This window comes from Arthrobacter sp. P2b (assembly GCF_900168295.1).
Classification (GTDB): Bacteria; Actinomycetota; Actinomycetes; order Actinomycetales; family Micrococcaceae; genus Arthrobacter.
The window spans coordinates 57672-98708 of the sequence record NZ_FVZL01000014.1 but is presented as its reverse complement, the minus strand read 5'-3'; the positions used below and the strand labels follow the sequence as shown (position 1 = coordinate 98708).

At 66.7% G+C, this 41037-nt stretch carries 38 protein-coding genes, 2 tRNA genes, 1 pseudogene and 1 riboswitch (1 of these 42 cut by a window edge); of the genes and pseudogenes, 18 read left to right on the top strand and 23 right to left on the bottom strand.

Annotated features, from left to right (window positions below):
• The 7 genes and pseudogenes from B5520_RS17445 to B5520_RS17415 form a co-directional block, all read right to left on the bottom strand.
• Positions 1 to 242, bottom strand: a pseudogene (locus B5520_RS17445) (amino acid permease); the annotation flags it as partial.
• Positions 243 to 319: 77 nt separating this feature from the next.
• Complete coding sequence (locus tag B5520_RS17440) at positions 320 to 1288, bottom strand: glutaminase (RefSeq protein WP_079598334.1); 969 nt, start codon at positions 1286 to 1288, stop codon at positions 320 to 322.
• Positions 1285 to 2883, bottom strand: a complete 1599-nt coding sequence (locus B5520_RS17435) for a PucR family transcriptional regulator (RefSeq protein WP_079598333.1) — start codon at positions 2881 to 2883, stop codon at positions 1285 to 1287. The genes B5520_RS17440 and B5520_RS17435 overlap by 4 nt, the downstream gene beginning before the upstream one ends.
• A gap of 178 nt (positions 2884 to 3061) precedes the next feature.
• Positions 3062 to 3820 (bottom strand): maleylpyruvate isomerase family mycothiol-dependent enzyme, encoded by a 759-nt coding sequence (locus B5520_RS17430; protein ID WP_079598332.1) that lies wholly within the window; start codon positions 3818 to 3820, stop codon positions 3062 to 3064.
• Positions 3820 to 4644 (bottom strand): fumarylacetoacetate hydrolase family protein, encoded by an 825-nt coding sequence (locus tag B5520_RS17425; protein WP_079598331.1) that lies wholly within the window; start codon positions 4642 to 4644, stop codon positions 3820 to 3822. Before B5520_RS17425 ends, B5520_RS17430 begins: the two co-directional genes overlap by 1 nt.
• A complete protein-coding gene (locus tag B5520_RS17420) occupies positions 4644 to 5774 on the bottom strand; it encodes a cupin domain-containing protein (protein WP_079598346.1) in 1131 nt (376 codons plus the stop codon). Before B5520_RS17420 ends, B5520_RS17425 begins: the two co-directional genes overlap by 1 nt.
• A gap of 116 nt (positions 5775 to 5890) precedes the next feature.
• Positions 5891 to 6697 carry an IclR family transcriptional regulator gene (locus B5520_RS17415; RefSeq protein WP_079598330.1) on the bottom strand — a complete coding sequence of 269 codons (807 nt, stop codon included), beginning with the start codon at positions 6695 to 6697 and terminating at the stop codon, positions 5891 to 5893.
• 48 nt (positions 6698 to 6745) lie between these two features.
• On the opposite strand from B5520_RS17415, the gene B5520_RS17410 reads away from it, so the two are divergent.
• The 4 genes from B5520_RS17410 to B5520_RS17395 all read left to right on the top strand — a co-directional run bounded on the left by B5520_RS17410 (position 6746) and on the right by B5520_RS17395 (position 11491).
• The gene (locus B5520_RS17410; protein ID WP_079598329.1) at positions 6746 to 8086 is read left to right on the top strand and encodes an MFS transporter; all 1341 of its coding nucleotides are present in this window, start codon (positions 6746 to 6748) and stop codon (positions 8084 to 8086) included.
• Positions 8083 to 9342: an FAD-dependent oxidoreductase gene (locus tag B5520_RS17405; RefSeq protein WP_079598328.1), complete on the top strand. Its 1260-nt coding sequence runs from the start codon at positions 8083 to 8085 to the stop codon at positions 9340 to 9342. The genes B5520_RS17410 and B5520_RS17405 overlap by 4 nt, the downstream gene beginning before the upstream one ends.
• Positions 9343 to 9464: 122 nt before the next feature.
• On the top strand, positions 9465 to 9938 hold the full coding sequence (locus B5520_RS17400; RefSeq protein ID WP_079598327.1) for a MarR family winged helix-turn-helix transcriptional regulator: 474 nt from the start codon (positions 9465 to 9467) through the stop codon (positions 9936 to 9938).
• Positions 9939 to 10027: 89 nt separating this feature from the next.
• On the top strand, positions 10028 to 11491 hold the full coding sequence (locus tag B5520_RS17395; protein WP_079598345.1) for an MFS transporter: 1464 nt from the start codon (positions 10028 to 10030) through the stop codon (positions 11489 to 11491).
• 165 nt (positions 11492 to 11656) lie between these two features.
• On the opposite strand, the gene B5520_RS17390 is transcribed toward B5520_RS17395, so the two are convergent.
• Positions 11657 to 12238, bottom strand: a complete 582-nt coding sequence (locus B5520_RS17390; protein ID WP_079598326.1) for a dihydrofolate reductase family protein — start codon at positions 12236 to 12238, stop codon at positions 11657 to 11659.
• 120 nt (positions 12239 to 12358) lie between these two features.
• Positions 12359 to 12448: transfer RNA gene (locus B5520_RS17385), tRNA-Ser, on the bottom strand.
• Positions 12449 to 12556: 108 nt separating this feature from the next.
• On the opposite strand from B5520_RS17385, the gene B5520_RS17380 reads away from it, so the two are divergent.
• From B5520_RS17380 to B5520_RS17360, 5 genes are all read left to right on the top strand, one after another.
• The gene (locus B5520_RS17380; protein ID WP_079598325.1) at positions 12557 to 14008 is read left to right on the top strand and encodes an HNH endonuclease signature motif containing protein; all 1452 of its coding nucleotides are present in this window, start codon (positions 12557 to 12559) and stop codon (positions 14006 to 14008) included.
• A 165-nt stretch (positions 14009 to 14173) separates the two neighbouring features.
• The gene (locus tag B5520_RS17375) at positions 14174 to 15208 is read left to right on the top strand and encodes a zinc-dependent alcohol dehydrogenase (protein WP_079598324.1); all 1035 of its coding nucleotides are present in this window, start codon (positions 14174 to 14176) and stop codon (positions 15206 to 15208) included.
• 60 nt (positions 15209 to 15268) lie between these two features.
• Entirely contained in the window at positions 15269 to 15664 is a 396-nt protein-coding gene (locus tag B5520_RS17370; protein ID WP_079598323.1) for a 6-pyruvoyl trahydropterin synthase family protein, read from the top strand.
• 3 nt (positions 15665 to 15667) lie between these two features.
• Complete coding sequence (locus B5520_RS17365) at positions 15668 to 16774, top strand: glycosyltransferase family 4 protein (RefSeq protein WP_079598322.1); 1107 nt, start codon at positions 15668 to 15670, stop codon at positions 16772 to 16774.
• A 62-nt stretch (positions 16775 to 16836) separates the two neighbouring features.
• A complete protein-coding gene (locus B5520_RS17360) occupies positions 16837 to 17199 on the top strand; it encodes a hypothetical protein (protein WP_079598321.1) in 363 nt (120 codons plus the stop codon).
• A gap of 23 nt (positions 17200 to 17222) precedes the next feature.
• Here B5520_RS17360 and tadA read toward each other — a convergent pair whose 3' ends face one another.
• Positions 17223 to 17726, bottom strand: coding sequence for a tRNA adenosine(34) deaminase TadA (tadA, locus tag B5520_RS17355; RefSeq protein WP_079598320.1), 504 nt, complete (start codon positions 17724 to 17726; stop codon positions 17223 to 17225).
• A 62-nt stretch (positions 17727 to 17788) separates the two neighbouring features.
• On the opposite strand from tadA, the gene B5520_RS17350 reads away from it, so the two are divergent.
• The 4 genes from B5520_RS17350 (at position 17789) to B5520_RS17335 (ending at position 20398) form a co-directional block, all read left to right on the top strand.
• Positions 17789 to 18592: a phosphatase PAP2 family protein gene (locus B5520_RS17350; protein WP_079598344.1), complete on the top strand. Its 804-nt coding sequence runs from the start codon at positions 17789 to 17791 to the stop codon at positions 18590 to 18592.
• A 12-nt stretch (positions 18593 to 18604) separates the two neighbouring features.
• A complete protein-coding gene (gene upp, locus B5520_RS17345) occupies positions 18605 to 19240 on the top strand; it encodes a uracil phosphoribosyltransferase (RefSeq protein ID WP_079598319.1) in 636 nt (211 codons plus the stop codon).
• A 93-nt stretch (positions 19241 to 19333) separates the two neighbouring features.
• Positions 19334 to 19702 carry a glyoxalase superfamily protein gene (locus B5520_RS17340; protein WP_079598343.1) on the top strand — a complete coding sequence of 123 codons (369 nt, stop codon included), beginning with the start codon at positions 19334 to 19336 and terminating at the stop codon, positions 19700 to 19702.
• Positions 19703 to 19708: 6 nt separating this feature from the next.
• Complete coding sequence (locus tag B5520_RS17335; protein ID WP_104443623.1) at positions 19709 to 20398, top strand: HAD-IA family hydrolase; 690 nt, start codon at positions 19709 to 19711, stop codon at positions 20396 to 20398.
• On the opposite strand, the gene B5520_RS17330 is transcribed toward B5520_RS17335, so the two are convergent.
• The 4 genes from B5520_RS17330 to B5520_RS17315 form a co-directional block, all read right to left on the bottom strand.
• Complete coding sequence (locus tag B5520_RS17330) at positions 20379 to 20822, bottom strand: YdeI/OmpD-associated family protein (protein ID WP_079598317.1); 444 nt, start codon at positions 20820 to 20822, stop codon at positions 20379 to 20381. The genes B5520_RS17335 and B5520_RS17330 overlap by 20 nt on opposite strands.
• 145 nt (positions 20823 to 20967) lie before the next feature.
• A complete protein-coding gene (locus tag B5520_RS17325; protein ID WP_079598316.1) occupies positions 20968 to 21690 on the bottom strand; it encodes an aggregation-promoting factor C-terminal-like domain-containing protein in 723 nt (240 codons plus the stop codon).
• A gap of 3 nt (positions 21691 to 21693) precedes the next feature.
• Positions 21694 to 21857: riboswitch (cyclic di-AMP (ydaO/yuaA leader) on the bottom strand.
• A gap of 94 nt (positions 21858 to 21951) precedes the next feature.
• Positions 21952 to 23481: a HAMP domain-containing sensor histidine kinase gene (locus tag B5520_RS17320; RefSeq protein ID WP_079598315.1), complete on the bottom strand. Its 1530-nt coding sequence runs from the start codon at positions 23479 to 23481 to the stop codon at positions 21952 to 21954.
• A gap of 5 nt (positions 23482 to 23486) precedes the next feature.
• Positions 23487 to 24227 (bottom strand): response regulator transcription factor, encoded by a 741-nt coding sequence (locus tag B5520_RS17315; RefSeq protein ID WP_079598314.1) that lies wholly within the window; start codon positions 24225 to 24227, stop codon positions 23487 to 23489.
• 692 nt (positions 24228 to 24919) lie between these two features.
• On the opposite strand from B5520_RS17315, the gene B5520_RS17310 reads away from it, so the two are divergent.
• The 3 genes from B5520_RS17310 to B5520_RS17300 all read left to right on the top strand — a co-directional run bounded on the left by B5520_RS17310 (position 24920) and on the right by B5520_RS17300 (position 27671).
• Positions 24920 to 25783, top strand: a complete 864-nt coding sequence (locus tag B5520_RS17310; RefSeq protein ID WP_079598313.1) for a winged helix-turn-helix domain-containing protein — start codon at positions 24920 to 24922, stop codon at positions 25781 to 25783.
• Positions 25784 to 26019: 236 nt separating this feature from the next.
• Positions 26020 to 26547 (top strand): SixA phosphatase family protein, encoded by a 528-nt coding sequence (locus B5520_RS17305; protein WP_079598312.1) that lies wholly within the window; start codon positions 26020 to 26022, stop codon positions 26545 to 26547.
• A 122-nt stretch (positions 26548 to 26669) separates the two neighbouring features.
• Positions 26670 to 27671, top strand: a complete 1002-nt coding sequence (locus B5520_RS17300; protein ID WP_079598311.1) for an EamA family transporter — start codon at positions 26670 to 26672, stop codon at positions 27669 to 27671.
• Between the two features lie 490 nt (positions 27672 to 28161).
• Here B5520_RS17300 and B5520_RS17295 read toward each other — a convergent pair whose 3' ends face one another.
• From B5520_RS17295 to B5520_RS17275, 5 genes are all read right to left on the bottom strand, one after another.
• On the bottom strand, positions 28162 to 28848 hold the full coding sequence (locus tag B5520_RS17295; protein WP_079598310.1) for a TetR/AcrR family transcriptional regulator: 687 nt from the start codon (positions 28846 to 28848) through the stop codon (positions 28162 to 28164).
• Between the two features lie 5 nt (positions 28849 to 28853).
• Positions 28854 to 30890, bottom strand: a complete 2037-nt coding sequence (locus B5520_RS17290; RefSeq protein ID WP_079598309.1) for a YhgE/Pip domain-containing protein — start codon at positions 30888 to 30890, stop codon at positions 28854 to 28856.
• On the bottom strand, positions 30887 to 31603 hold the full coding sequence (locus tag B5520_RS17285; protein ID WP_079598308.1) for an ABC transporter ATP-binding protein: 717 nt from the start codon (positions 31601 to 31603) through the stop codon (positions 30887 to 30889). The genes B5520_RS17290 and B5520_RS17285 overlap by 4 nt, the downstream gene beginning before the upstream one ends.
• A gap of 66 nt (positions 31604 to 31669) precedes the next feature.
• Entirely contained in the window at positions 31670 to 33124 is a 1455-nt protein-coding gene (locus tag B5520_RS17280; RefSeq protein WP_079598307.1) for a dihydrolipoyl dehydrogenase family protein, read from the bottom strand.
• 118 nt (positions 33125 to 33242) lie between these two features.
• A tRNA-Arg gene (locus B5520_RS17275) sits at positions 33243 to 33316 on the bottom strand.
• Between the two features lie 277 nt (positions 33317 to 33593).
• Here B5520_RS17275 and B5520_RS17270 point away from each other — a divergent pair.
• Positions 33594 to 35423, top strand: coding sequence for a phosphoenolpyruvate carboxykinase (GTP) (locus B5520_RS17270; protein WP_079598306.1), 1830 nt, complete (start codon positions 33594 to 33596; stop codon positions 35421 to 35423).
• A 131-nt stretch (positions 35424 to 35554) separates the two neighbouring features.
• Here B5520_RS17270 and B5520_RS17265 read toward each other — a convergent pair whose 3' ends face one another.
• The 4 genes from B5520_RS17265 to B5520_RS17250 all read right to left on the bottom strand — a co-directional run bounded on the left by B5520_RS17265 (position 35555) and on the right by B5520_RS17250 (position 39254).
• Positions 35555 to 36715 (bottom strand): globin domain-containing protein, encoded by a 1161-nt coding sequence (locus B5520_RS17265; protein ID WP_079598305.1) that lies wholly within the window; start codon positions 36713 to 36715, stop codon positions 35555 to 35557.
• Between the two features lie 161 nt (positions 36716 to 36876).
• Positions 36877 to 37326, bottom strand: coding sequence for an RrF2 family transcriptional regulator (locus tag B5520_RS17260; RefSeq protein WP_079598304.1), 450 nt, complete (start codon positions 37324 to 37326; stop codon positions 36877 to 36879).
• Positions 37327 to 37340: 14 nt separating this feature from the next.
• Positions 37341 to 37829 (bottom strand): hypothetical protein, encoded by a 489-nt coding sequence (locus B5520_RS17255; RefSeq protein WP_079598303.1) that lies wholly within the window; start codon positions 37827 to 37829, stop codon positions 37341 to 37343.
• Between the two features lie 6 nt (positions 37830 to 37835).
• A complete protein-coding gene (locus B5520_RS17250) occupies positions 37836 to 39254 on the bottom strand; it encodes a phosphomannomutase/phosphoglucomutase (protein WP_079598302.1) in 1419 nt (472 codons plus the stop codon).
• Between the two features lie 142 nt (positions 39255 to 39396).
• On the opposite strand from B5520_RS17250, the gene B5520_RS17245 reads away from it, so the two are divergent.
• On the top strand, positions 39397 to 41037 hold the 5' portion of the coding sequence (locus B5520_RS17245) for a RecQ family ATP-dependent DNA helicase (RefSeq protein WP_079598342.1). Its footprint extends 582 nt past the window's final position; 1641 of the gene's 2223 nt are visible here — the first part of the coding sequence; it begins with the start codon at positions 39397 to 39399; the stop codon falls past the right edge of the window.

The following is a 41037-nucleotide window of genomic DNA, read 5'->3' as shown; positions in this document are numbered from 1 at the left end:
GCGAAGAATCCGCAGACCGCGTACGCGATGACCAGCGACGGGCCCGCTGCGTTCAGCCGCCCGCCGGCGCCCAGGAACAGGCCGGTACCGATCGCGCCGCCGATCGCGATCATCTGGACCTGCCGGGGTTTGAGGTTCTTGTGGTAACCCTTGTCCTCGGCATGCAACGCCGACTCGGAAGCATGGGCGTGGCCGCCGTCAAGCTGGGAAATCTCAACCTCGTCATTGGGGTTGTTGGGCATGGGTGATCCTTTCGATACGGAGAAGATCCTGCTGGTTGGGGAAAGAAGCTGTGGGGAGTGCAGCCGGGGGGGGAAACCTAGAAGACGGACCAGCCGGTGCGGTCCGAAAGATCAGCCAGGGCCGCGGTGCCGGCCAGGGAATTGCCCTTGGCGTCCAGGCGCGGGCTCCAGACGCAGATGGCGCACTGGCCCGGGACGATGACCAGGACGCCGCCGCCCACGCCGCTTTTGCCGGGCAGGCCCACACGGTAGGCGAACTCGCCCGCGGCGTCATACATGCCGCAGGTGAGCATGATGGACCCGATCCGTTTCGCCTCGCTCCTGGACAGGACGGTTCCTTGCGTGCCCTGGCCGTTGTTGGCAAGGAACAGTCCAGCCCTGGCCAGTTCAACGCAGGTCATCATGATGGAGCACTGCCGGACATAGTTGTGGACCACGGCTTCGGCCGGCCGCCGAAGGTTGCCGAAGTCCTTCAGGAAGTGGGCCAGGGCAAGGTTGCGGCTGCTGCGGGCCAGCTCGCTGGCCGCGGCAGCCTCGTCGATAAAGGGTCCCGCTGCCCCGGACCCTGCCATTCCGGAAACTGACTGACGGTTCCCCGCCTGTCCGGTGACGAACCGCAGAAGCTGCGTGGCGGCGTCGGACGTTTCTTCCATCAGGTGGTCGGTAACCACCAGCGCGCCCGCGTTGATGAAGGGATTGCGCGGGATGCCGTGCTCAACCTCCAGCTGCACCAGGGAGTTGAAGGATGTTCCGGACGGTTCGCGCAGGACCCGGGTCCAGAGGCTTCCCGGGCTGCTCCCCTGGAGCGCCATGGCGAGCGTAAAAACCTTGGAGATGCTCTGGATGGAGAAGGGGACGTACGCGTCGCCGGAGCTGAAGACTTCGCCGCCGGTGGTGGCAACGGCTATCCCGAAGCTGTCGAAAGGCACGTTCGCCAGGAACGGGATGTTGGTGGGGACGGTGCCGGACTCCTGCCGGGGGCGGTGGCTGCGGACGATGTCATCGAGCAGCGGGCCCAGGGGCGGCGCTTCGAGAAGTGTGGTCATTTCCTGCCTGAACGATCGTTGTGCGCAGCGGCCCATTCCTGGAGGTGGAGCATGGCCACCAGCGCGTCGCGCGGGTTGCCGAAGTCCAGGCCTGTGGAGCGGGCGGCCTTGCTGACGCGGTAGTAGACGGTGTTTTTGTGAAGGGCCAGGCGCCGTGCGCACTCGGCAACGTCGAATGACGCGTCGAAGTACACCCGCAGGGTTTCGGCGAGTTCGGCGTCCCCCTGGAGCAGCGCCGCCAGGCTGCGGTGGCGGAAGGGCGAGGAGGTGAAGTTCGTGACGGCTTCGCGGAACAGGATTTCGCCTTCGAAGTCGTCCACGGTTGCCACGGCGGCGTCCGGTGACGTGGCAACGCAGGCCAGCAGGGCCTCGGTGATGCGGGTGGCCGAGTGGATGGTGAGCAGGTTCGGCACCACGGGGCTGATGGCCGCGAACGGACTGATGCCCAGATGCTTGCGGGCGTCGCGGACGATGGCCTCGGCAAGCGTGCGCAGCCCCGGTTCCACGGCTGCAGACTGCAGGCCCGGGACGATGACGGCAGTGTCCCCGTTGAACTGCCCGACGACGGCGGACGCCTTGTAGGCAGCGGCATGGATGGAGGCGAGGTTGGCAAGTTCGCCGTGCTTGAGTGCGGCGTCGTCGGCCTGGGACTGCGCGTCGGACATGCCAATCAGGATCAGCGCGGCCGGGTGCTCCGCCGGGATCTTTTCGCTGTGGGCGCTGGCTGCCGCCTCTGCCGGACCGGACAGGATCCGGACAATGCGGTCTTCGCGCATGTGCACCGACTGCTGGTTGCGGTAGCGGATCAGTTCGGCCGAAACGCGGGCGGCGGACCCGGTGAGGACATAGTCGACGTCCGGCCCGAAGCCGTCCCCGGTTTCCTGCAGCCAGATGTAGCCCATGATCCGCTCACCGGCGAAGAGCGTGATGGCAACCCGTTCCCGCAGCCCGTCCTGCGGGCGTGCCGGAACACGGACCGGCAGCCGGGTGCGGTGAAGTTCGCGGTAGGCGCCAAGGTCCTTGAGCAGCAGCTCGTATTTCCGCGGCCCGCGCCGGGCCAGGATGGAGGCTTTCCGCAGCTCGTCGATGTCGTTCGAGACGGTGGAGTAGGCCAGGACCTTGTTGGCGGCATCCTCGATGACAACGTGGCTTGAGGTCAGCCGGGCCGTGGTCTGGGCGATGGCAAAAAGGTCCTCTTCCAGCAGCGTGAGGACTTCGCTCTGGTAGCTGGGCGGCTGGATGCGGTCCTTGGCGATGGACAGCAGCCGGTCCCAGTCGGCGCCCGGATCCACCACGAGCAGCCCGGTACCCGCGGCGTGGAGCAGTTCCTCGGCTTCGGCGAGGTCTTCGCGGCTGCCTTTGACGGCAACCACCGGCGGCGGGTTCCGCAGGAGCCTGCGGAGCGCGGGCAACGCTGACCGGCCCCGCACGCCGATCAGGAGGACAAAGGCCCCACCGGCGTCGGCGGCTTCATCGTCGGCGTCCAGGATCAGGAACCGTTCGATGGCAGCGCCGGCCGGGCCGGGCCGCAGGATGAGGCTGGCGAAACCCAGGGGGAGATCCGAGAGGATGTCGTCCACCGTAACCGCGGCCATGGGGTTCCTTTTGCGCTCGATCCGTCCGGACGGCTCTGTCCGGTCACATCATGGTATCCAGCGCACAGGGCCTTAAATATGGAACCTGGTCCAACTCGGGCGGCCGTTCTTTGGGCAGCGTTCCGAGGAACCAGGTTCCGTACCTGGGGTTGAAAAAGCGCAGGTCAGAGCACGCAGCTCAGATCCAAGCAGGCGCCGCGGGCACCGGTGTGACCGGTCCGCCGTTGTGCCAAGCGGAGGTCCTGGCTGTGCCGCGGCCGGTGGCCCACTGCGCGATGGCGGCGAGGGGGCCGGAGACCACCAGGGGTGAGGCGGACACGGCATCCCCGAACAACAGTGCGGCGGGCTGTCCGGTGACTTCCACCCTCAGGCCCTGGTCGGTGCCGCGGGTGGCCCAGGCTCCGGTGACGTCCTTGAGGAGCCGTGCCAGGACGGGTTCCGGGATCTCGGCGAAGGAGGCGCCGTTGTCCAGGTCGACTGCGTGGAGCCAGACTTCGCGGGTTCGCATCCAGACGGTTTCCTCGGCAGCAACAATCCTTCCCTGGGCGGTTTTGACCTTGTGATGCCAGGCGTCGGCGGGCAGGTCGCGCCATTCGACGTTCAGGTGGATGGCGGAGTGGTCGAAGAGGTTCCGCAGCGCGATGGGGCTGAGTGTGGAGCCAAAAGCGATCTCGTGGTTCCGGGCCTCCGGGGAGGCATACATTGGAGTCTCCACCCCGGTGGCCGCCCACTCAGTCAGCCTGGCGATGGCGCGCGCGTTGTAGCCGACATGTGCCACGACGTGCCGGCGGGTCCAGCCCGGCAGCAGCGATGCGCCGTCCAGGTCCGCGTCGGAAAGCTCGTTGAGCTTGCGGGCGAAGAACGCGGTGCCCCGGCGCACCTGGAGCAGTGCGTCCAGGAGCGCCGGGTCCTTCGTCTGGTCGTGGCGGGCTGCCATCAGGCTTCCTTGACCACGCGGTTGGTCAGCTGTCCCAGTCCATCGATCGTGGTGACCAGGACCTGGCCTTCCTGCAGGTAGCGCTTGGGGTCCTGTGCGTGCCCCACGCCGCCGGGGGTGCCGGTGGCGATGACGTCGCCGGGGTTCAGCGTGATGATGGTGGAGATGTAGGACACCAGGAATTCGGGGGTGAACACCAGGTCCGAGGTGGGGGTGGACTGCTGGACGTCGCCGTCCACCGCGGAGGTCATGAGCGGGCCGGGGGTGAATTCGTCCTTGGTGACCAGGGCGGGGCCGAACGGGGTGGACTTCTCCCAGGTCTTTCCCTGCAGCCACTGGATGGTGCGGAACTGGTAGTCCCGCATGCTGATGTCGTTCAGGACGCCGTAGCCGGCGATGTGGTCCGCGGCGTCGGCTTCGCTGATGCGGCGGCCCTGCTTGCCGATGACGAGGGCGAGTTCGGCTTCCCAGTCCACGGTGTCTGATTCCTGCGGGAGGGCCAGGTCGTCGTTGGGCCCGATCAGGGATTCGGCGTACTTGGCGAACAGGGTGGGGTATTCGGGGACTTCGCGGCCCATTTCCTTGATGTGGTTGCGGTAGTTGTGGCCCACGCAGATGATCTTCCCGGGGGAGGGCACGACGGCGGCGAGGTCGGCGCCGTCGAGGGCGTGTGTTGCGCCGTTGGCTGCCTTCGCCGTGGTTTCCCAGGCGGGGTCCTGCAGCAGGGCGCCGACGTCGCCGAACCCGGAAATTTCGGTGAGGGTGTCGCCGTCCTGGCGGACCGCCGTCGTGCCTTCGGAAGTGCGGAGGGTGAGGAGTCTCATTACTTGGTGCGTCCTTCGATGTAGGTGCGGTTGAAGTTCAGGCGTTCAAAGATGGGGGCGTCGCTGAAGCGGAAGAGGTCGAATTCGGTGCCGGCCTGCAGGGACCATTCCTGCCAGGAGGGGACGACGAACAGGTCGCCCTTGGCCAGGTTTTTGGGTTCGCCGTTGAGCACCACGGTGCCCGTGCCTTCGAAGACCTGCCAGACGCTGGACCCCACCTCGCGGAGGGGTTCGGTGGCGGCGCCGGCGCGCAGGCGGTGGAACTCGGCGCGGATGGTGGGCATCACGTCCCCGCCGGTGGTCGGGTTGGTGAACCGGACGGCGGCGTGGCCCTGGGACACCGTGGCGGGGTGGCTCTCGTCCTCCAGCAGGAGCTGTTCACGGAGCGCGGCGTCCGTGTGCTCCCACCGGTAGGCGGCGATGGGGGAGTTGGTGGTGTCCTCCAGGCCGGAGAGCGGGCGCAGGCCGGGGTGGGCCCAGAGGCGTTCGGAGCGGGAGATGTCCGGGGTGGCTTCGTCGGTGACGCGTTCGGTGCCGAACTCGAAGAACCCGGCATCCGTGTAGTGGACGAACGGGATGTCCAGGCCGTCGATCCAGGCCATGGGCTGGTCTGTGTCGTTGTGGTGGCCGTGGAAGTTCCAGCCCGGCGTCAGCAGGAAGTCCCCGCGGCGCATGGCCACCGGGTCCCCGTTCACCACGGTCCACACGCCTTCGCCCTCGACGACGAAGCGGAAGGCGTTCTGCGAGTGTCGGTGCTCGGGGGCGGTCTCATGGGCGCCGAGGTACTGGATGGCGGCCCACAGCGTGGGGGTTGCGTAGGGGGTGTTGCCCAGGCCGGGGTTGGCGAGGGCAATGGCCCGGCGTTCCCCGCCCCGGCCCACGGGCACCAGGTCACCGGCGCGGGCGGCCAACGGGTAGAGGTCGCTCCACCGCCACACATGGGGCACAGCCTTTGGCGACGGGACCATCGGCATCAGGTCCGCGATTTCCGTCCACAAGGGGATCAGGTTTTCCCTGTCGAAGTCCTTGTAGAGCTGCTCAAGCTGGGCAGCCTCTTCGGGAGTGGGGTCCGGAAGGGACATTCCCTGGGCTACGGACTCGTGCGTGTGGTTTTCAGCGCTGATGGACACGGTGGCCTTCTCCTTGCATGCGGACTGGTTGCGGCGTGCATTCGACACTAAGGAGAGCGGAGTGTGATCCCCATCTAATTCTGGTGTGCAGAAATTATTGTGGGGACGGGACCTGCTTAGGTCCGGGCGGCGGGGTCCACCGGATTGGCTGCGATGTCGATCTCCAGCTGCCTCCGGGTTTCCATCATCACCGCAACGAGGCCGGCATCGAACAGGCGGCGGAACCTGGCCACCGGGGTTGCGACGCTGATGGCGCCCACCACATTGCCCCGGCCGTTATGGAGGGCTACACCGAATGCGCTGATCCCTTCCTCGGTGCCTTCGAAGTTCGCCGCGAACCCGTTGCTGCGGATGGTTTCCAGTTCGCGCAGGAAGCCGGGGTATTCGTCATCCGGAATGTTGTCGCCGCCGATCTCCGCGTTGGGGCTGCGGAACAGCTGTTCGAGCATTGCCGGATCCAGTTCGGCCAGCATTGCCTTCCCGCCCGAGGCCTTGTTGGCCGGCATAACTGTTCCCTGGCGGTCGCCCACCCGCAGCGCGTTGGTGCCTTCCACGGTGTCCAGGAAACGCACCTTGGTTCCCACCCTGATCATCAGGTTCACGGTTTCGCTGGTCCGGGAGCTGAGCAGCTCCATGTGCGGCCGGGCCAGTTCACGCAGCGGCCGGGTCCAGTTGACGCCCGCCGGGCCTGCGCCCATCGCCGGACCGGGAACGTAACGCCGCGTTTCGTCCTGCACCGCAAACCCCCGGTACACCAGCATGGCCAGCAGCCGGTGGGCGGTGGACGGCGCCACTTTCAGTTCTTCGGCGGCGTCCTTGAGCCGGAGGCTGCCGACGTCGCGCAGGAGCTGGAGGAGCTGCAGGGCGTTGTCCACGGCCTCGATGGGGTACGTGGGCATCCGGCGGGCCGGAAGATTCTGCATGCCAGAATCTTATAGGCGGTGCAGGGGAGCGGCCAGCACAGTAGTGGGATGAATCACACACCTTCCGCTGCAGTGCCGCAGCGCCCATCTGCGGGCACCATACCCGCCGGCACGGGTCCCGGGACTGCAGGCTCCGGGCCGGCCGCGTTTCCCAGGCGTTCTGTCATGGCCGTCCTGGTCTGCTGGCTGTTGGTCGTCTTCGACGGCTACGACCTCATCGTCTACGGGACAGTGCAGGGATCCCTGATCAACGACACCGACTGGGGCCTGACCAAAGCCACGGCGGGGACCGTCGGGTCCATGGCCTTCATCGGCATGATGATCGGGGCAATCTTCGCCGGCCGGATGTCCGACAGCTGGGGCCGGCGGCGGACCATCATCGGGTGCGCGGTGGTTTTCTCCGTGTTCACCATCCTGTGCGCCTTCGCCCCGAACGCTCCGGTGTTCGGCGGCCTGCGGCTGCTCGCCGGAATAGGACTGGGCGGCCTGGTGCCTTCCGCCAACGCGCTGGTGGCTGAACTGGTGCCGGCAAAGTGGCGGTCCACCATTGCCACCCTCATGATGTCCGGTGTCCCCATCGGCGGGTCCATCGCGGCCCTGGTGGGCATCCCGCTCATTCCCGCCTTCGGCTGGCCCATCATGTTCCTGGTGGCCGTCCTCGCGCTGGTGGTGGTCATTCCGCTGGGCCTGCGCTACCTGCCGGAGACACTGCCGCCGGCGGTAACTGGCGTAGCCGGGGAAACCGGAACCGCCGGGAACGACGCAGGCAAGGAGCCCGTCGGCTTCGGATCCCTGCTCCGTGCACCGTTCATCGGCATGAGCGTGCTGTATGCCATCGCGACGCTGGTGACGCTGTTCGCCTGGTACGGGCTGGGGACGTGGCTGCCGAACCTCATGCAGCTTGCGGGCTACAACCTGGGCTCCGCCCTGACGTTCGCGCTGGCGCTGAACCTCGGAGCTGTGGCCGGTTCGGTGATCACCGCCTGGGCGGGCACCCGCTTCGGACCCATACCCACGGCCATCGCGGCAGCCGCCGTCGCCGCCGCCGGACTGCTGGTCCTGGTCACAGGGCCACCGGTCGCCGTCGTCTATCTCATGCTGGTGCTCGCCGGGGTGGGAACGCACGGCACCCAATGCCTCATCATCGCCGCGGTGGCCAGCCACTATCCGGCGCACCTGCGGGGCACCGCACTTGGCTGGGCACTCGGCGTCGGCCGGGTCGGCGCCGTCGCCGCCCCGCAGGTGGGCGGGCTGCTGCTCGCAGCAGGCCTGGGCGTCAACTCAAACTTCCTGGCATTTGCCGGGGCAGCCGCCGCAGCAGCCGTGCTGCTCGGAATCATCGGCACCAAAATCGCATCGACCACCAAAGCAGTAGGAGTTTCACAATGACCAACATCAAAGCGTCCACCGATGTCCTGGTAGTGGGCGGCGGCATGGCCGGGCTTGCCGGGGCGCTCGCCCTGAAGGAGAACGGCGCCGACGTCACCCTGGTGGAGGTGGCCCCCGCCTTCGGCGAAGTGGGCGCCGGACTCCAGATGGCACCCAACGCCTCGCGGGTGCTCAAGCGCTGGGGCCTGCTGGAGAAGGCCCTGGAGATCGGCGTGCAGCCCAAGCACCTGGTGTTCCGCGACGCCGTCACCGGCGAGGAACTGACCCGCCAGACCCTCGGCGGTGAATTCGAGGAGCGCTACGGAGCCCCCTACGTGGTGATCCACCGCAGCGACCTGCACCGGATCCTGCTCGAAGCCTGCCAGGCAGCCGGCGTCACCCTGGTCAACGACGTCCTGGTCCAGAAGGTGGAGACCGACGGCGGCAAGGCCCGGGCCTACACCGCCGCCGGCGCAGTGTACGAGGCAGACGCAGTCCTGGCAGCAGACGGCCTGAAGTCCACCCTCCGTGGCACCGTGGCCAATGACGGTCCCGTCTCGTCGGCCTACGTTGCCTACCGCGGAACCGTGCCCATCACGTCCGAGACCCCCGCCGCGGACCTCGAGGACGTCATTGTCTACCTCGGGCCGAACTGCCACCTTGTCCAGTACCCGCTGCGCAAAGGCGAGCTGCTGAACACCGTGGCGGTCTTCAAGTCCGCCTCGTTCGAGCGCGGTGAAGAGCAGTACGGGGGCGTTGACGAGCTTGAGGCCGCCTATGCCGGCTGCGTCCCCGCCGTGCAGGAAGCCCTGAAGAACCTGGCCACCGGCATCCGCTGGCCGATGTATGACCGGGATCCGATCGAAAACTGGGTTGCCGGCCGGATGGCACTCATCGGGGACGCGGCGCACCCGATGCTCCAGTACCTGGCGCAGGGTGCATGCCAGGCCCTCGAGGATGCAGCGGTCCTGCAGGACACCACCCGCGGCAGCGTCTTCACCGCCGACGGCATTGATGCAAGTGCGTGGGAGACTGCCTTCCGCGATTTCAACGAGGCCCGCGCAGCCAGGACTGCCCGGGTCCAGCGGACCGCGCGGATCTGGGGCGAGTCCTGGCACGTGGACGGTGTGGCCCGGGTGCTGCGGAACATGCTGTTCAAGAGCCGCGGCGACAACAACTTCCAGTACAACGACTGGCTGTACGGCCGCGGCGAGCCGGGCACCCCGGCTGAGGTTCCCGGCCAGGCACCGGCCCACGCGGTCCTGGCAAAAGCCTAAGCAGCAGGTCAGGAAGGCCAGCGGCCGACGGCGGGTGCTTCCCGCCGTCGGCCGCTCTGCCGTGCGCGGGGCTGGTAAGCCGTCCTGGAAAGGTTCGCGCCGGGCTCTCCTATGCTTGGAGGATGCGCCAGTCCACGCCCCCTCACGAAGAAGCAGCGCCGCCGGACCACCGGCCACTGGCGGTGGCGGTCCTGGACATCTCCTTTGAGGTACGGCGGAAATCCCATGAGGGGACCGGGGTGCTGCCCTTGTCCAGTGGGGTGCTTGACGTCATCCGCGTCATCGAGCGGCACCCCGGAATCACGGTGGCGGACGTCGCCGCCCGCCTGGGCCGGCAGTTGAGCAACGTCAGCGCGCAACTGCGCGAACTGGTGGCACTCGGGCTGGTCACCCGGACGCGCGATGCCTCGGACAAGAGGTACGTTGCCCTGCATCCCACGCCCGAAGCTGTCCGGATCAAGGCTCTCCTGGAGGGGGCCTGGGCCAATACCCTCGCCGCGGCCAGCAGCAGGCTGCTGCCCGCGGAGCGTGAGCAGCTCATGGCCGCAGCCCCCGTACTGGAGCGCCTGGCGTCCCTGCTGGCCGAGCCGGAGTAACCGGAATAACACCCAATCCGCGTAGGACTCGACCGTCCAGACACTTATACTTATGTAAGTATTAGTGAAAATAGAAAATGGAGACGCGCGTGGCTACACAGTTAGCAGCGGCTGAGGTTCAGCCTCGGAGCAAAGAAAAAGGGAAGTGGTGGGCGCTGGTTTTCCTGGCGCTTGCCCAGTTCATGGTGGTCCTGGACGGCACGATCGTTAACCTGGCGTTGCCCCGCCTGCAGGTGGAAATGGGCATCAGCGACTCCACCCGCTCGTGGGTGGTGACTGCATACGCACTCGCGCTGGGAGCGTTCCTGCTGCTGGGCGGACGGATCGCAGACTTTTGGGGGCGGAAGCGCACCTTCATCCTGGCAGCGGCCGGGTTCGCCGCAGCGTCCCTCCTGGGCGGAATTGCCCAGCAGTCGTGGGAGCTCATCGGAGCGCGGGCCCTGCAAGGGCTGTTCGCGGCACTTTTGGCACCCGCGGCCCTGGCGCTGTTGACCGTTTCCTTCCCGGGCGGGAAGGAGCGCGGGACTGCCTTTGCTATCTTCGGCTCCATCAGTGGTGTGGGGGCAGCCGTGGGCGTCCTGCTGGGCGGCTTCCTGACGGACTATGTCTCCTGGCGCTGGTGCTTCTTTATCAACGTCCCCATCGCAGTGGTTGCCCTGCTGGGCGTTGGGCGGCGGGTCAGCGAGAGCAGGGCAGGGGGCTCCACCAGGTACGACTGGCCGGGCGTCGTCCTGGCCGCGCTTGGCCTGGGCTCCCTCGTGTTTGGTTTCACCAACGCCGAGCATGGCTGGGGTGCGCCGGAGGCGTGGGGCTTCATCCTGGCCGGTGTGGTGCTGATGGTGCTGTTCGTCGTCGTCGAAAAGAAGGTGCAGCACCCCTTGCTGCCCCTCCGCGTGGCAACGGAACGCAACCGGGCCGCGGCGTTCTGTGCCTCTTTCCTGGCGGGCGCCGTCCTCATCGGCGGCATCCTGTTCATCAACTACTACATCCAGATTGTGCTGGGGTTCGCCCCGTTCATCGCGGGCATCGCATCGCTGCCCATGACGGTGGTGCTGATCGTCACTGCAGGCATCGTCGCCCGGAACCTTCCGGTTCTGGGAGCGAAAATCCCCTCTGCCGTGGGCCCGGTGTTCATGGCCGCAGCCATGCTGTGGCTGACGCAGGTCACAGCAGACGGCAACTATGCGGTCGCCATGCTGCCCGCACTGATCCTCCTGGGTATCGGCCTGGGCATGGTCTTCGTTCCCATGCAGAACCTTGCCCTCTTTGGCGTGGACAAGGACGACGCCGGCGTGGCCAGTGCCCTTGTCAACGCGTCCCAGCAAATCGGCGGCTCCCTGGGGATTGCCCTTTTCAGCACTATTGCCGCGGCGGTAACGGCCGCGGCAGGGGGCACGCAGCTGGCGGCCCTGTCGGCCGGCTACTCCGCCGTGTTCCTTTGGGCGGCAGGCCTGGCCATCCTGGCCGCACCGATCGCCCTGCTGCTGATCGACATCAACCGGAAGACGTTCAGCGGCGCTGCTTCCTCCGACGCGCCGGCGGTCCACCTTTAGGCAAGCCCACTCCGGCAACCCCTTGCCCAACCCAGACGCAGCAAGTGTCGTTGTGAGCCCTCGAAACGACACGTGCTGCGATCCGGTTGGGACGTTCGTCGTTAGGATGGGGCGGTGACTGAACCCTTCGATGCTCGTCTCTAGGCCAGCCGCTTCCTGGGTGAGCTATTCGTTCATCGCCCGCATTCCGTATACCAGCTCGACCAACCCCTGGTCATACGTTGTTGCGCTCTGAAGCTTCAGCACGTTCGGGTCCTGCCCGGACGGAAACACACTCCGGCCCGCGCCGATCGCAATCGGCATCACTACGAGCCTCACCGAGTCCACGACGCCCGCGGCCAGGAAAGTTTCTGCCAGGGTGAGGCTGCCCCAGACGACAATATCGCCGTCGGTCTCGCCCTTGATCCGCTTGATCGCTTCGATGGCGTCGCCGGATTCGACGGCGGCCTCCGCCATATCTCCCCATGGCGCCTTTGCCAGGTGGCGGGAGAAGACGACGCGCCGGAGTCCGTTCAGCAAGGGGGCGATGATCTCGTCCTTGGAGGCCAGGGTGGGCCAGTACTCGGCGAACTCCCGGTAGGTGTTTGCCCCGAGGACCATCGTGTCCACCGTCTTAAGCCACTCCAGCTGGCTGCGGTCGAACTCAGCGGTGCCCCCGTCCAGATATTCGTAGAAGGTGAACTCATTGTTGGCGTCTGCGGCGAAACCGTCGGCGCTGACGAAGTCCTGAATGATCAGTTGCCCCATGGCCTGCTCCTCGCTCCCGTGACGTCGTGGACTTTACGCCGGGGCTTGGAACCCATCAACCCCTCCGGGACAAAGCAAAAGGCCCGTTTCCCTTGGTTTCAGGGAAACGGGCCTTCTCATTGGCGGTGACGGTGGGATTTGAACCCACGTTGGCTTTTACACCAAACAACATTTCGAGTGTTGCACCTTCGGCCGCTCGGACACGTCACCAACCTCAATAGGGTACCGGAGCGAGGCGCACATCCCCAAAACGGGCGGTCAGGCGGCTGAGGCCCTGTGGCCGCCCGCATTGTCAGACCCTCGCGGGATGATGTTTTTATGGGAAGCGCGGCGGTGGTGAGGGCATTTGCGGATATCGATGCCGCTCTTGCTGTGCTGGCTGCGGAGGTGGCTGGGGCGGGTTTGGAGCCGTTTTCGGTGGCTGATCCGCTGCGTGGTTTGGCGGATGGGTGCCTGGACATCCTTGCCGGTGTTGCGGGGTGTGAGGCGCGGCTGGCCGGGTTGAAGGTCCAGGCTGTGGCGGCCTATGCGGAGAGCGACCGGGCGGTGACGCCTGCCGCTGTATCGGCGCAGGCGCAGGAGATGGCGGTGGTCGCCGAGGTCGCGGGTGTGTTGACTATTGGTGCGAGGGCTGCCGGTGTGCTGCTGAACGAGTCCCAGGTGCTGGCCAATGTTTTGCCGTTGACCTTGGCGGGGTTGCAGGACGGGAGCTTGTCGTGGGCTCACGCGAAGGTGGTGGTGGAGGAAACCGCCACCCTGGATCGGGCCGGGGCCGCGGCGCTGGAGGCGCATTTCCTGGGCCCGGACGCACCGAACCCGGCCCGCGGGTGTGCGGGGCCGGGGGAGTTGGTGCCGCACCGGTTCCGGCACAAGGCCCGGACCTGGCGCGAACGCCACCACCCCGAATCCCTTGAAAAACGCCATGCCAGGAGTGTCGCGGAGCGGCGGGTGGAGCACCGTCCGGACCTGGACGGGATGGCCTGGTTCCACGCCTACCTGCCGGCGGACACCGCGTCGGCGATGTGGAACCGCACCACCGCCCTCGCCCGGGGACTGCAGGGCCCGGACGAGTCCCGCACCCTGCCCCAGCTCTGCGCCGACATCTTCGCCGACGCCGTCCTCAGCAACGGACAGAACAGGCGCAACGGGCAGAACGGGCAGCACGGGCAGACCGTGCAGGATTCGGGCGGTACTGTTGCGGACGTCCGCACTCCGCACGCGGAGGTTCTGGTTACGGTGCCCGTGTTCTCCCTCATGGGGCTGACGGATGAACCGGCGATGCTCGATGGCCACGGACCGATCCCGGCGTCGATGGCCCGGAAGCTCGTCGCGGACGGTGCCGGCTCGTTTTACCGGGTGCTGGTGGACCCGCGGGACGGGGCGCCGCTGGAAATCGGGCGCACCAGCTACCGGGTCACCAAAGCGATCCGCCGCTGGCTGCGGATGCGGGACGGGAAGTGCCCGTTCCCTGGTTGCAGCAACAACTCGTTGGACAACGAAGCAGACCATTTGTTGGCGTGGCATCACGGTGGGACCACCGGAATATCCAACCTGGGTCAGCCCTGCCGCAAACACCACCGCCTCAGGCACACCAGCGGCTGGACACCCACCCCGGCCACCAAACACGAACCACCCGGCTGGATTTCACCCTCAGGCCGTCGCTATAAGAGCGAACACCAGGACTGGGAGCCACCACACTGGCCTCGAGGATGCCTGCCCGGGGAAAGAAGCCTTTTCGAAGAGGCGATACTGAAGCGACTGTCTGCCTAGCGGCCGGTTCTGCCTAGCGGCTCTGCCTAACGGTTATGCGGGGGGCTAACGGTTCGGCGCTGGCGGACGTTTCTAAGCTGCACCGGACACAACTTCTGAGAAGACGCACGCCCTCGGTGTCAGACTTTCCCCGCGCCCATCGGTCCAGCTAGATTCATCAGCACAATGACTAACGCGCAGAATCCCGTCCACGCCACCGCTTACTGGACCACCGAACGTGAACACGGCGAGCTCCGGTCCGAGGAACTGCCGGCCCCCGGCCCCGGCGAGGCCCTCGTCCGCGCCCTCTACTCCGGCATCAGCAAGGGCACCGAAATGGTGGTCCACCACGGTGCTGTCCCGCCACGGGTCGCCAACGAAATGCGGGCTCCGCACCAGGAGGGGCAGTTCCCCGGGCCGGTGAAATTCGGATACCTGTCGGTAGGGGTAGTTGAGGACGGGCCGGAGGACTGGAAGGGCCAGCGCGTGTTCTGCCTGAACCCGCACCAGGACCGCTACATCGTCCCGGTTGCCGACCTGACGAGGATTCCTGAAAGCGTCCCCGCCCGCCGGGCCGTCCTCACGGGAACGGTGGAAACCGCAGTCAACGCGCTCTGGGAAGCCGGACCTCGGCTGGGGGACCGGGTTGCAGTGGTAGGGGCAGGCCTGGTGGGCGGCATGGTGGCCACGCTCCTGCGCACCTTCCCCCTGGACCGCCTGCAACTCGTGGACCTGGACCCCGGCAGGAAACAGCTGGCAGATGCGTTGGAGGTTGATTTCGCCCACCCCGATGACGCCTTAGCCGACTGCGACATTGTGTTCCACTGCTCCGCCTCACAGGAGGGCCTGGAACGCAGCCTGCAGCTGGCGGGCGACGAAGGGGACGTAATCGAGATGTCCTGGTACGCGAACCGTGAGGTCACCCTGCCGCTGGGGGAGGACTTCCACGCCCGCCGCCTGTCCATCAGGGCCAGCCAGGTAGGGGTGGTGGCACGTGCCCGCCGCCACCGCCGGACCAACGCAGACCGCCTGGACCTGGCCGTCTCCCTGCTGGCCGACCCGGTGTTCGACGCCTTCCTCACCGGTTCGTCGCCGTTCGACGAGCTGCCCGAGGTGGTGCAGGGCCTGGCCGACGGAACCCTGGAGGCGCTCTGCCACGTCATCGAGTACCCGCAGGACAGCAGCCAGGCCGCCAGCGAGGGCACCAGCCAGGACGCCTGAAACAGCCAGGACGCCAATAAGCCCACCCCGCCCACCGACTCCCAAGCCACGAGGTAATCCATGTTCAGCCTGACCGTCCGCCGCCACTTCATGATCGCCCACAGCCTGCCCCGGGAGGCCTTCGGCCCCGCCCAGGCCCTGCACGGCGCAACCTTCGTCGCGGAAGTGGCGTTCCGCCGTCGTGCCCTCAATGATGACGCCATCGTCCTGGACATCGGCGCCGCAGGCACGGTCATCGAGGAGGTGCTGGCAGGGCTGAACTACCGCAACCTGGACGAACATCCCGACTTCGCCGGCAAGCTCAGCACCACGGAAGCGCTCGCCCGGTACATCGCCCAGTCGGTCGCCGAAAAGATCAAAGATCACGACGACGGCCGCCACCTTGAAGGCATCGACGTCACCCTCCGCGAGAACCCGGACGCGTGGGCCACTTTCTCGCTGGACCTTTCCGCCTGATCCATGCCACCCATCCGCCTGCTGGTTCCCGGCAACATCCACCATCATTCCGGCGGGAACGCCTACAACGCCCGGATGGTGCAAGGGCTGCAGGGATTGGGAGCCGACGTCGAGGTGCTGGCGGTGGAAGGATCCTGGCCCGAGGCCTCGGCGAAGGATCGACGCCGGCTGGGCACGCTTCTCGGGGCGTGGGAACCGGAGGCGGGACGGGGGCCGGCGGTGGTCATCGTGGACGGGTTGGTGGCCGTGGGTGCCCCGGACGAGATGGAGTTTGCAGCCAAGGCAGGGCGCGAGACTTGGGTGCTGCTCCACATGACAGTGCCCGATGGCCCTGGCGGGCCCGCATGGAAGCGGGAGGCGCGCGCTCTTCGCGCCGCTTCGGGCCTCATCAGCACCAGCAGCAGCACAGCGGCCACGTTGACGCAGCGGCACGGGCTTCACGGCATCAGGGTCGCACTGCCCGGCGTGGATCCCGCACCTGTTGCTTCCGGTTCCCGGCCACCCCACATGATTGCCGTGGCCGCCCTCCTGCCCAACAAGGACCAGCTGCTGACGGTTGATGCGTTATCCCGGATCCAGGACCTTGAGTGGACGGCGGCGCTGGTTGGATCCGACCAGGCCGACCCCGCATACGCGGGGAAGGTGCGGGCCGCGATCGCTGCCTACGGATTGGAGGAGCGGGTGCGGCTGACCGGCGAGCTGGTGGGCGAAGAATTGGACCGGGAGTGGGACGCTGCCAACCTGAGCCTCCTGCCGTCCCGGGCTGAGGCGTTCGGAATGGTGGTTACAGAGTCGCTTGCCCGGGGCCTTCCGGTGGTGGTGCGCCAGGGGACGGGAGCGGTGGAAGCGTTGGAGCTTGCCGGACTGGCGGATGACGACGGCGGCCCCCGGCTTCCCGGAGTGGCAGTGCCCCTTGTGCCGGGGGACCGGGAGGGCCCGGCCAGGCTGGCTGAGGTGCTGCGCGGCTGGCTCGGGGACCCGGACATCCGTCAGGCATGGCGGCGGGCCGCCATGGAAGCCCGGACCCGTCTGCCGGACTGGAACCGGACCGCGGAGACTGTCCTGGAGGCCCTCGCCACACCCGGCCCAAAAGGCACGTCCGCCCGTTAGGCGCCCCGCTGAATCGGGGAACACAACCTAGCTTTTTGGTGTTAACGCTGGTGGAGACAAACATGGTGGACACCACGAAGTACACGGCACTGATCATCCCGGACGACGACGCCGAGGCTGTCCGCGTTGAGCGCCTGGAATACAACCCGGAGGTCCTTGAAGGCCTGGTGTGCGGGGTCCTGGAGGACGTCATCCGCGGCGACTGGTGCGTCTACCTGAACGCCGAAGGCCACTCCGCGAACCATCCCGTCAATGCCCGGGCCGCCCGACTGATGCAGGAGTGCGGCGTGGATGACGTGGTGGTGCCGCGCGGTACCGCCGTCTTCCTGGGCCGTGGCAGGAACTGGGGCTCCGCCGCAGACGTCCCGGAACACCTCATCCGCCGGGCGGAACAACTCTTTGGTGGATCTGGCATGGCCGCCTGACCTTACCGGCCGTCTGACAGATGCTAAAGCCGGCTCCGGTGCCCGGCAAAGAAATCGCGGAGCAGCACCGCGCACTCCGCTTCCCGTACGCCTGGATAGACCTCCACCCAATGGTTAAGGCGGCGCTCGCGCAGGACGTCGAACACGGAGCCCGCCGCTCCCGCCTTCTCATCCCACGCCCCGAAAACCACCCGGGGAATCCGGGCCAGGACAATGGCGCCGGCACACATGGCGCACGGCTCGAGGGTGACCACCAGCGTGCAGTCGGACAACCGCCAGCCGTCCGCCTGGCCGCCGTCGACCAGCGCACGCTCCCGCAGCCGCTCCGCAGCCTGGCGGATGGCAACCACCTCGGCATGGGCGGTGGGGTCTCCAAGCTCCTCCCGCTGGTTCCGTCCGGAACCCAGCACGGCGCCGTCGGGCCCCAACACCACGGCGCCGATCGGCACATCCTCGGTAGCAAGGGCACGGCGGGCTTCGTTGAGGGCAAGCCCCATCCACGTGTCGTGTTTTTCAGCGGAGACCATGGCTCAATGATAGTTTCGAAGGATACCCAGAGCCCGTGACGAACATCCGCCGGGAGGCACACATGAGCACCGTCCGAGACCGCGTGGACCAGTGGATCAAGCCGTATGCGGCCCTGTGGCTGACGCTGATCATTGGCGGAGCCCTGGTGGTCAGCCTTGCCGCGCTGGGCACCGAGGTGTATTCCGACGTGGTGGACGAGGAAGGGCTGGCGGGGCTGGATATTCCCGCCCTCGAATACTTCCAGACGCTGCGGAACCCGGAAACGGATGCCTTTGTCACCGCCTTCACGAATGTGGGCGGCGGGGTCGGCATGCCCATCCTGGCAAGCGTCCTCACGGCCTGGCTGACCTTCCTGAGCCGGACGTGGCGGCCCATCATTTTGGTCGGGGGTGCGGCACTGGTGTCCACAACGGCCACCACGGTGGGCAAGCGGCTCGTGGGCAGGACCCGCCCGGACCACACAGAAGCGGTACCGCCCTACGAGTCCTCGCCGTCCTTCCCCAGCGGCCACACCCTGAACACCACGGTGGTGATCGGTGTGCTGCTCTACATCATGTGCCTGCAGTTCCAGATGCTCTGGGCGCGGATCACCGCCATCACGGCAGGGGTCATCTTCATCATCGCCATGGGCCTGAGCAGGGTGTTCCTGGGCCACCACTGGCTGACGGACGTTATGGCCGGCTGGCTGCTGGGCCTCGCCTGGGTGGGAATGGTGATTCTGGCCCACCGGCTGTTCCACCTGATCCGGCGGCGGGAGCACGCAGGCCCGGCACCCACCTTCGAGCACCCGGTGGTGCGGGACGTCGTGGCCGATGCCATGCACCATGAGGGCCACGGCGGACGCGGCAAGGATAACGCCGGATGATAGTTTTGACGCATGCGCACTCTCGTTGTGGACCACCCGCTGGTCGCCCATAAGCTCACCGTTCTCCGGGACAAAAACACTCCGTCCCCGGTTTTCCGGCAGTTGACGGAAGAACTGGTGACGCTCCTGGCGTACGAGGCCACCCGCGAGGTCCGCACGGAACCGGTCACCATCGAGACGCCCGTCAGCACCACCGTGGGTACCGCGTTCACCAAGCCCACCCCGCTGGTGGTCCCCATCCTGCGCGCAGGCCTGGGCATGCTCGAGGGCATGACCAAGCTGGTGCCCACCGCCGAGGTGGGATTCCTGGGTATGGCCCGGGACGAGGAAACGCTGGACATCATCACCTATGCAGAGCGGCTCCCGGAGAACCTCACGGACCGCCAGATCTTCGTGCTGGATCCCATGCTGGCCACCGGGGGAACGCTGCGCGAGGCCATCAAGTTCCTGTTCAAGCGCGGCGCATCCGACGTAACGTGCATCTGCCTGCTGGCGGCGCCCGAGGGCCTGGCCAAGCTGGAGGAGGAACTGTCCGGCGCCAACGTCACCATCGTCCTGGCCTCCATCGACGAGAAGCTGAACGAGAAGTCCTACATCGTTCCCGGGCTTGGGGACGCGGGCGACCGCCTGTACGGCATCGCAGGCTAGCGGCGCCCGCTAGAGGCTCCGGCGAAGGTCCCCCGCCAAGCCGGGCAAGGGCGAAGCCTTCCGCATTCCCGGGCCCGGCCGTAGCCTGTGCCCATGGACTGGAAACTTGAACTTGTATATGTCCCTGTGTCCGATGTGGACCGCGCCAAGGATTTCTACGTCAACAAGGTGGGGTTCAACGCCGATTTCGACGAGCGGCCCACAGACTCCATCCGCTTTGTCCAGCTGACGCCGCCCGGCTCCGCCTGTTCGATCTGCATCGGCGACGGGCTCACGGACGCCGCTCCCGGCACGGGCTCCAACCTGCAGCTGGTGGTCAGCGACATCGAGGCAGCGCACCGTCACCTGAAAGACAACGGGGTGGATGTCAGCGACGTTGATGTGCAGGACTGGGGCCACTTTGTCTACTTCGCAGACCCCGACGGCAACAGATGGGCGGTGCAGTACATCCCCGGCCGGTAGGGCACGATGGGAAGCATGAGCCATTCCGCTTCCGCCAGCCAACGAACCCTGACCTGCCGCGCCGTCCTGTTCGACATGGACGGCACGCTGGTGGACTCCACCGCTGTGGTGGAAGAGGTCTGGGGTGAATTCGCCGTGCGCTACGACCTGGACTTCGAGGAGATCCTGCGGACGTCCCACGGTGTGCAGGCCATCGATACGGTCCGGCGTTTTGCCCCCGCCGGTGCTGATGTTCACGCCCTGGCTGCGGAGCTCGGCGCCATGGAGCGGGTCCGGACGGACGGCATCCTGGCGTTGGCCGGAGCGGCGCGGCTGCTGGCAGCCTTGCCCGCCGACGCCGTCGCGCTGGTCACCTCCGCCGACCGTGTGCTGGCTGACATCCGCATGGCCGCTGCGGGGCTGCCCATGCCGGCCATTGCAGTCACGGCCGAACAGGTAAGCCGCGGCAAGCCGGACCCGGAAGGCTACCTCAAGGCCGCAGCCCTCCTGGGAGCGGAGCCGGCGGAGGCGCTGGTGTTCGAGGACGCCCCCGCCGGCATTGCCGCGGGCGTTGCTGCGGGCATCCGCACCGTGGCTGTGGGCCCGAACACCGGACCGCTGCCGGACGGCGTGCTGCACATCGCGGACTACAGCAGTGTCACCGCCGTCGTGGATGCGGAAGGCAACGGCCAGCCGGTCATTTCTTTCCGGCTTTGAGGTCCGCCACAACCTTGGCGATCCGCCGCGCCCGGGTTTCCGGTGTCTTGGCGTCATCCAGCGGCTCTACATACCGCCGCTGGGCACTGTAGCTGAGGGTGGCGTAGAACTCCTGTGCGGCCGGCTCCGCAGCCATCGCTGCCGCAAGGTCCCCGGGAACCTCCACGATCCGCGGCTGCGTGTCCAGTTCCAGCTCCACGTCCACCGTTTCTCCTGCGGAGACCCCCGTGAACTCCCGGTTATGGGCGCTGAGGGAGATCATGTTCCGCCCGCCCATCGCCGCAATGCTGCTGCGGTAGCTCTTGCCGTTGATGGTCACCACCACCGGAGGCCGCCTGCCGGCCCCAAGCCCCTCCACAACATGCTCGGGAACCTCAATGCCGGTCTTATTGCCGCTGCCCTGGATGGTGGTGGTGAACTTCATGGTTCAAAATAAACCAGGCCCCGGACCGGCTTCAACAGAAGCGGCCCCCTTCAACGGAAGAGGGCCGCTACAACAGAAGCGGCCCCCTTCAACGGAAGAGGGCCGCTTCAACAGACTGGTGCCGCTTCGAGGCGGCAGCGCAGGCTTAGTACCAGTTGTTGGCGTAGTGGAAGTTCAGCGCGCCGCACGGGGACTGGTAACGCTCCTGGATGTAGTTCAGGCCCCAGTTGATCTGCGTGCGGTAGTTGGTGAGGTAGTCGGCCCCGGCGCTCGCCATCTTCTCGGCGGGCAGGGACTGCACGATGCCGTAGGCGCCGCTGCTGGGGTTGGTGGCCGTAGTGGTCCAGTCCGATTCCTTGTCCCACAGAGTCACCAGGCACTGCATCTGGTCCGCGGCCCAGCCGTAGGATGCCAGTTGGCCGGCTGCATAAGCCTGGGCACCTGCGGGGTCATTAACCGCGACGACGGGAGCCGGCTCGGGTGCCGGTGCCGGTGCGGGCGCGGGTTCAGGGGCGGGTGCCGGAGCAGGTTCTGCCGGAGCAGGCTCGGGTGCGGGGGCCGGTGCCGGCTCCGCGGCCTGGGGCACAACGTTGATCGCAGGGGGCGCGGGTGACTCGGCCGGGTTGGACCGGATCTCGCTCTTCTCGATGCTCATCTGCGCGTCCGAATCCGCTGTGGACTGGGCGCTTGATGAGACCGTGGTCATGGCATCGGTGGCCTGGCCTGCGGCGCCTACTCCGACCAGCAGCGCACAGGACGCTGCCAGGACTGCGGCACGCTGGCCAAGGGTGAAGTTCTTGCCTTCAGGGCGCTCCGCATTGCTGTCAGAGCCGTTTTTCGGGCGCGGTTTTACCGGGAATTTGAACATGATTGATCGCCTCTCACACCTGCGGAGTTAGCTGTCGGGTTCGGATGAGGGCATCCGGCCACACGGAAAGATCACGTGCTGGCTTAACCCCAAGGGCGGTACATGCCCGGGACGGTGGGTCCCCCGCCTCTGCCTTGGTCAATCGGGGAGATCCGGGAAGTGGCAGAGCTTGGCGTCATCCGGATATGCGGTCCGAACGGGAACCGCACCCAATCGACGGTACAGGAGTGGAGCGCTTAAGTCACATTTAGGTAACGGAGATCACGACGACGGCGCGTCGCCTTGCCCCTTTTGCTGCAGGAGTGGCATCTGCAGGGCGAACTCCGTCCGGCCCGGCCGTGACGTCACCGTTACCCGGCCGCCGTGGGCTTCCACGATTGACTGCACGATGGACAGGCCCAGGCCGCTGGTGCCTTCGGCCGCGGAGGCTCCCGCCTGGTCTCCCGAGCCTTTCCGGGCCGCGTCTGCGCGGGCAAAGCGTGAAAAGACATGGTCCACGAATGCGGCAGGGATGCCCCCGCCGTCGTCCCTTACCGTTACGATCGCCGCACCCTCGGGCGAGGTGCCAACGCCGGTCACCACTGTGGTGCCGGACGGTGTGTGCTTGCGGGCGTTGGAGAGCAGGTTCACCAGCACCTGGCGCAGCTGGGAGGCATCGCCGTTGACCACCACCGGCTCATCGGGCAGCTCAAGGCGCCAGGTGTGTCCGGGGGCCATCACCTTTTCGTCACTGACGCTCTCCACCACGAGCTGCGTGAGGTCCACCTCGGTAAGTTTCAGGGGCTGCCCCTCGTCCAGGCGGGCGAGCAGCAGCAGGTCCTCCACCAGTGCCGTCATCCGTTCGGACTGGCTCTGCACCCTGGCCAGGGACTTCTGGCCGTCCGGAGTGAAGTCCTCCGTCATCCGCATCAGCTCTGTGTAGCCGCGGATGGCGGTCAGCGGGGTCCGCAGCTCGTGCGATGCGTCCGCCACGAACTGGCGCACCCTGGTCTCGCTCTTCTGCCGTGCCTGCAGCGCACTGGCCACGTTGTCCAGCATGAGGTTCAGTGCATGGCCAACGCTGCCCACTTCCGTTCCAGGGTTGGAGTTCGACGGCGGCACCCGCACCGCCAGTGCCACCTCACCGGCGTCGAGCGGCAGCTGCGACACCCGGGTGGCCACCTCGGAGAGCTGTTCCAGCGGCTTCATGGTGCGCCGGATCAGGATGGTTCCGGCCAGCCCCACCAGCAGCAGGCCCCCCAGCGAGACGAAGACGAAGGTCCACACCAGCGACGTGAGGGTGCTTTCCTTGCCGGCGAGGGGGAGCCCGGTCACCAGGACATCGCCGAAATTTGTTTTCACCGCAACGAGCCGGTAGCTGCCGTTGGAGAGGGCGCGGTCCACCGGCTGGGCGTTGGCGGCCAGCGCCAGCAGGGTTTCCTTGTCTTCGGTGGACAGCGCGGAACGGGTGGCGTCTGACGCCAGGAAGCCGCCGCTGTTGACCTGGCCGTTGAGGATCCTGGCGTTGACCGTGCCAACGCTCTGCCCGCGCGCGTCCAGCGGGTCGCGTCCGTTGAAGCCGCCCATCGGGGGACGGCCGGGATCATTGGCCCTTTCTGCAGCCTGGCTCAGCTGCTCATCAAGCTGCCGTGTCAGGAAGGCATCCATGGACGCGTAGCTGGCCACTCCCACAGCGCCGCAGATCGCGATCAGCAAGGCCATGGCCAGGAGGATCAGCCGGGTGCGAAGGTGCCAGGTGGCGGGTCTGAGCCAGCTCCGCCGATGGGACTGCGGAGCTGCGGGGGAGGCCATGGCGCCTACTCCGCCGGCTTGATGACGTAGCCGGCCCCGCGCACGGTGTGGATCATGGGCGGGTGGACGGCATCGATTTTCTTGCGCAGGTAGGAGATGTAGAGCTCCACGATGTTGGCCTGGCCGCCGAAGTCGTAGTCCCACACCCTGTCCAGAATTTGCGCCTTGCTGATCACCCTCTTGGGGTTCTCCATCAGATAGCGGAGGAGCTCGAACTGGGTGGCCGTGAGCTGGACATCGTCACCCGCCCTGGTGACCTCCCGGGTTTCGACGTTGAGGACAAGGTCGCCCACCACCAGCTCGGCGGTGTCCATGGCGGCAACCCCCGAACGCTGCACCAGGCGGTGGAGCCTGAGCAGGACTTCCTCCATGCTGAACGGCTTGGTGACGTAGTCGTCGCCGCCTGCGGCCAGGCCCACGATCCGGTCCTGGATGGCGTCCTTGGCGGTGAGGAAGAGCGCTGGCACCTCCGGTGCGAAGGCACGGATCCTGCCCAGCAGCTCGACGCCGTCGAACCCGGGAAGCATCACGTCCAGCACCAGCACGTCGGGCCGAAAGTCCTTGGCGAGTTTCACCGCTTCCGGGCCGTCGGCGGCGACGGCGACGGACCACCCGGCCATCCGCAGGCCCATGCTCATCAGTTCGGAGAGGCTGGGCTCATCGTCCACCACCAGGGCACGGATGGGGGAGCCGTCCGGGTGCGAGAGCGTGGGGAGGTTGTTGGTCATGGAGTGCGAAGTGGCCATGGGACAACTCTCCGATCATTCGTTTAAGCCGGGCTATGCGCTTCCTGTGCCCAAGCTGTGAATCCCAGCCTAGCCAGCTGAATACTGCCCGGCTTCTGCTGCAGGACTTTCACCAGCTCGTGAGGGTCTCCTTACGGTCCTGCTGCTGGAGCCGTGGAGCCCTTTCGGTGCCCAACGCGTGAAAATTTTTCTTGCCCCGTCCGCGCGCCGCTGGACACGTCGGGAAGGTAAGGAGACTGATTTTGGGATTCGTCCCTCAGTTGAATAAGAAAGTAGGAAAGTAGTGTTTGGGCGAAGAATGTTCCGATTTCGCGCCTTTTATGGCCTTTTGTCGGATAACGAACGTTATTCTTTAGCCACTTCCAGAATCGTGATCTGCGCCACAATGGAGCATTTTGTCTCACTATGCGGACGATCGCGTCCATTGTTACTTGCAAGTTGCCATTGTTACGCTGCACACTTCCAATGTGAACAAGAACTCAACAGCACCTGCAGCCGCAGAATATTGGCCCAGCACACCAGCTGCTGCCGACATGCGCTGTTGTCGAATGCACGCCTGACCTTCCCACCCGCCGAAGTTCCTAGGCATTCGCCCCCCAGCCCAGCGTCGGGCGCCCCTCTCCAATTCGCATTGCGGGGAAACCCAGCATTCGAGCCGCTACTGCGGCCATTCACATTGAGGTAAGCATTCCATGTCAGTTGCATCCGGATACGTCCACATTTCCGTCCGTAACGCCGCCAAGGCCGGCCAGCCCTCCGGTCTGCGCCCCGGCTTCGGGCCCCGCCCGTCGCTCTCGCCGTCATCCGGAAGCAGCTTCCCGGCACAGGGCTACGCCCCGCAGGGATACAACCCCAACTCCTACGGCCAGCTGCGCGCTGTTCCGCCGGCCGAGTCTGCGCCCGTGACCGCACCCACCCCTGTAGTAGCAGGACCCAACGCCGTACGTCCCGTCGCAAACGACACCGTGGCCCGCGGGTTCGTCCTCTACATGGGCATCGACGAGGAAACCGCGGCCGCTGCAGGCACCTCCATTGCCAAGCTCGCCCAGGAAATCCGCGCCTACGCCCAGTCCCTGGTGACCGGGGCCGAGAGCTACGCGGCCGTGGCCGTTGCCCCCGCCGGCACCCCCGGTTCCGCGCTCGACGTCGTCCGTTCCACCTTCGGCGACCCCACCGTCAACTCCCGCCAGCGCACGGAGACGCCCCGTCCGCAGCAGCCGCAGGAGCCGCGCCCGTCCGGTGTCCTCATCGACCTCGCCCGCCGCGAAGTGCACCTCGACGGCGAGTCACTCAACCTCACGTTCAAGGAGTTCGAGCTCCTGAACTACCTCGTGGAGAACGGTACCCGCACCGTGGGCCGCGACGAACTCCTCGAAGGCCTGTGGCGCAACGCCGAGGAAGTGCCCAACGAGCGCACCATCGACGTCCACATCCGCCGGCTCCGCTCCAAGCTGGGCCGCCTCGCCAACACCGTCCGCACCGTCCGCGGCCAGGGCTACCGGTTCTACGAGCACCCCGAAGTTGTGGTCTGGGCCGCTCCGGAATACTCGATCTAGTACTCACTCGAAAGCGCCTGTCCCCGGGGGCGGGCGCTTCCGCTTTCGCGGCCCATCCTTCGGCGCCTGCGCTCGTTCCTCACGCAACAACGGCGCTTTCAGGATGGCCCGCTGCGCTGCACCGCCCTCACTCACCTACCCGCCCGCTTTCGCGCGTCCGGCCTCTCCGGGCATGTGCCTCCGCGGCTGTGGGAGGGCGGGGCGCACCTCGTTTGGTCCCCGACTAGGCTTGGGGCATGAGTGAGCACCATCTTCGACGGCTTGTGATCATGCGGCATGCCAAGGCCGACTGGCCCGGGGGCGTGGCTGACCATGAGCGGCCGCTCGAGGAGCGCGGGCACCGGGAAGCCCCGCTGGCCGGGCGCTGGCTGCTCAAGCACAACATCGTTCCGGATTTCATCCTGTGCTCCAGCGCGCTGCGGACCCGGCAGACCTGCACCTGGGTGTGCTCGGAACTCGGTGACAAGGCCCCCACCCCCAAGCTGGAGGACGGACTCTACGCTGCCTCGGCCCTGCGGATGCTCAGCGTCATCAACCACGTGCCGGACACCGTCACCACGCTCATGCTGATCTCCCACCTGCCGGGCGTCCAGGACCTGGCCATGCACCTGGCCTCACGGGATTCGGACCACGACGCCTACATGGATGCCGCCACCCGCTTTCCCACCAGCGCACTGACCGTTCTGGAGACCGAAAAATCGTGGGCGGAGCTGGACGGACAGGACGCCCGCATCACGAAATTCAAGGTTCCGCGCGCCCATTGACCCATGTAGGTCGCACCAAGTGTCGTTATGGGCACTCTAAACGGCAGATAGCGCTACCCAGTTGGGGCCGCGATTTCCCGCAGCAGCCCCGCAATGTGCCCGTGCTCTGACAGAGTGGGAGCGTGAACCTCCGAGATTCCCTCCTCGCCGCCCTGGTTGCCGTCCTGTGGGGCCTGAACTTCGTTGCCATCGACGTCGGGCTCCACCCCGAAGGCCACGAAGTGCCCCCGCTCCTGTTTGTGGCAATGCGCTTTGTGCTCGTGGTCTTCCCATGGATCTTCTTCATCAGGAAACCGGACGTCAGCTGGAAGGCGATCGTCGGCGTCGGGCTGTTCATGAGCGCGGGCCAGTTCGGCCTCCTGTACCTGTCCATGGCCCTGGGCATGCCGGCGGGCCTCGCGTCGCTGGTGCTGCAGGCCCAGGTGCTGCTGACGGTCCTCCTCGCCGCCGCCTTCCTGGGGGAGCGGCCGAACCGCAGGCAGCTGGCAGGTGTTGTCCTGGGCGTGGCGGGCCTGGCGGTGGTTGCAGTGGGGCGCAGCGCCGTGGCACCGCTGTTGCCCCTGCTTATTGTGCTGGCCGCGGCCCTCTCCTGGGCTGCCGGAAATGTTATTGCCCGCAAGGCCAAGGCTGCCTCCGGACTTGGCCTGGTGGTCTGGTCCGGTGCGGTGGTGCCGTTGCCCCTGGCCGCGCTTTCCCTGCTCGTCGACAGCCCGGACGAGGTCATCGCCACGCTCACCACCCTGCAACCGCCCACAATCCTCAGCGCCCTCTACACCGCGGTGTTTGCCTCGCTCGTGGGCTACGGAATCTGGAACCGGCTCCTGGCCAGCCACCCGTCGTCGGCCGTTGTCCCATTCACTTTGCTGGTCCCCGTGGTGGGGATGACGGCTGCCTGGCTGGCACTGGGGGAGGTTCCGACGCCCACCGAACTGGCCGGCGGGCTGCTGCTCCTGGGCGGGGTGGCGACGGCGGTGCTCACCGTTGGCGGCCGGCGGCATCAGCGCCGGGGTGCCGAACCGGCACCCGGCTTGGGTGCCGGCGTGCGGACCGGCGGGACGGACGACGACGGCCGCTTGGCTGCCGCGGGCACCCTCCCCGGAACGCGTGAACCGGAGGCCCGCTGAGCTGTTGCTGTGCTCCTTGCGCCAGGGCGCCCCGTTGTGGCGGCCGGACGCCGCTGTGCCGGGGACTGCCTGCCGCTCGGGGTGCCGGGCCGCCGTCCGGCGGGCCAGGCGGCGCCGAGGAACAGGACCAGCAGGGTGGCGACGGACGAGGCAGCGGCACCAATGAAGTAGTTGTCCGGGTCGCTGGTGGGCAGGGGAGTACCCAGGAATGAGGACTGTCCGTCGTATGCCAGTTCCCACGTGCCCATGAACGCCAGGGCGAAGCCGACCGTGAGGCTGGTGCCGGCGCCGGCGGCCAGCAGCATGAACCGCCGCCCCCGGGCAAGGATTTCGGCCACAGCGGCAACGTAGGCCAGGCCCAGGACGCCCAGGAACGCGACGAACACCGGTTCCGCGAGCGTGATTCCCGTGAGTACAAGCAACCCGGCAGCGACGATGCCGCAGATGACCGCAAACTTTCCGCTGTTCCCCATATGCCGCATGTGCACCATCATTCCTGAGGAGCAGCCGGCTTCAGCACGTAGCCGCGCATGATGGCCATGATTGCTGCAACGCTTTGGTCACGGGTGCGCTCGGGATTGTAGGTCTGGCGGTCCAGGCCCACCACGAAGCAGGCACCAAAAATGGCCGTCTCCAGGCTGCCCCGGGACACCGATTCGTCCACGGGGTAGGCCTTCGCCACGCTCTCCACCGCTTGCCCGATCACGGCGAGCAGCTCACCGCGCAGTACCGTGAACGTACCCTGCCATTCACTGGGCGTCCGCCAGTTTTCGCTGACCCAGAGGCGTGCAAAGGACGGATACTCGGCCATAAAATCCATGGCCTGCCCGATCATTGCCTCCATGGCCAGCAACGGGTCTCTGGTTGTCCCTGGACCGGTTGTCTTTGGACCGGCTGTCCCGTCCTCTGCCGTTCCCAGCAGGCGGGCCTTGAGGATGTCCACGCCGTGTCGCAGCAACTGGGCAATGAGCTCTGACTTGCTGCCGAAGTTGTAATAGACCGTGCCCTTGGACACTCCGGCGGCGGCGGCGATCTCGTCCACGGTGACGTTGGCGGCACCGCGTTCACCGATGAGTGCCATGGAGGCGTCGAAAAGCTTCTGCCGGGTGGCGGTGGTCCGTGCCGGGCGCTGTCCCTTCGGCGCCGACCCCTTTGGTGCCGGTGCCCCGGGGGTCATAGGGGTCATACCGCGATCTCCGGTTTAAGCGTCTTCAGGGTCCAGTACTTGTTCTTGCGGACGGCCAGCGTGGACAGGACCGTGCCCAGCAGGGTGTAGCCCAGGAGCCCGGCCACCGTGGGAACAATCATGGAAAGGTCGGCGCCGTAAATCAGGTGCCTCATGCCCGTGACCACGTAGCCCATGGGCAGGATTTCGTGGATCACGTGGAGGGGCTGCGGAGTGGTCTGCCAGGGGAATGTTCCGCCGGAGGACACCAGTTGGAGCACCAGCAGGATCAGCACCACCAGTTTGCCGGGTGAGCCCAGCAGCGCCACCACGCCCTGGATGATGGCGCTGAAGGCCATGGCTGCAGCCAGCATAAAGAGCCACGTCAGGACCGGGTGGGCCGGGTTCAGGCCGAGGGCCAGGTTCACCACCAGGGTCAGGAGGGTGGCCTGCACCACGGAAACGGCAAGGAAGGGGAGCCAGCCGCCCAGTGCGATCTTCCAGGACGGGGCGTTGGAGGCGAGCGCCCGCCGGGTGATGGGGCGCATTGCCTGCACCAGCATAAAGATGCCGATCCACAAGGCGAGGGTGAGGAAGAACGGCGCCAGCCCCGCCCCATACGAATCGGCTTTTGCCTGCGAGACGTTGCTGACGGCAACCGGGTCCGCCATGACGCGGGACAGGTTGCTCTTTTGCGCGTCATCCGGGTTGGGCACCTGCCCCGCTCCCTTGCCGATCTCGTCGGCGAGGGTCCGTGAGCCGTCCGCGGCCGTGCCGGCGCCTTCCTCCAGCTGGGCTGCACCCGCGTCCAGCTTCCGCGCTCCGTCCACCAGGGCGGCGGTGCCGTCCAGGGCTGCCTGCCCACCGGTGGCGAGCGTGGCTGCACCGGTGTGCAGCTGGTCGGCTCCACCGGACGCCTGCTGAATCGCGTCCCGGAGCGCCGGCGTACTGGCGGCCAGCTGGGCGGCACCCACACTGACGGCTTCGGCGCCGTCGGCCAGCTGCTGGATCTGGGCCGCGTCGGTCTCGATTTTGGTTTTTGCCGCTGCAACAGGGCTGGATGCTGCCACCGCATCAAAATCGGCCAGGATGCTGTCAGCCTGTTCCTGGGTCAGGACGCCCGAGGCGATTAGCCGGGTATTGGATTCGATGACCCGTGTACGGAGGCCCTGGTCGGCGGCGTCCAGCTGGGCTGCCACGTCCTGGACCTTGGTATTCAGCAGGGCGTTCCCCGCGGCCACCCGTGCGGCGCCGTTGGCAAGGGTCTGCGAATCGGTGGGCAACGAGGCGGTCTTGTCCTTGAGGGTGGACAGTCCGCTGCTCAGCTGCCCGGCGCCGTCGGTCAGCTGGTTGGCGCCGTCCCGCAGCTTCAGCTGTCCGGCATACAGCTCGGATGCTCCGCTGCTGAGCCCGGCGGTCCCCTCATGAAGGGTGACCGTGCCGTCGCGAAGGCCTGCTACGCCGCCGGCCAGCTGTCCGGCGCCTTCGGCTGCCTTGACCATCCGGGTGTGGATGGTGCCAAAGCCGGTGAGCAGCTGGTTGGCCGTTTCCTCGCCCACCTCGGTGGCCACCGTGGAGTGGACCGACGTTGTCAGCTTGTCCACGATGGTGCTCAGGAGGTAGTTGTTGGCGTCGTTGGTGGTGACGTTGAGCATTGCTTTGCTGGCCGAATCGAAGCTGCCCGGCGATACCAGGTTGGCGGAAAAGTCCTTCGGAATCTTCAGGGCAAAGGCGTACTTGCCGTCGCTGACGCCCTGGTCGGCTTCGGCCGTGCTGTCCACGGGCACCCAGTGGAAGACGTTCCCTTCCACCAGGCTGTCCGCCACCTTGGTGCCGGCCGAAAGGTGGCTGCCGTCGCTGGCTGTGGCGCCCGAATCCTCCACCACCAGGGCGGCATCCAGGTGGTCCAGGTTGCCGTACGGATCCCAGTTGGCGTACAGGTACACGGCGCCGTACAAGAGCGGCACCATGGTCAGGGCAAGGATTGTCAGCTTGGGCAGCAGGCCGCCGGTCATGCGCTTGAGTTCTGAGCGGGCCAGCCGCAGTACGGTCACTTGGCAACCTCTGTTTCGAGTTCGGTGTCCTGGTTGTCCGGCTGGACCGTGGCGCCCCGCTGCTGTTCTGCCTGCCGTGCGGGCTGGTGCTGGACGGCATTGCCGATCGCGGCGGTGGGCCCCGTCCACGACGGCGGGAGGGCACTGACCGCAGCGACGACGGCAAGTTGCCTGCCGCCGTCGGACGCCAAACGCTGCAGCCGCGGCAGCCAGTCGCCGTCGTCCGCGCTGTGCCGGTCTGGGGAGTCGACAACCAGCAGGTCCGTGCGGGGGTTGGCCAGCGCCAGCGCCGTCAAAAGTTCCAGGCGCCTGCCGGGCGCCAGCTGCTCCGTCCAAAGGTCCGCGATGTCCTCGAAGCTGTTCACTTTGAGCCACGGCTTGCTGAGGAGGGCTCCCCGGTAGCGGCGCGGCACCAGGGCAAGGTCCTCCGTCACCAGGTCACGGACACTCAGGTGCTGCTCGGGTTCATTGACCCCGGGGGAGTCCACCAGCGCACTGGCCAGCCGAAGGGGCCTGACGCGCTGCTGGTTGTCCCAGCTGATGAGGCCGCTGCTGGCCTTCATCCTGCCGCTGAGAACGAGGGAGAGGGATGTCCGCTGGTCCTGCCGGCCCCCGGTCACAAGCAGCAGTTCGCCACGGCTGACCTGGAGTGAGGTGGGGGGAAGCAGGGGATCGCGGCGGCCTTTGACGTGAAGCTGGTGTGCTGAGAGCAAGGTTGCCTTTCACAGAATGCATCTGCTTCCAGCCTAGCTAAACTGACCAGTCAGTACAAATAGGTCCTAGAGGCCGTACTTCTCCAAAAGACGCAGCCATACCTCGCTGATGGTGGGGTAGGAGGGGACGGCGTGCCACAGACGGTCGAGCGGAACCTCACCCACCACGGCGATCGTGGCGGCGTGCAGCAGTTCGGCCACGTCGGGTCCGGCGAAGGTAGCACCGAGGAGCACCCTCCGTTCCTCGTCCACCACCAGCTGGGCCCAGCCTTCGTAGTTCTCTGAGTGCAGTGACGATCCGGCAACCTGGATGGGAAGCTCCACGGAGGAGGCGTTGTACCCGTCGTTCCGCGCCTTCTCCAGGGTCCTGCCCACGGAGGCCAGTTCGGGGTCGGTGAAAACGACGCTCGGCACGGCGTGCTGGTTGGCCGTCTGCGCGTACCGGCTCCAGGCGCCCGGCGTGCCTTCAAGTTCTCCCTTTGCCCGCGCGGCGATGGCATCGCCGGTGGCGCGGGCCTCGTACTTCCCCTGGTGGGTGAAGAGGTTCTTTCCGGCGGCGTCCCCCACCGCGTAGAGCCAGGGTTCATCTCCGGGAGTTCCGCGCACCAGGCCGGACTCGTCCGTAGCCAGGACAAGTCGGCCGTGCCCGTCCGGTTCGAAGCCGACGCTCTCCAGGCCAAGGCCTTCCAGGGCAGGATGCCGGCCGGTGGATACCAGGACCTTGTCCACGGTGAGGGTGGTTCCGTCGCCCAGCTCGAGGCTGAACGTGCCGTCGTCGTTCCCGCTGATGCGCTCCGTGGCTGTATCGAGGCGCAGCTCCACGCCGTCCGCACGCAGGCCGGCCGCCACCAGGCCGGCAGCCTCCCGGGGGAAGTTTCCGAGCAGTCCGCTGCGCGCGACGAGGGTCACGGCTGATCCCAGCCGGGCGAAGGCCTGGGCCAGCTCGGTGCCTGCCACGCCGCCGCCCAGTACGGCAAGCCGTTCCGGGACCTCACTGGCCGACGTGGCTTCGCGGGTGCCCCACACCTGCACGTCCTGCAGTCCCTCGATGGGAGGCATGGTGGGCATGGCACCGGTGGCCAGGACTACTGCATGACGTGCCTGCAGTTGGTGCGACGTGCCGTCCAGCCCCGCCACCTCGACCATTTTCGGCGCCGTGAGCCAGCCGTGGCCGCGCACCAGTTCGATCCCGGTCTCCTTGACCCACGAAACCTGGCTGTCGTCCTGCCAGTTGGCGGTGAAGTAATCCCTGCGCTTCAGGACGGCGGCGGCGTCCAGTGTACGGGTGACCGCTTCCTTGGCTCCGGGCGTGGTCTGTGCTCCGTGCAGGGCGGTGCCGGGCCGGAGCATTGCCTTCGACGGCATGCATGCCCAGTAGGAGCATTCGCCGCCCACCAGCTCCGCCTCCACCAGCACAGCGGTCAGTCCGCCCTGCACAACCCGGTCGGCGACGTTTTCCCCCACGGCGCCTGCGCCGATCACCACAACATCAAATTCGCGTTCAACAGGCTGGGGCGTCATGGGGAAAGCCTACGCCCGGAGGTGGGGCGGGAAGCGCGGGTTGGCGGCCAGCCCGGGAGGCGGTAACAAAACTTAAAACAAAAGGTCCGCACCGGCGAACCGGTGCGGACCTTGTCTGTGCGCCCAAAGGGATTCGAACCCCTGACCTTCTGTTCCGTAGACAGACGCTCTATCCAGCTGAGCTATGGGCGCATCTCGTGTTCCTGGAGAAGAACCGCTCTCCCTGAACCTCGAATTACTTTACGCGAGGGTTGGCCGTAGTGCCAAATCGAAAGGCATGTAATCTGCACGACTAGACCGGTATAGGTGACCTTCGTCACTTAATCGACCTATTTCCAGCAAGTATTCCTTGGATTTACGCGGATTCCCGTCTGAAGCTGCAGATTCCCTAAGCATGCTCCCAAAAAACGGCAGTGGTCCGGACCATAGCATTTAGGACACACCGATGAACCCGAGGAAGGGAACCGCAATGGGCGATCTGGCGCAGAAGCCGCTGCTTGAGAATGCACCCACCACACATGCCGGTCTGCTGGCATGGGTCGAAGAGGTTGCTGAGCTTACGCAGCCGGACCGCATCTACTGGGTTGACGGGTCCGAAGAGGAAAACACCCGTCTCACCGATGAGCTTGTTGCAGCCGGCACCCTGACCCGGCTGAACCAGGAGTTGTTCCCGAACTCCTTCGCCGCCTTCTCGGACCCCGCTGACGTCGCCCGGGTTGAGGAGCAGACCTTCATCTGCTCCGAAAACAGGCACGACGCCGGCTTCACCAACAACTGGATGCCCCCGGCCGAGATGAAGGACAAGCTTCGCGGGCTGTTCGCCGGCTGCATGCGCGGCCGCACCATGTACGTCATCCCGTTCGTCATGGGCCACCTCGACGCAGAAGACCCGAAGTTCGGCGTCGAAATCACGGACAGCGCCTACGTTGTTGCCTCCATGCGCATCATGGCCCGCATCGGCACCGATGTCCTGAACCGGATCACCGAAACGAACGCCTTCTACGTGCCCGCGCTGCACTCCCTGGGTGCTCCGCTGGAAGCGGGCCAGGCGGACGTGCCGTGGCCGTGCAACCCGGACAAGTGGATTGTCCACTTCCCGGAGGAGCGCTCCATCTGGTCCTTCGGCTCCGGCTACGGCGGAAACGCGCTGCTGGGCAAAAAGTGCTACGCACTGCGCATCGCCTCCGTCATGGCGCACGATGAGGGCTGGCTCGCTGAGCACATGCTCATCCTCAAGCTCACCTCCCCGGAGCAGAAGACCTACTACCTGTCCGCGGCGTTCCCCTCCGCCTGTGGCAAGACCAACCTCGCCCTGCTCGATCCCACCATCAAGGGCTGGAAGGTGGAGACCCTCGGCGACGACATCACCTGGATGCGGTTCGGCAAGGAAGGCGAGCTGCGCGCCGTTAACCCCGAGGCCGGTCTCTTTGGCGTTGCCCCGGGCACCGGCTGGGGCACAAACCCCAACGCCATGCGCGCCATCGCCAAGGGCAACAGCATCTTCACCAACGTGGCGCTGACCGACGACGGCGGCGTCTGGTGGGAGGGCATGACCGAGGACGTCCCCGCACACCTGACCGACTGGCAGGGCAACTCCTGGACTCCGGACTCGGACAAGCCCGCCGCCCACCCCAACTCGCGATTCTGCACCCCGATCGACCAGATCGACATGCTGGCCGAGGAATACCACAGCCCCAACGGCGTGGAGCTGTCCGCCATCCTGTTCGGCGGCCGCCGCAAGACCACTATCCCGCTGGTCACCGAGGCCCGCAGCTGGACCAACGGCATCTTCATGGGATCCACCCTGTCCTCCGAAACCACTGCCGCGGCAGCCGGTGCGGTGGGCGTGGTCCGCCGCGACCCGATGGCCATGCTCCCCTTCATCGGCTACGACGCAGGCGACTACCTGAACCACTGGGTCAACCTGTCCGCCAAGGCCAACCCGGAGCGCCTGCCCAAGATCTTCCTGGTCAACTGGTTCCGCCGGAACTCCGAGGGCGGCTTCGCCTGGCCCGGCTTCGGCGACAACGCCCGCGTCCTGAAGTGGGCCATCGAGCGCCTCGAAGGAAAGGCCGACGCCGTGGAGACCCCCATCGGGTTCGTCCCCACCGGTGACGCCATCGACCTCGAAGGCCTGGACATGACCCCGGCGCAGGTTGAGGAAGCCGTCAAGGTTGACCCCACCGAGTGGGCCGCCGAGCTTGCCTCCATCGAGGAATGGTTCGCCAACTTCGGCGACTCCCTGCCCGAGGCACTCCAGTCCGAGCTCGCCGGGCTGAAGAAGCGCCTGGGCCAGTAGCCAAAAAAGTACGACGACGGTCCCGCACCTTTGCGAAAAGGTGCGGGACCGTCGTCGTTCCTCAATCGATTGCTCCGTAATTGCCCTTTTCGCTTGTCAAAACGGCGCTTTCGGAGCAATCGATGCGGACGTCAGCTGGCCAGCCAGATGTCCGGTCCGAAGACTTCGTAGTGGATCCGGGTGGCCGGGATGCCGGCGTTGATGGCCTCGTTGCGGATGCTCTTCATGAAGGGCAGCGGCCCGCAGAGATAGAGGGATGCGTCGGCCGGCAGGTCCACTTCCCGCAGTGACATGAAGCCCTCCCGGGCGCCCGCCTCAGGCTTTTCCAGCCACAGCTGGAGTTGGGCACTGTCCAGGCGCTGCACGTCAGCCGTCATCTGGCCGCGCAGGGCCCAGCTGTCCAGAGTACTTTCGGCGTGCAGCACCAGGACCTGCCGGTCCGTTCCGGCCTCGGCGAGCGAACGCAGGATGGATGCCGTGGGGGTGCAGCCGATTCCGGCGGAGGCCAGGACCACCGGCCCGTCGCCGTCCTTGAGGGTGATCTCCCCGTACGGGTTGGAGATCTCGAGGATGTCGCCCACCTGTACATTGTTGTGAAGCACGGGGGAGACCTCGCCGCCGTCGTCCAGCTTGGTGGTGAAGGTGCGGCTGCTGCCGGCGTCCGCGGACAGGGAATACTGGCGGACCTGCCGCAGGCCTTCGGGCAGGACTACCTTGACGCTGATGTACTGGCCCGGGAGCGCCGCGGTGACCGGCGTATCGTCCGCCGGCTCCAGCGTGAAGGTCATGGCACCCGTGCCGGCCGGCGTCTTGGCCGCAACCCGCCAAGGCGTCCACATCCGGTCATTGGCCTGGCTGGCGTACAGCCCCTTTTCGATCTTGACCAGGGCATCGGCCATCAGCCAGTAAACCTCGGTCCAGGCTTCGGCGATCTCCGGTGTGATGACCTCGGCGAGGTCCTCGGCGATGGCGGCGAACAGGTGCTCGTAGACCACCTGGTACTGCGGCTCGGTGATGCCCAGGGAAGCGTGCTTGTGCGCGATGCGGGACAGGACGGCCTCAGGGAGCGTGCCCGGGTTGCTGAGCAGGTGGCCCGCGAACGCCGCAATGCTGCCTGCCAGTGCCTGCTGCTGGTTGCCTGACCGCTGGTTGGAGCGGCTGAAAAGTCCGTCCAGCAATTCGGTGTGGGCCGCAAAAAGGCGGGAGTAGAACTTGGGCGTGATCGCGCCGATCCGCGACCCGACCAGCGGAAGGGTGGCTTCAATGACGGGGCGGGACTTTTCCGAGAGCATACGGACTCCTGAGATAGCGGCCGGGGCCTTCGTCCGGCCAGTCACGAATACAAGCATTTGAAATGCGTGTATTCACACCTCAAGTTCTACAGCCTGTAGAAGATGAAATCAACTTACGTGGACGGACGTTGCCGCGGTGTTCCGGGCCATGGTGCGGGAGGCTAAAGGCCTGGCCGGAGGCCGATCATGGTGAAGACGGGAGCCATCTGGCGGGAGCCCGGCAGGTCTGCGATCACCACGGAATCGAGCTCCCGGTAGAACGCCTCCCGGGCCCGTGCCAGGGCGCCGCGCAGATGGCACTCGTTGATGAGCGGGCAGTTGCCGCTGGGTGCGACGCACTCCGCCGGGTCGCTGCGGGTGTCGAGTTCGCGCAGGATTTGCCCCACGGTTGCCGTGCGTCCCGCGTGGCTCAGACGGGATCCGCCCGCCCTGCCCCGGACTACCTCGATCAGGCCCATGATCCGGAGCTTGGCCATGGCCTTGCTGACGTGGTTGTAGGGCGTTCCCACCGCATCGGCGATGTTCTGGGTGGTGAGCAGCTCACCGCCGGGAACGGCAGCAAGCACCATCAATGCCCGCAGGCTGACGTCGGCGAAGGCGTTGATCTTCATGGCCGGACCGCGGTCTAGTCCACCCAGATTGAGGGTTCGTTGGTGTCCGCGCCCAATTCGCCGAACTCCCAGGTCCTGGTGGCCGGGTTGGCTGCATAGGGCAGCACGGCAGCAAAAACCGATCCGTCCCGGTGTTCCGCGGCCACGTGGATGGCGTCCGAATCCTCTTCCACCAGCAGGATGTCGCAGACCACGGCGGCCGCCCGGAAGTCGTCCCGGTTCTGCCGCAGCAGGGCCTGCAAATCGCTGATCATGGCGTCGGCGTCGAAGTCCGCGTCCGTTCCCTCCGCCGCGTCGGCCGGGGAGACAGCCACGAGCCGCACCTCGCCGTCGTTCTGCACCGTCAGGGCGAAAGGCATGAACCCGCCGTTGCGCTGGAGTTGCTCCTGGGCGGCGCTGACGCCCGTTCCCAGGAGGTTCTCCAGGTCAGTGGCCGTGCCTTCCGGAACAGAATCACGCCAGCCGGCCTGTTCTTCTGCTGCTGGCCCCGTATGGTCCGCCATCCCGGATTAGGCCCGGACGATCGACAGGACGCGGTCGCGGATCCGTTCCATGGTGCCGCGGTCCGTTGCTTCGGCATTGAGCCGCAGGAACGGTTCCGTGTTGGACGGGCGCAGGTTAAACCAGTAGCTGCCGTCGTTCGCCGTGAACGTGCTGCCGTCCATGGTGTCGATGGTGATGTCTTCGCCGGCAAAGGCTGCACGCACACGCTCGACGGCGACGGGCTTGTCGTCTACCTCCGAGTTGATTTCCCCAGAGCTGACGTAGGGCTCGTATTCACGGCCGAGCTCTGACAGGGGGCCGTCCTGCTCACCCAGGGCGGCGAGGACATGCATAGCAGCCAGCATGCCGGTATCAGCGTTCCAGAAGTCGCGGAAGTAGAAGTGCGCTGAGTGCTCGCCGCCGAACACTGCGCCTTCCTCTGCCATGACCGCCTTGATGAACGAGTGGCCCACACGGGTGCGGACGGCGCGGCCGCCGTCGCGCTCCACCAATTCGGATACGGCGCGGGAGGTGAGGAGGTTGTGGATGATCGTGGGAGTGGTCTCGCCCAGGGCCTTGGCCCGGGCGATTTCCCGGCGGGCCACCATGCCGGTGATGGCCGACGGCGAGACGGGCTCGCCCTTCTCGTCCACCACGAAGCAGCGGTCGGCATCGCCGTCGAACGCCAGGCCGATGTCCGCCCCGTGCTCGACCACGGCGGCCTGCAGGTCGCGAAGGTTCTCCGGCTCCAGCGGGTTGGCGGGGTGGTTGGGGAAGGAGCCGTCCAGCTCGAAGTACAGGGGAATGATGTCAAAGGGCAGCTTGGGGAGCAGGGCGTCACCCAGGACCGCGGGGGTGGTGAGGCCGGCCATGCCGTTTCCGGCATCCACCACAACCTTCAGGGGCCGGGAGCCGGAAAGGTCCACCAGCTTGCGGAGGTACTCGGAGTAGTCCTTGAGGACGTCGCGGACGCCGATCAGGCCCCGGGCGCCGGCGGCGGGGATGGAGCCGGTGTTGAGGTAATGCTCGGCGAGGGTCTGGATGTCCTTGAGGCCGGTTTCGGAGGAGATGGGGACGGCGCCGGCCTTGGACATCTTGATGCCGTTGTAACCGGCGGGGTTGTGACTGGCGGTGAAGGTGGCACCGGCGCGGTTGAGGAAACCGCAGGCGAAATACAGCTCATCGGTGGAAATCAGGTCCAGCAGCTCGACGTTGGCGCCGCGCGTGGCTGCCCCGTTGGCGAAGGCCTTGCTGAATTCGGGGGAGGACGGACGCATGTCCCCGCCCACCAGGATGGTCTGGCCTTCGAGCTGCAGGACGTCCACGAAAGCGGCCCCCACGGCTTCGACGATTTCGGCGGTGATGGACTCGCCCACAATGCCACGGACGTCGTAGGCCTTGAAGGATGCCGAGAGATCAAAAGTCGTTGTCTGTTCGCTAGTCACGGGCTTTATCTTACGTGGACGCGGAAGGTGCCTGTGGAGGAGGGGTGGGGGCTGCAGAATATGACGGTTGGGACTGCTCCCGGCTGTCCACATGCGTGCTGCCGAGGTGCCGGGTGTCGGAGCCGGCTGGGATACTGAATCAATGGTCGATAACCAGCACGCCACGCTCTCTGACACGCCCCCTTCAACAGTTGCCGTTGCCGATGCCGCCCTTTCCGGCTCCGCTTCTTCCGCTTCCGGAACGCACCACCAGGCGCTGGAGGTCCTCCGGGAGCTGGTGGGACACCCCGAAGCCGGTTTCCACGAGGGGCAGTATGAAGCCATTGAGGCGCTGGTGGACGGCGGCCGGCGGGCTTTGGTGGTCCAGCGCACCGGCTGGGGAAAGTCGGCCGTGTACTTCGTCGCGTCCCTGCTCCTGCGGCGCCGGGGTGCCGGTCCCACCCTGATCGTCTCGCCCCTGCTTGCCCTGATGCGCGACCAGGTGGCCGCCGCAGCCAGGGCCGGGGTGCGCGCGGTGGCCATCAACTCCGCCAACCAGCTCGAATGGGACACCGTCCGGGAGCAGCTGGCCGCAGACGAGGTGGACGTCCTGCTGGTCTCCCCTGAGCGGCTCACCAATCCCTCCTTCCGTGAAAACCAGCTGCCCGAACTGATCCGGCGGACCGGCCTGCTGGTCATCGACGAAGCCCACTGCATCTCCGACTGGGGCCATGACTTCCGCCCGGACTACCGCAGGATCGCTGATCTCATCACCCGGCTGCCGGAGTCGGTCCCGGTGCTGGCCACCACGGCAACCGCGAATTCGCGGGTGGTGCACGACATCGAGGAACAGCTCGGAGCGGGGGTCCTCACCATCCGCGGCGCCCTGGGCCGCGATTCGCTGCGGCTGGGCGTCCTGACGCTGCCCGACTCCAAGCAGCGCCTGGGCTGGCTCCTGACGCACCTGTCCGACCTCCCCGGCAGCGGCATCATCTACACCCTGACGGTTTCCGCGGCGGAAGATACTGCCAGGCTCCTGGCCGAAGCGGGCCACGAAGTCCTTGCCTACACCGGCCGCACCGACCCCGCGGACAGGGAACGCGCCGAACAGCTGCTGAAGGACAACCAGGTCAAAGCACTGGTTGCCACCTCTGCCCTCGGGATGGGATTCGATAAACCGGACCTTGGTTTCGTGGTGCACCTCGGCGCACCGTCCTCGCCGGTGGCCTACTACCAGCAGGTGGGCCGCGCCGGACGTGGCGCCGCCAACGCCGACGTCCTGCTGCTGCCCGGCTCCGAGGACCGCGAAATCTGGCAGTACTTCGCCACCGCCTCCATGCCCTCGGAGGACAAGGCGGCGGCTGTCCTGACTGCACTGGCCGAGGCCGGTACGGCGCTCTCCACGGTGGCGCTGGAAGCGCGGGTGGACCTCCGCCGCACCCCCCTCGAGCTGCTGCTGAAGGCCCTGTCGGTGGACGGTGCCGTGGAACGCGTCGGCGGCGGCTGGCGGTCCACCGGGCAGCCGTGGGTCTACGACGCGGAGCGGTACCAGAGGATTGCCGAGGCCCGCGTAGACGAGCAGGACTCCATGATCATCTACCAGGACACGGCCGGCTGCCGGATGGAGTACATCACCTCGGTCCTGGACGACGAAACGGCACACCCCTGCGGGCGGTGCGACAACTGCGCCGGGCGATGGTTCCCGGCAGAGGTGGCGGCCGATGCCACGGCCGCGGCGAACCAGACCCTCAGCAGGGCGGGTGGTGTGCTGGAAGTACGGCTGCAGTGGCCCAGCGGGATGGAC

Bases quoted from the DNA above. Each gene is read 5' to 3' on its own strand.
- B5520_RS17440 (WP_079598334.1), bottom strand. From the start codon at position 1,288: ATGACCACACTTCTCGAAGCGCCGCCCCTGGGCCCGCTGCTCGATGAC.
- B5520_RS17435 (WP_079598333.1), bottom strand. From the start codon at position 2,883: ATGGCCGCGGTTACGGTGGACGACATCCTCTCGGATCTCCCCCTGGGT.
- B5520_RS17430 (WP_079598332.1), bottom strand. From the start codon at position 3,820: ATGGCAGCCCGCCACGACCAGACGAAGGACCCGGCGCTCCTGGACGCA.
- B5520_RS17425 (WP_079598331.1), bottom strand. From the start codon at position 4,644: ATGAGACTCCTCACCCTCCGCACTTCCGAAGGCACGACGGCGGTCCGC.
- B5520_RS17415 (WP_079598330.1), bottom strand. From the start codon at position 6,697: ATGCAGAATCTTCCGGCCCGCCGGATGCCCACGTACCCCATCGAGGCC.
- B5520_RS17410 (WP_079598329.1), top strand. From the start codon at position 6,746: ATGAATCACACACCTTCCGCTGCAGTGCCGCAGCGCCCATCTGCGGGC.
- B5520_RS17405 (WP_079598328.1), top strand. From the start codon at position 8,083: ATGACCAACATCAAAGCGTCCACCGATGTCCTGGTAGTGGGCGGCGGC.
- B5520_RS17400 (WP_079598327.1), top strand. From the start codon at position 9,465: ATGCGCCAGTCCACGCCCCCTCACGAAGAAGCAGCGCCGCCGGACCAC.
- B5520_RS17390 (WP_079598326.1), bottom strand. From the start codon at position 12,238: ATGGGGCAACTGATCATTCAGGACTTCGTCAGCGCCGACGGTTTCGCC.
- B5520_RS17380 (WP_079598325.1), top strand. From the start codon at position 12,557: ATGGGAAGCGCGGCGGTGGTGAGGGCATTTGCGGATATCGATGCCGCT.
- B5520_RS17375 (WP_079598324.1), top strand. From the start codon at position 14,174: ATGACTAACGCGCAGAATCCCGTCCACGCCACCGCTTACTGGACCACC.
- B5520_RS17370 (WP_079598323.1), top strand. From the start codon at position 15,269: ATGTTCAGCCTGACCGTCCGCCGCCACTTCATGATCGCCCACAGCCTG.
- B5520_RS17365 (WP_079598322.1), top strand. From the start codon at position 15,668: ATGCCACCCATCCGCCTGCTGGTTCCCGGCAACATCCACCATCATTCC.
- B5520_RS17360 (WP_079598321.1), top strand. From the start codon at position 16,837: ATGGTGGACACCACGAAGTACACGGCACTGATCATCCCGGACGACGAC.
- tadA (WP_079598320.1), bottom strand. From the start codon at position 17,726: ATGGTCTCCGCTGAAAAACACGACACGTGGATGGGGCTTGCCCTCAAC.
- B5520_RS17350 (WP_079598344.1), top strand. From the start codon at position 17,789: ATGAGCACCGTCCGAGACCGCGTGGACCAGTGGATCAAGCCGTATGCG.
- upp (WP_079598319.1), top strand. From the start codon at position 18,605: ATGCGCACTCTCGTTGTGGACCACCCGCTGGTCGCCCATAAGCTCACC.
- B5520_RS17340 (WP_079598343.1), top strand. From the start codon at position 19,334: ATGGACTGGAAACTTGAACTTGTATATGTCCCTGTGTCCGATGTGGAC.
- B5520_RS17335 (WP_104443623.1), top strand. From the start codon at position 19,709: ATGGGAAGCATGAGCCATTCCGCTTCCGCCAGCCAACGAACCCTGACC.
- B5520_RS17330 (WP_079598317.1), bottom strand. From the start codon at position 20,822: ATGAAGTTCACCACCACCATCCAGGGCAGCGGCAATAAGACCGGCATT.
- B5520_RS17325 (WP_079598316.1), bottom strand. From the start codon at position 21,690: ATGTTCAAATTCCCGGTAAAACCGCGCCCGAAAAACGGCTCTGACAGC.
- B5520_RS17320 (WP_079598315.1), bottom strand. From the start codon at position 23,481: ATGGCCTCCCCCGCAGCTCCGCAGTCCCATCGGCGGAGCTGGCTCAGA.
- B5520_RS17315 (WP_079598314.1), bottom strand. From the start codon at position 24,227: ATGGCCACTTCGCACTCCATGACCAACAACCTCCCCACGCTCTCGCAC.
- B5520_RS17310 (WP_079598313.1), top strand. From the start codon at position 24,920: ATGTCAGTTGCATCCGGATACGTCCACATTTCCGTCCGTAACGCCGCC.
- B5520_RS17305 (WP_079598312.1), top strand. From the start codon at position 26,020: ATGAGTGAGCACCATCTTCGACGGCTTGTGATCATGCGGCATGCCAAG.
- B5520_RS17295 (WP_079598310.1), bottom strand. From the start codon at position 28,848: ATGACCCCCGGGGCACCGGCACCAAAGGGGTCGGCGCCGAAGGGACAG.
- B5520_RS17280 (WP_079598307.1), bottom strand. From the start codon at position 33,124: ATGACGCCCCAGCCTGTTGAACGCGAATTTGATGTTGTGGTGATCGGC.
- B5520_RS17270 (WP_079598306.1), top strand. From the start codon at position 33,594: ATGGGCGATCTGGCGCAGAAGCCGCTGCTTGAGAATGCACCCACCACA.
- B5520_RS17265 (WP_079598305.1), bottom strand. From the start codon at position 36,715: ATGCTCTCGGAAAAGTCCCGCCCCGTCATTGAAGCCACCCTTCCGCTG.
- B5520_RS17260 (WP_079598304.1), bottom strand. From the start codon at position 37,326: ATGAAGATCAACGCCTTCGCCGACGTCAGCCTGCGGGCATTGATGGTG.
- B5520_RS17255 (WP_079598303.1), bottom strand. From the start codon at position 37,829: ATGGCGGACCATACGGGGCCAGCAGCAGAAGAACAGGCCGGCTGGCGT.